This is a genomic window from Kitasatospora sp. RG8 (assembly GCF_017813315.1).
Classification (GTDB): Bacteria; Actinomycetota; Actinomycetes; order Streptomycetales; family Streptomycetaceae; genus Kitasatospora.
Map to the genome: position 1 here is coordinate 1 of NZ_JAGIYX010000049.1, position 48176 is coordinate 48176.

The 48176-nt window shown below is 73.8% G+C and carries 42 protein-coding genes and 1 pseudogene; 26 read left to right on the forward strand and 17 right to left on the reverse strand.

What is annotated here, in order from left to right:
- Nucleotides 1-124, forward strand: a 124-nt coding sequence (locus tag J5Y04_RS38990) for an acyl-CoA dehydrogenase family protein (protein ID WP_256463564.1), incomplete at its 5' end; no start/stop codon positions are given.
- Nucleotides 125-252: 128 nt separating this feature from the next.
- Here J5Y04_RS38990 and J5Y04_RS38995 read toward each other — a convergent pair.
- Nucleotides 253-1131 carry a LysR family transcriptional regulator gene (locus tag J5Y04_RS38995; RefSeq protein ID WP_209417286.1) on the reverse strand — a complete coding sequence of 293 codons (879 nt, stop codon included), beginning with the start codon at nt 1129-1131 and terminating at the stop codon, nt 253-255.
- Nucleotides 1132-1346: 215 nt separating this feature from the next.
- Between J5Y04_RS38995 and J5Y04_RS39000 the strand changes: the two genes are divergently transcribed.
- The 3 genes from J5Y04_RS39000 (at nt 1347) to J5Y04_RS39010 (ending at nt 4135) form a co-directional block, all read left to right on the forward strand.
- Complete coding sequence (locus tag J5Y04_RS39000) at nt 1347-2210, forward strand: oxidoreductase (protein ID WP_209417287.1); 864 nt, start codon at nt 1347-1349, stop codon at nt 2208-2210.
- A 171-nt stretch (nt 2211-2381) separates the two neighbouring features.
- Nucleotides 2382-3605 carry a beta-ketoacyl synthase gene (locus J5Y04_RS39005; RefSeq protein ID WP_148644546.1) on the forward strand — a complete coding sequence of 408 codons (1224 nt, stop codon included), beginning with the start codon at nt 2382-2384 and terminating at the stop codon, nt 3603-3605.
- Between the two features lie 44 nt (nt 3606-3649).
- Nucleotides 3650-4135 (forward strand): GNAT family N-acetyltransferase, encoded by a 486-nt coding sequence (locus J5Y04_RS39010; RefSeq protein WP_209417288.1) that lies wholly within the window; start codon nt 3650-3652, stop codon nt 4133-4135.
- A gap of 64 nt (nt 4136-4199) precedes the next feature.
- Here J5Y04_RS39010 and J5Y04_RS39015 read toward each other — a convergent pair whose 3' ends face one another.
- The 3 genes from J5Y04_RS39015 to J5Y04_RS39025 all read right to left on the reverse strand — a co-directional run bounded on the left by J5Y04_RS39015 (nt 4200) and on the right by J5Y04_RS39025 (nt 6151).
- Nucleotides 4200-4808, reverse strand: a complete 609-nt coding sequence (locus tag J5Y04_RS39015) for a hypothetical protein (RefSeq protein WP_209417289.1) — start codon at nt 4806-4808, stop codon at nt 4200-4202.
- A gap of 185 nt (nt 4809-4993) precedes the next feature.
- Nucleotides 4994-5596, reverse strand: coding sequence for an NAD(P)H-dependent oxidoreductase (locus J5Y04_RS39020; protein WP_209417290.1), 603 nt, complete (start codon nt 5594-5596; stop codon nt 4994-4996).
- A gap of 156 nt (nt 5597-5752) precedes the next feature.
- Nucleotides 5753-6151, reverse strand: a complete 399-nt coding sequence (locus tag J5Y04_RS39025; RefSeq protein ID WP_209417291.1) for a MerR family transcriptional regulator — start codon at nt 6149-6151, stop codon at nt 5753-5755.
- 81 nt (nt 6152-6232) lie between these two features.
- Between J5Y04_RS39025 and J5Y04_RS39030 the strand changes: the two genes are divergently transcribed.
- The 3 genes from J5Y04_RS39030 to J5Y04_RS39040 all read left to right on the forward strand — a co-directional run bounded on the left by J5Y04_RS39030 (nt 6233) and on the right by J5Y04_RS39040 (nt 9058).
- A complete protein-coding gene (locus J5Y04_RS39030; RefSeq protein WP_209417292.1) occupies nt 6233-7459 on the forward strand; it encodes an alkene reductase in 1227 nt (408 codons plus the stop codon).
- Between the two features lie 105 nt (nt 7460-7564).
- Nucleotides 7565-8059, forward strand: a complete 495-nt coding sequence (locus J5Y04_RS39035) for a peptidylprolyl isomerase (RefSeq protein WP_209417293.1) — start codon at nt 7565-7567, stop codon at nt 8057-8059.
- A 186-nt stretch (nt 8060-8245) separates the two neighbouring features.
- Nucleotides 8246-9058: an arylamine N-acetyltransferase gene (locus J5Y04_RS39040; RefSeq protein ID WP_209417294.1), complete on the forward strand. Its 813-nt coding sequence runs from the start codon at nt 8246-8248 to the stop codon at nt 9056-9058.
- Between the two features lie 169 nt (nt 9059-9227).
- Here J5Y04_RS39040 and J5Y04_RS39045 read toward each other — a convergent pair whose 3' ends face one another.
- Entirely contained in the window at nt 9228-10607 is a 1380-nt protein-coding gene (locus J5Y04_RS39045; RefSeq protein ID WP_209417295.1) for an LCP family protein, read from the reverse strand.
- Between the two features lie 239 nt (nt 10608-10846).
- On the opposite strand from J5Y04_RS39045, the gene J5Y04_RS44100 reads away from it, so the two are divergent.
- The 4 genes from J5Y04_RS44100 to J5Y04_RS39060 all read left to right on the forward strand — a co-directional run bounded on the left by J5Y04_RS44100 (nt 10847) and on the right by J5Y04_RS39060 (nt 15320).
- Nucleotides 10847-10924 (forward strand): putative leader peptide, encoded by a 78-nt coding sequence (locus J5Y04_RS44100; protein ID WP_359810240.1) that lies wholly within the window; start codon nt 10847-10849, stop codon nt 10922-10924.
- Nucleotides 10925-11074: 150 nt separating this feature from the next.
- On the forward strand, nt 11075-11629 hold the full coding sequence (gene ssuE, locus J5Y04_RS39050) for an NADPH-dependent FMN reductase (protein WP_209417296.1): 555 nt from the start codon (nt 11075-11077) through the stop codon (nt 11627-11629).
- A 322-nt stretch (nt 11630-11951) separates the two neighbouring features.
- Nucleotides 11952-12737 (forward strand): ABC transporter ATP-binding protein, encoded by a 786-nt coding sequence (locus J5Y04_RS39055; RefSeq protein ID WP_209417297.1) that lies wholly within the window; start codon nt 11952-11954, stop codon nt 12735-12737.
- 18 nt (nt 12738-12755) lie between these two features.
- Nucleotides 12756-15320, forward strand: a complete 2565-nt coding sequence (locus J5Y04_RS39060; RefSeq protein ID WP_209417298.1) for an ABC transporter permease — start codon at nt 12756-12758, stop codon at nt 15318-15320.
- A gap of 87 nt (nt 15321-15407) precedes the next feature.
- Here the strand turns inward: J5Y04_RS39060 and J5Y04_RS39065 are convergent, their stop codons facing one another.
- On the reverse strand, nt 15408-17024 hold the full coding sequence (locus J5Y04_RS39065; RefSeq protein ID WP_209417299.1) for an LCP family protein: 1617 nt from the start codon (nt 17022-17024) through the stop codon (nt 15408-15410).
- 164 nt (nt 17025-17188) lie between these two features.
- On the opposite strand from J5Y04_RS39065, the gene J5Y04_RS39070 reads away from it, so the two are divergent.
- Entirely contained in the window at nt 17189-18229 is a 1041-nt protein-coding gene (locus J5Y04_RS39070; protein WP_209417300.1) for a glycosyltransferase family 2 protein, read from the forward strand.
- A 79-nt stretch (nt 18230-18308) separates the two neighbouring features.
- Nucleotides 18309-18914 (forward strand): annotated as a pseudogene (locus tag J5Y04_RS39075) (acyltransferase); the annotation flags it as partial.
- Nucleotides 18915-18981: 67 nt separating this feature from the next.
- Here J5Y04_RS39075 and J5Y04_RS39080 read toward each other — a convergent pair.
- The 3 genes from J5Y04_RS39080 to J5Y04_RS39090 form a co-directional block, all read right to left on the reverse strand.
- Nucleotides 18982-20655, reverse strand: coding sequence for an LCP family protein (locus J5Y04_RS39080; protein ID WP_209417301.1), 1674 nt, complete (start codon nt 20653-20655; stop codon nt 18982-18984).
- A 215-nt stretch (nt 20656-20870) separates the two neighbouring features.
- The gene (locus tag J5Y04_RS39085) at nt 20871-22241 is read right to left on the reverse strand and encodes an LCP family protein (protein ID WP_209417302.1); all 1371 of its coding nucleotides are present in this window, start codon (nt 22239-22241) and stop codon (nt 20871-20873) included.
- A gap of 36 nt (nt 22242-22277) precedes the next feature.
- Nucleotides 22278-23069 carry a TIGR03089 family protein gene (locus tag J5Y04_RS39090; protein ID WP_209417303.1) on the reverse strand — a complete coding sequence of 264 codons (792 nt, stop codon included), beginning with the start codon at nt 23067-23069 and terminating at the stop codon, nt 22278-22280.
- Nucleotides 23070-23173: 104 nt separating this feature from the next.
- Between J5Y04_RS39090 and J5Y04_RS39095 the strand changes: the two genes are divergently transcribed.
- Nucleotides 23174-24319, forward strand: a complete 1146-nt coding sequence (locus J5Y04_RS39095) for a peptidoglycan recognition protein (protein ID WP_209417304.1) — start codon at nt 23174-23176, stop codon at nt 24317-24319.
- A gap of 19 nt (nt 24320-24338) precedes the next feature.
- On the opposite strand, the gene J5Y04_RS39100 is transcribed toward J5Y04_RS39095, so the two are convergent.
- Nucleotides 24339-24830 (reverse strand): SgcJ/EcaC family oxidoreductase, encoded by a 492-nt coding sequence (locus J5Y04_RS39100; RefSeq protein WP_209417305.1) that lies wholly within the window; start codon nt 24828-24830, stop codon nt 24339-24341.
- A gap of 6 nt (nt 24831-24836) precedes the next feature.
- Between J5Y04_RS39100 and J5Y04_RS39105 the strand changes: the two genes are divergently transcribed.
- A complete protein-coding gene (locus J5Y04_RS39105; protein ID WP_374106213.1) occupies nt 24837-25802 on the forward strand; it encodes a DNA-3-methyladenine glycosylase in 966 nt (321 codons plus the stop codon).
- 122 nt (nt 25803-25924) lie between these two features.
- Here J5Y04_RS39105 and J5Y04_RS39110 read toward each other — a convergent pair whose 3' ends face one another.
- The 3 genes from J5Y04_RS39110 to J5Y04_RS39120 all read right to left on the reverse strand — a co-directional run bounded on the left by J5Y04_RS39110 (nt 25925) and on the right by J5Y04_RS39120 (nt 28884).
- Nucleotides 25925-27217, reverse strand: a complete 1293-nt coding sequence (locus J5Y04_RS39110; RefSeq protein WP_209417307.1) for a coenzyme F420-0:L-glutamate ligase — start codon at nt 27215-27217, stop codon at nt 25925-25927.
- Entirely contained in the window at nt 27214-28173 is a 960-nt protein-coding gene (gene cofD, locus J5Y04_RS39115; RefSeq protein ID WP_209417308.1) for a 2-phospho-L-lactate transferase, read from the reverse strand. The genes J5Y04_RS39110 and cofD overlap by 4 nt, the downstream gene beginning before the upstream one ends.
- Nucleotides 28174-28242: 69 nt before the next feature.
- Entirely contained in the window at nt 28243-28884 is a 642-nt protein-coding gene (locus J5Y04_RS39120; RefSeq protein WP_209417309.1) for a cysteine dioxygenase family protein, read from the reverse strand.
- A gap of 614 nt (nt 28885-29498) precedes the next feature.
- Here J5Y04_RS39120 and J5Y04_RS39125 point away from each other — a divergent pair.
- The 3 genes from J5Y04_RS39125 to J5Y04_RS39135 all read left to right on the forward strand — a co-directional run bounded on the left by J5Y04_RS39125 (nt 29499) and on the right by J5Y04_RS39135 (nt 35595).
- Nucleotides 29499-29771, forward strand: a complete 273-nt coding sequence (locus J5Y04_RS39125; RefSeq protein ID WP_148644569.1) for a WhiB family transcriptional regulator — start codon at nt 29499-29501, stop codon at nt 29769-29771.
- Between the two features lie 238 nt (nt 29772-30009).
- Nucleotides 30010-33891: a glycosyltransferase family 2 protein gene (locus tag J5Y04_RS39130; protein WP_209417310.1), complete on the forward strand. Its 3882-nt coding sequence runs from the start codon at nt 30010-30012 to the stop codon at nt 33889-33891.
- Nucleotides 33892-33897: 6 nt separating this feature from the next.
- Nucleotides 33898-35595, forward strand: a complete 1698-nt coding sequence (locus tag J5Y04_RS39135; RefSeq protein WP_245206360.1) for a DUF5719 family protein — start codon at nt 33898-33900, stop codon at nt 35593-35595.
- 63 nt (nt 35596-35658) lie between these two features.
- On the opposite strand, the gene J5Y04_RS39140 is transcribed toward J5Y04_RS39135, so the two are convergent.
- The gene (locus J5Y04_RS39140; protein ID WP_148644571.1) at nt 35659-36111 is read right to left on the reverse strand and encodes a metallopeptidase family protein; all 453 of its coding nucleotides are present in this window, start codon (nt 36109-36111) and stop codon (nt 35659-35661) included.
- 240 nt (nt 36112-36351) lie between these two features.
- Between J5Y04_RS39140 and J5Y04_RS39145 the strand changes: the two genes are divergently transcribed.
- From J5Y04_RS39145 to ahcY, 6 genes are all read left to right on the forward strand, one after another.
- Complete coding sequence (locus tag J5Y04_RS39145; RefSeq protein WP_209417311.1) at nt 36352-36717, forward strand: DUF3499 domain-containing protein; 366 nt, start codon at nt 36352-36354, stop codon at nt 36715-36717.
- 113 nt (nt 36718-36830) lie between these two features.
- Complete coding sequence (locus J5Y04_RS39150; RefSeq protein ID WP_209417312.1) at nt 36831-38264, forward strand: phosphomannomutase/phosphoglucomutase; 1434 nt, start codon at nt 36831-36833, stop codon at nt 38262-38264.
- A gap of 177 nt (nt 38265-38441) precedes the next feature.
- Nucleotides 38442-38624 carry a Trm112 family protein gene (locus J5Y04_RS39155; RefSeq protein WP_148644574.1) on the forward strand — a complete coding sequence of 61 codons (183 nt, stop codon included), beginning with the start codon at nt 38442-38444 and terminating at the stop codon, nt 38622-38624.
- A gap of 71 nt (nt 38625-38695) precedes the next feature.
- Complete coding sequence (locus J5Y04_RS39160; protein ID WP_209417313.1) at nt 38696-39970, forward strand: SIS domain-containing protein; 1275 nt, start codon at nt 38696-38698, stop codon at nt 39968-39970.
- A gap of 87 nt (nt 39971-40057) precedes the next feature.
- A complete protein-coding gene (locus J5Y04_RS39165; protein WP_209417314.1) occupies nt 40058-41032 on the forward strand; it encodes a cation diffusion facilitator family transporter in 975 nt (324 codons plus the stop codon).
- 305 nt (nt 41033-41337) lie between these two features.
- Nucleotides 41338-42786: an adenosylhomocysteinase gene (gene ahcY / locus J5Y04_RS39170; protein ID WP_148644577.1), complete on the forward strand. Its 1449-nt coding sequence runs from the start codon at nt 41338-41340 to the stop codon at nt 42784-42786.
- A gap of 64 nt (nt 42787-42850) precedes the next feature.
- Here the strand turns inward: ahcY and J5Y04_RS39175 are convergent, their stop codons facing one another.
- Nucleotides 42851-44026, reverse strand: coding sequence for a hypothetical protein (locus tag J5Y04_RS39175; protein ID WP_209417315.1), 1176 nt, complete (start codon nt 44024-44026; stop codon nt 42851-42853).
- Complete coding sequence (locus J5Y04_RS39180; RefSeq protein ID WP_209417316.1) at nt 44023-44550, reverse strand: SigE family RNA polymerase sigma factor; 528 nt, start codon at nt 44548-44550, stop codon at nt 44023-44025. Before J5Y04_RS39180 ends, J5Y04_RS39175 begins: the two co-directional genes overlap by 4 nt.
- 115 nt (nt 44551-44665) lie before the next feature.
- Between J5Y04_RS39180 and J5Y04_RS39185 the strand changes: the two genes are divergently transcribed.
- The gene (locus J5Y04_RS39185) at nt 44666-45301 is read left to right on the forward strand and encodes a hypothetical protein (RefSeq protein WP_209417317.1); all 636 of its coding nucleotides are present in this window, start codon (nt 44666-44668) and stop codon (nt 45299-45301) included.
- 52 nt (nt 45302-45353) lie between these two features.
- On the opposite strand, the gene J5Y04_RS39190 is transcribed toward J5Y04_RS39185, so the two are convergent.
- Nucleotides 45354-46367, reverse strand: coding sequence for an RDD family protein (locus tag J5Y04_RS39190; protein WP_209417318.1), 1014 nt, complete (start codon nt 46365-46367; stop codon nt 45354-45356).
- A gap of 376 nt (nt 46368-46743) precedes the next feature.
- On the opposite strand from J5Y04_RS39190, the gene J5Y04_RS39195 reads away from it, so the two are divergent.
- Nucleotides 46744-47748: a stage II sporulation protein M gene (locus J5Y04_RS39195; protein WP_209417319.1), complete on the forward strand. Its 1005-nt coding sequence runs from the start codon at nt 46744-46746 to the stop codon at nt 47746-47748.
- The last annotated feature ends 428 nt before the right edge of the window (nt 47749-48176 follow it).

Below are 48176 nucleotides of genomic sequence, written 5' to 3' on the forward strand. Positions count from 1 at the left end.
GGGCGGGTACGGGTACACGCGGGACTACCCGTTGGAGCGGATGATGCGGGACGCGAAGATCACGCAGATCTACGAGGGCACCAACCAGATCCAGCGGATCGTGATGGCCCGCAACCTGCCGTAACCAGCCGCACTGCGCCCCTTCGCGCCACAACGCGCAACGGCCCCCGGTCACCCGAGGTGACCGGGGGCCGTTCCGTGCCGCCGTGCCGCCGTGCCGCCGTGCCGCCGTGCCGCCGTGCCGCCGGCCCGTCAGCCCGCCAACTCGCGGACCACGGCGGCGAAACCGTGCACCAGCGGGTTGTCCGCGCCCTCCGGCCAGGCGAGCGCGACCCGCAGCGGCTCGACGTCGGTGAGCGGGACCCAGACGAGGTCCGGGCGGGCGTAGTAGCGGGCCAGGCCGGCCGGGGCGAAGCAGATGGCGGCGCCCTCGGCGACCTGTTCCAGCATCTCCTCGACGTTGTCGTTGGTCGGCCCCCAGCGCGGGGTCGAGCCGTCCGGGCGCGGGTTGACCGCCCACCAGTCGACCCAGGCGCGGGGCGCGCGCTCGGTCCACATCAGCGGCTCGTCGTTGACCTCCAGGACGGAGATGCCCGCGCGCCCGGCCAGCCGGTGGCCGGCGGGCAGGCCGGCGACCCTCGGCTCGGTGTGGACGATCTCCGCGTGCAGCCCGGTGAGGTCGGCGGGCAGCCAGACGAAGGCGACGTCCACCCGGCCGTCGCGCAGCCCGTCGGCCTCCTGGCCCCAGTCGAAGCGCTTCGGCTCGACCCGTACGCCCGCGTGCCGGCGGGCGAACTCGGCCCGTGCGCGGGTGGTCAACTCGCCTGCTCCGCTGGCCTCGAAGCCGACCCGCAGCACTCCGTCCGCGGCCCGCCGGTGCCGCTCGGCGGCGGTCGTGATCCGCTCCGCCTGGGCGACGGTGCGGCGGGCCTCGGCGACCACGTCGAGCCCGGCCGCGGTGGCGCTGACCCCGCCGGAGTGGCGGTCGAAGAGGCGGATGCCCAGCTCGGTCTCCAGGTTCCGCAGGGCGTAGGAGAGGGCGGGCTGGCTGACGTACAGGCGGGCGGCGGCGCGGCCGAGGTTGCCCTCGTCGGCGATCGCGATCAGGTAGTGCAGCTGACGCAGCTCCATGCGGTGATCATAGGAGCCGATGATCACCTGAGTTGGCGATCACCTGAGTTGGCGGCCGCGGGAGTTGACGGTCGAGGGAGTCGGCGATCGTCCGGTGGTCATAAAGCCTCCTTATCGAGCGACCAGGGTTCTGTCTTGGACGCCCCCCGGGCCGGGCTGGCATAAAAGAGTGCGTCAACTACCAAGTTTTCCAACGGTTCACGGAGGCACCCGGGATGACCAGCAGCACCCCCGAGAAGAACGCGGCCGGCCGGGTCTGGCTGATCACCGGCGCCAACTCCGGCTTCGGCCAGGCGATCGCGGAGGCCGCGCTGGCCGCCGGCGACACCGTGGTGGCGGCCGCCCGCCGTCCCGAGACGCTCGACGCGCTGGTCGCGGCCCACCCCGACCGGGTCGTCCCGGTCCGGCTGGACGTCACCGACCAGGCCGGGATCGCCTCCGTGGTGGCGGACACCCTGCTCTGGTACGGGCGGATCGACGTCCTGGTGAACAACGCCGGGCGCGGGCTGATCGGGGCCGTCGAGGAGTACACCGACCGCGACCTGCGGGACCTGATGGACCTGCACTTCTTCGGGCCGGCCGCACTCACCCGCGCCGTCCTGCCGCACATGCGGTCCCGGGGTTCCGGTGCCGTCGTCCAGATGAGCAGCATGGGCGGCCGGTTCTCGTTCCCCGGGGTGGGCGCCTACTCGGCCACCAAGTTCGCGCTGGAGGGGCTCTCCGAGGCGCTGGCGCTGGAGGTCGCCCAGTTCGGCGTCAAGGTGCTGATCGTCGAGCCCGGTTCCTTCCGCACCTCCTTCGCCGGGCCGGGCGCACTCGCCCAGACGCCGGCCATCCCCGCCTACGAGTCGGTGGTCGGCCCGGTCCGGTCCGCGCTGCCGGAGAGCGACGGCAAGCAGCCCGGCGATCCGGCCAAGGCCGCCGCCGCGATCCTGGCCGCCCTGGACGCCGAGCGGACCCCGCTGCGGCTGGCCCTCGGCAACGACGCCGTCGACGCGGTCCTCGGCAACCTCCAGGCCGCCGAGAAGGAGCTCAGGGAGTGGGAGCCGGTCGGCCGGGGGACCGACTTCGAGGCCTGACGGCTGGAGGAATCCCACAATATCTTCGTGTTCGAATCGGTCGGCTTGCACACCTGATCGAGCATCACCGCCCTGGCATGGTGGCGGAAGAGGCGACAGCTCCCCGTACCCACGAGGTGCGGGGAGTTGTGCCGCTGTCACAAGCGCTTCAACAGCCTGGGGGTTCGTTCGATGAGTGTCGACAACAACGGCGTGCTGGTCACCGGGCTCGGTGCGACGACGCCGCTCGGCGGGGACGTCGCCTCGACCTGGGCCGGTCTGCTGGCCGGCGAGTCGGGCATCCGCGCGATCGAGGAGGAGTGGGCCGCCGCACTGCCGGTCCGGATCGCCGGGCGGCTCAGGGTCGAGCCCTCCGAGGTGCTGGACCGGGTCCAGGCCCGGCGGATGGACCGCTGCGAGCAGGTGGCGCTGGTCGCAGCCCGCGAGGCCTGGGCGGACGCGGGGGCTCCCGAGGTGGACCCGGAGCGCCTCGCCGTGGTGATCGGCACCGGCACCGGCGGGTCGCTCACCATGCTCGCCCAGGACGACGTGCTGGAGGCCTCCGGGGTGCGGAAGGTCTCCCCGCACACCGTGCCGATGCTGATGGCTAACGGCCCGGCCGCCTGGGTCTCCATCGAGCTGGGTGCGAAGGCCGGCGCGCACACCCCGGTGAGCGCCTGTGCGTCCGGCGCCGAGGCGATCGCGATGGGCCTGGACCTGATCCGGCTCGGCCGGGCCGACGTGGTGGTGGCGGGCGGCGCCGAGGCGTGCATCTGCCCGCTGCCGCTGGCCGGATTCTCCCAGGCCAAGGCTCACTCGACCCGCAACGACGAGCCCGGGCGGGCGTCCCGGCCGTTCGACGCGGACCGGGACGGCTTCGTGATCGGCGAGGGCTCGGTGGTCGTCGTCCTGGAGCGCGCCGGGTTCGCCGCGGCCCGGTCCGCCCGTGCGCACGCCACCCTGGCGGGCGCGGCGGTCACCTCGGACGCGTACCACATCACGGCGGCCGCGGCGGAGGGGCAGGTCCGGGCGATGCGCCGGGCGGTCGCGGAGGCCGGGCTCGCCGCGGGGGACATCGACCTCGTCCACGCCCACGCCACCTCGACGCCGCTGGGCGACCTGGTCGAGGCCGAGTCGGTCACCGAGGCGATCGGCCTGCACCCGGCCGTCACCGCGACCAAGTCGATGACCGGCCACCTCTTCGGGGCCGCCGGTGCGGTCGGCGCGCTGACCGCCGTCCTCGCGCTGCGCGACGGCGTGGTGCCGGCCACGCGGAACCTGGAGAGACTCGACCCGGCGGTCAAGCTGGACGTGGTGGCGGGCGCCCCGCGGCGCGGCGCGCTGACCGCCGCCCTCACCAACTCCTTCGGCTTCGGCGGCCACAACGCGTCCCTGGTCTTCACCCCGGCGCCGTGAAAAGCCGCGCGACCGGAAGGCCCGGTGGTGTCTAGAGTCGCCGCATGCCTACGTCGTCACCGGCCCTGCGCCTGGAGCTGATCACCCCCGCCACCATCGATGCCGCGCTCGCCCTGAAGGTGCGGCCGGACCAGGAGGGGCTGGTGGCGCCGGTGGCGAAGTCGCTGGCCGAGGCGTACGCGTACGGCGACACCGCCTGGCCCCGGCTGATCTTCGACGGCGACCGGCTGGTCGGGTTCCTGATGGCGTTCTTCGACGTCCGCTTCGCCCCCGGGCATCCCGACGACCGTCCCCGCTCGGGCCTGTGGCGTCTCAACATCGCCGCGCAGGAGCAGGGTCGCGGCTACGGGCGCTTCGCCGTCGAGCAGGTCTGCGCGGAGATCCGCCGCCGCGGCGGGAACCGCGTTTCGGTCACCTACGTCCCGGGCGACCACGGGCCGGCCGGGTTCTACGAGAGCCTCGGCTTCCGCCCCACCGGGGAGTTGAGCGGCGACCAGGTGGTGGCCGAACTCGCCCTGTCGGAGGGCTGACCGCCGGGCGCCGCGCGGGGCGGAAGGCCGGACCGGCCTCCCGCCCCTTCGGCGTGTCCGGGGCTCAGCCCAGCAGCAGGTACTTGGTGGACTGGACGCCCCGGATGGAGCTGCAGTCGGTGTTCTGGACGCTCTGGCTGTAGGTGAAGCCCTTCGGGATCTCGCAGGCCCAGATGCCGTTGGCCGGCTTGCGGAGGTGGAAGGTCGTGGCCTGGACGCCCTGGTTGATGCTGCAGGCGCTGGTGTAGGTGATCATGTCGTAGGTGAAGGCGGGGGTGCCCATGCAGGCGGTGAGGCCGTCGACCGGGACCCGCAGGTGGTACATGTTGGAGGTCACGCCGGAGATCTGGCTGCAGGCGCTGCCCCAGGTGATGGCGTCGTAGACGAAGCCGGGCGAGCTCTTGCAGGCGGTCAGCCCGTCCACGGGGGTCCGCAGGTGGAACTGCGGCGCGTTCCAACTGCCGCTGCTGCACGTCCGGTTCATGGACACCTGGTCGTAGACGTAGCCGGCGGGGACGTCGCAGGCCCAGACCCCGTCGAGGCCGGTGGTGGCGGTGGTGGCGGCGGAGGCGGTGGTCGCGGTGGCGGCGCCGGAGAACAGCAGTGCCAGCGAGGCGAGAGCGGCGAGCACCAGGCGGATCGGGCCGGAGCGGGCGGTGCGTGCGGCGGACATGGGTCTCCCAAGGGGTGGCCGGTGGTGTGAAGGTCGCACGGTGATTCGGGCAGGATTCTGTGCCCGCCGCTGGTTTTAGCATGCTCATGTGGATCTCCGCACCCCCGCCGGACGGCAGGGGCGGATACCCGCCACCGGATGCCCGTCCGTCGGCCAGATCAGCGTGTTCGGCCCGTCGGACGGCCTCAGTCGAGCAGTGCCGCCGCCTCCTGGCGTGCCCGGTGCAGCCACTGCGCGCGGGTGGCGTCCGTCGAGTCGGTCACCGTCCGGAAGACGACCCGCCGCACGTCCGTCACGCCCACGTACGGCAGGACGCAGGCCGCCCAGATCCGCTCCAGCGGATCGCCGAACTCGCCGTGCTCGCGCTCCTCCGGGGTGTCGGAGGTGTTGAGCACCAGCGCCCGCCCGGCCCGGAGCAGCCCGGCCGGCTCGCCGTCCGCCGTGCCGAGCTTGTACGCCACGCCGGGGACCATGACCCGCTGCACCCACCCGGTCAGGACGGCGGGCGGCATGCCCCACCAGTTCGGGTGGACCAGGACGAGCGCGTCGAGGGTGGCCACCTCGGCGCGGTGCAGGGCGAGTTGAGGGTCGGCGGACTCGCCGGCCGCGGCGACGGTCTCCGTCTCCCCGGCGGTCAGCACCGGGGCGAACCCCTCCGCGCACAGGTCGTGTGCCACCACCTCGCAGCCGCGCCCGCGCAGTTCGTCCGCCACGGCGTCGGCCAGCGCGTGGTTGAAGCTCCCCGGGCGCGGATGCGCCAGATAGACCCCGATCCGCGTAGCTCCCATGTCCCCTGCCCCCTCGGTCTGTTGATGGCGCGCCGATCCTATGAGCGGGCCCGGCGCCGCGGACGCTCGGGTAGGGTGCCGGGCCGTGGCCGAACCGGCGTTCCCGGCCGCCACTCGGACCTTCCGCGACGCCGTCGCGGCCGACTGCGCCGGGCGCTACAGCGCCTGCGGCCGCCCGCCGACGCTGCTCAGCTGCGCCCGGCCCGAGGCGGTCACGATCACCTCGTCGAGGAGCTCGCGGGAGCGGACCAGATCGGTGATCATCCGGTCGATGCGGTCGCGCTCGACGGTGAGCTCCTCGACCAGACGCGGGGTGGCGATCTCGGACGGCCCGCCGTCGGAGTCCCGCATGCAGGGGAGGATTTGGGCGATCTTCTTGCTGTGCAGGCCGGCCGCGAAGAGCTCCTGGATCAGGATGACGCGGTCGACGGCGGCGTCCGGGTAGTCGCGGTGGCCGCCGAGGGTGCGATCGGCGGCGAGCAGTCCCTGCTTCTCGTAGTAGCGGAGCGAGCGCTCGCTGACGGCGGTGCGCTGGGCCAGTTGACCGATTCGCATGGGCTTCCACCTCGGCGTTCGTCGTCGGGTTCGAGAGCGGACTTGAAGTTGACACCGATGTTAGCTTCTACGGTCTCCCTCATGACGAACACGGCGAACACGGCGAGCACGACGACGACCGACACGACGACGACCGGCGCGACGAAGGCCGACACGACGACGAGCGCCGCGGGGACGGACACCGCGGGGGCAGGCGCAGCAGGGGCGGACACGGCCACCACGCACGCGACCTCGCTCTTCCAGCCCGCCCGCCTCGGCACGCTGGAGCTGGCGAACCGCCTGGTGATGGCGCCGATGACCCGCACCCGCGCCGCGGCCGACGGCGTCCCCCAGCCGATCATGGCCACCTACTACGCGCAGCGCGCCTCGGCAGGCCTGATCATCGCCGAGGCCGCCACCCCGAACGCCGTCGGCCGGACCTATGCCAACATCCCGGCCATCCACACCGCCGAACACGTCGCCGGATGGCGGCGCGTGACCGACGCCGTGCACGCGGCGGGCGGCCGGATGTACCTGCAGCTGCAGCACGGCGGCCGGGTCGGGCACCCGGAGAACAGCGGACTGGACCCGGTCGCGCCCTCGCCCGTCGCACTGCCGGAGGCCGTCCACACGCCGAGCGGCCCCCAGGAGGCGGTGGTGCCGCGGGAGATGACCGTCGCCGAGATCCGCGAGACGGTCGCCGACTTCGCGGCCGCCGCCCGCAACGCGGTCGCGGCGGGATTCGCGGGCGTCGAGGTGCACGCGGCCAACGGCTACCTGCTGCACCAGTTCCTGGCCCGGAACACCAACCGGCGCACCGACGCGTACGGCGGCCCGGTGGAGAACCGCGTGCGCTTCGTCGTCGAGGTGGTGCGGGCGGTGGCGGAGGCGGTCGGCGCCGAGCGGGTGGGGGTGCGGGTCTCCCCGGGCGTGACCGTCAACGGCATCGAGGAGGGCGACACCGGGGAGATCTACCGCGCCCTGCTCGGCGAGCTGGCGGGGGAGGGGCTGGCCTACCTGCACGTGGTCTTCGCCGACCCGCAGTCGCCCCTCTTCCAGGAGATCCGCAAGACCTGGGACGGCGTGCTGATCGGCAACCCGGTGCTCGGCTGGGGCGGGCCGCTCCCCGAGGACGGCGGCCGCTCGGCCGGTGAGCGGCTGCTCGCGGCGGGCGTCGACCTCGTCTCCTACGGCCGCGGCTTCCTCGCCAACCCCGACCTGGTCGAGCGCCTGCGTACCGGGGCACCGCTCAATCCGGTGCGCGGCGGCCTGATGTACGCGAGCGGCGCCGAGGGGTACACGGACTACCCGGTGCTCGCCGCCGGGTGAGCCGCCGCGGCACACCGGTGCCATGCGGTCCGGGACGGTGGCACGCCGTGACGGCTTTGCCGGGGCCGTCGCGCGTCGAGGGGTGCGGCATGCCATGATCCCTGCATGGGTTCCAACGTTTACTTCGACATCACCATCAACGACGAGCCGGCGGGCCGGATCGTCTTCAAGCTCTTCGACGACGTCGTCCCGAAGACCGCCCAGAACTTCCGCGAGCTGGCCACCGGCCAGCACGGCTTCGGCTACAAGGGCTCGTCCTTCCACCGGGTGATCCCGGGCTTCATGCTGCAGGGCGGTGACTTCACCCGCGGTGACGGCACCGGCGGCAAGAGCATCTACGGCGAGAAGTTCGCGGACGAGAACTTCCAGCTCAAGCACACCAAGCCGGGCCAGCTGTCGATGGCCAACGCCGGCCGCAACACCAACGGCTCGCAGTTCTTCATCACCACCATCGTGACCGACTGGCTGGACAACAAGCACGTCGTCTTCGGCGAGGTCGTCGAGAACATGGACCTGGTGACGAAGATCGAGTCGCTCGGCTCGCAGAGCGGCCGCACCAAGGCGAAGATCACCATCGCCGACTCGGGCATCGTGGAGTAGTCCAGCCCCTCCCGAGGCGCTGTGGAGCAGGACGTCGGCCCGGCCGACTTCCTGCTCCTCGCCGTTTCCGGGCCCGGCCAGTCCGGCCACCGCCCCGGCGGGCCCACGGCCATTCCGGCTCCGGCCACCGCCCCGGCGGCCCTAGGTCCAAGGACCGATGGCCGCCCGGCGCCCCGGCGCGCTGGAATGGGTGGCGTGGATCATTCCCCGGCACTCGACGACCTCACCGGCGCGCAGGTGGAGGCCTACCTGGCCCGGATCGGCCTGCCCGCACCCGAGCGGCCCTCGGCGGCCGCGCTCGCGGAGCTCCAGCGCGCGCACCTGGACGCCGTGCCGTTCGAGAACCTGAGCGTGCACCTCGGCGAGCCCGTGGTGCTCGGGACCGGCGCACTGTTCGAGAAGCTCGTCACCCGGCGCCGCGGCGGCTTCTGCTACGAACTCAACGGCGCCTTCGCGGCCCTGCTGCGCGCACTCGGCTACCGGGTGAGCCTGCTCGGCGCGCGCGTCCTCGACGGGGACCGGCCCGGCCCGCCGTTCGACCACCTCGCCCTGCGGGTGGACCTGGACCGGCCGTGGCTGGTCGACGTCGGCTTCGGCAGGTTCAGCCGGCTCCCGCTGCGGCTGGACGAGCGGGGTCAACAGTCGGACCCGGCGGGCGAGTTCACCCTCGTCCCGTACGGCGCCGACGAACTCGACGTGCGGATGGGCGGCGAGCCGCAGTACCGGCTCGGCCTGCGCCCCCACGAGCTGGCCGACTTCGTGCCGACCTGCTGGTGGCAGGCCACCTCGCCGGACTCGCACTTCACCCGCTCGGCCACCTGCTCGCTGCCGGCCCCGGACGGCGGCCGGGTGACCCTCAGTGGCACCCGCCTGATCCGCACCGCCGCCGACGGCGCGCGCACCGAGGAACTCCTCGACGGGGCCGGGGCGCTGGCCGCCTACCGCTCGCTCTTCGGCATCACGCTGGACCGCCTTCCCACGGTCCTGCACCCGCAGTAGCCGGAGCGGGCGGCCGCACGGGAAGTCCGCCGGTCCGGCTCCCAAGCCGAGCGCCTCCCGGACCAGGTGGCCCGGGAGGCGGTGGCGACGGTGGTGGACCGGCGCGGTGACGAGTGGCGTCCACCCGCTGCGTCGACGGCGTCATGCCACGTCGCGGGTGGTCACCGGGTCACTTCGTGTCGGGCACGGCGGTGTCGTTCTTGAACGCGTCGAAGACCTGCTTGGCCTTGGCGGCGTCCCACTTGACCGCCGACTCGCCGGTGCTGGTCTTGAAGTCGGGGTTGGCGATCGGGACGGTGATGCTCTTGCCGCCGCCGCCGTTGACGTCCTTCATCGCGAGGAAGAGCGAGCCGAGGTCGGTCAGGCCGGCGTCCTCGTCGACGATCAGGGTGCCGAGGCCGGAGTCCACCAGCGGGTAGAAGGTGAACGGGTTCAGCAGGGTGGCGGGCGAGGCGGCCTGCTTGGCCAGCGCGCCGAGGAACTTCTGCTGGTTGCGCATCCGGCCGAGGTCCTGGTCGGCCATCTGGTGGCGCTGGCGGACGAAGGCGAGGGCCTGGGTGCCGGTGAGGCTCTGGCAGCCCGCCTTGAGGTCGAGGCCGGAGTCCTTGTCCTTGACGTCCTGCTCGATGCACATGTCCACGCCGCCGACCGAGTCGACGATGCCGACGAACCCGGCGAAGCCGATCTCGGCGTAGTGGTCGATGCGGATGCCGGTGTTCAGCTCGACGGTCTGGGCGAGCAGCTTGCCGCCACCCGCCGCGAAGGCCGAGTTGATCTTCGAGCTGGTGGCCTTGACGGTCTTCCCGTTGTCGCCCGGGTGCTCGGGGATCGGCACCCAGGAGTCGCGCGGGATGCTCATCAGGGTGTTCCCGTTGTCCCCGATGTGCAGGATCATCATGGAGTCGCTGCGCTTGCCGCCCGCGTGGCCGGTGTGCAGGTCCTCCTCCTGGGAGTCGGAGAGGCCGTTGCGGCTGTCGGAGCCGACGATCAGCCAGTTGGTGCCCTTTCCGGCGGCCGGGCGGCCCGGGTAGTCGGCGAGCACGTTCTCGTGGTTGAGCTTGGAGCCGGCCCAGAACCAGGTCGAGACGGCGGTCACCATCATCGCGATCAGGACGCCGAACACCGACCACTTGACGATCCGGCGTCGCGGCCAGCGCGAGGAGCGGGCGGCGGAGGGCGGCTGGGTGCCGCCCGGGGCTATCGGCCCGCCGGGCCCGCCCGACCCACCCGGCCCGCCGGGGCCACCGGGCGCCCCCGGTCCCTGCGCCGGCACCCCGGGCCGCGCGCCCGGCTGCGGCTGCCCGTAGCCCTGGGCCGGCCCGTAACCGGGGGCCTGCCCGGGAGCCGGCGCCTGCCCGCCGGACGGCTGCCCGTACTCCTGCGGCTGCCGCGGCGCCGGGGCCCCCGGCCCGCGCGGGTTCAGCGAAGCCGGAAGCGGCGGCTCGGCCGCCGCACCGCCGCCGCTGCGCCCGTACGCACCGCCGCCGCCGTTGCCGCCGCCGTACGGGTTCCCGCCGCCGCCCGGGCGGCCCTCCTGCCACGTGTTCATGTGGGAGAGGATGCCCGACGCCGGGTGCGGTGACTCCCCCCGGGGCCCTCACCAGGCCCCTTGTAGCAGTTTTGATGCACGTGCCGGATCGTTCCGCCGCAACTTCGCGCGGGGGCGTACCCGGGGGCCGCACCCGGTGTGCGGCCGCCCCCGCCGCGTCTCACCATCCGTCTCACCCGGTGTTCACCAGCCGGAACGATCCTTGACCGGCCGGAACGCTGCGTGTTTGCATGACTGCCATGGATCAGCGATGGACCCTCACGCGTCGGCGGCACGTCGACCTTCAGCGTGTGTCCTGTTCGCTCTGTCGTGGCTGACGCGCGCCCGTCGAACCCTCTCCATTCCCCTCCCGCGCCGCACCTTCCCGCGCCGCTCCCCGCTCCTCCGCACCATGACCGCCGCCGCCCGCGCGGCGCGCGCCCTGCTGCGGAAGCGCCGTCCCCGCTTCCCGCCCAGAGGTGAACCCCATGGCCACCGTCCTGTCCGTCTCCGGCTCCCCGTCCGCGACCTCCCGCACCACCCGCCTGCTGCGTCACGTCGACGCGCGGCTCGAATCCCACGGCCACCACGTCGTCCCCTTCGAGGCGCGCAGCCTGCCCGCGCACGCCCTGCTCTCGGCGGACTTCTCCCACCCCGAGATCGCCGCCGCCGCGGAGCTGTTCGCCCGGGCGGACGGAATCGTCATCGGCACCCCCGTCTACAAGGCCGCCTACTCGGGCCTGCTGAAGACCCTGCTGGACGTGCTCCCGCAGTACGCGCTGACCGGCAAGGCCGTCCTGCCGCTGGCCACCGGCGGCTCCACCGCGCACGTGCTGGCGGTGGACTACGCGCTGCGCCCGGTGCTCAGCTCGATGGGCGCCGGCCACATCACCCAGGGCTGGTTCGTGCTCGACCGCCACATCACCGTCCGGGAGGACGGCGGCACGGTGATCGAGCGCGAGACGGACGTCCTGCTGACGCCGGTGGTCGACGCCTTCGCGGCCGCGCTGGAGCGGCTCGCCGCGCCGGCGCTGACCTGCTGACGGGCCGTCGGGAACGGTCCTGCGCGGGCCGACCCCGAGACGGGTGGCGGCGACCCCTAGGGGGAGGGGCGCCGCGCCCCGTACAACTACGGTTGAGGCGCTTCATACCGGCGGATGACGAGCGATCGCGCCGCCGCTCCTAACGTGGATCACATCCCCGCTCGTGCGGACCGGGGCCCCGGTTCTCCGGAACCTGGGCCTGGGTGCATCTGGAGGGTGGGGCTAACTCCCGGTCGAGGACTACGTCCTGCACCCTGTCGCAGCACGGGTCGCAGCGACAAGGCTGGGGGCAACGGGTGGGCCCACTTCTTAGGAGACTCCAGTGACGACGGCAGCAGCCGTGTACGACCCCCAGCTTCCCGGCGGCGCGGCCGCCGTCGCGGCCTCAGCGCGTCAGGTGACCAAGGCCTACGGCTCCGGCGAGACCAGGGTCACCGCGCTGGACGCGGTGGACGTGGACATCCAGCGCGGCCGCTTCACCGCGATCATGGGCCCCTCGGGCTCCGGCAAGTCGACCCTGATGCACTGCCTGGCCGGCCTGGACACCGTCACCGAGGGCCGGATCTGGATCGGCGACACCGAGATCACCGGCCTGAAGGACAAGCAGCTCACCAGGCTGCGCCGGGACAAGATCGGCTTCATCTTCCAGGCGTTCAACCTGCTCCCGACGCTGAACGCGCTGGAGAACATCACGCTCCCGATGGACATCGCCGGCCGCAAGCCGGACGCCGCCTGGCTGGACCAGGTGGTCGAGACCGTCGGCCTGGCCGGGCGGCTCAAGCACCGACCCACCCAGCTCTCCGGCGGCCAGCAGCAGCGCGTCGCGGTGGCCCGGGCGCTGGCCGCCCGCCCCGAGATCATCTTCGGGGACGAGCCCACCGGGAACCTCGACTCGCGGGCCGGCGCCGAGGTGCTGACCTTCCTGCGCCGCTCGGTGGACGAGCTGGGCCAGACCATCGTGATGGTCACCCACGACCCGGTCGCCGCCGGCTACGCGGACCGCGTGCTCTTCCTCGCCGACGGCGTGATCGTCGACGAGATGCACGCCCCCACCGCCGACTCCGTCCTCGAACGCATGCGCCGTTTCGACGGCAAGCGCACCAGCTGAGCGGGCGGGCACAGGACCATGCTGCTCAAGACGTCACTGAGGACCTTCTTCGCCCACAAGGGCCGGATGGTGCTCTCCCTGATCGCGGTCGTGCTGTCGGTCGCGTTCGTGTCCGGCACCCTGGTGTTCTCCAACACCGCCACCAGCACCTTCGACAAGCTCTTCGCGGCCACGGCCTCCGACCTCTCCGTCCAGCCGCCCAAGCCCGACAACGGCGACGACGACCAGCGCGACAGGACCCCGACGCTGCCGGCGGACACCGCGCAGAAGGTGGCCGCGACCGCCGGTGTGAAGACGGCCGTCGGCCAGGTGATGGTCGCCAACGCGACCCTGGTCAACCCGGCCACCAACAAGGTGGTCGGCCCGACCAGCGGCGCCCCCACCCTGACCGGCAACTGGACGGACACCCCGCGCAACGCGGTGGAGATCACCTCCGGCCACGTCCCGCAGGGCCCGGGCGAGGTGGTGCTCGACGCCGACACGGTGAAGAAGTCCAAGCTCGGCCTCGGCGCCGGGCTGCGGGTGATCACCGCGGACGGCAAGCACGACTTCACCATCGTGGGCATCGCCTCCTTCAAGACCACCAACCCGGGCGCGGCGCTGGCCTTCCTGGACACCGCCACCGCCCAGCAGGTGCTGCTGGGCGAGACCGCCTTCACCTCGGTCGAGGCGTTCGGCGACGGCAGCCGCGGCAACGACCAGCTCAAGGCCGACCTGCTCGGCAAGCTGGGCAGCGGCTACCAGGCCAAGACGGCCGCCGAGCAGAAGGACGAGAACGACAAGAGCGTCGGTGCCGGGCTCGACTTCATGAAGTACGCGATGCTCGGCTTCGGCGGCATCTCGCTGCTGGTCGGCGGCTTCCTGATCATCAACACCTTCTCGATGCTGGTCGCCCAGCGCACCCGCGAGATCGGGCTGCTGCGCGCCATCGGCGGCAGCCGCAGCCAGGTGAACCGTTCGGTGCTGGCCGAAGCGCTGATCCTCGGTGTGCTCGGTTCGACGCTCGGCATCGGGGCGGGCGTCGGCCTGGCGGTCGGCCTCATCAAGCTGATGAACGCCGTCGGGATGAACCTCAACGCCGGAGACCTCCGGATCGGGCTGAACGTGCCGGTCGCCGCCTACGCGGTCGGCATCCTGGTCACCGTGGCGGCGGCCTGGATCCCGGCCCGCCGGGCCAGCCGGATCGCCCCGATCGCGGCCCTGCGCGACCACGGCACCCCGGCCGAGGGGCGCTCCAACATCGTCCGCACGATCGTCGGCCTGGTGCTGACCGCGGGCGGCGCCGGCCTCCTGGTGCTGGCCGCAGGCGCCGACAAGGCCGGTACCGGCGGCAAGCTCCTCGGTCTCGGCGTGCTGCTCAGCCTGGTCGGCTTCGTGGTGCTCGGCCCGCTGCTGGCCACCACCGTGGTCCGCGTGCTCGGTGCGCTGCTCCCGGCCCTGTTCGGCCCGTCCGGCAGGCTCGCCCAGCGCAACGCGGCCCGCAACCCGCGTCGCACGGGTGCCACCGCCGCCGCGCTGATGATCGGTCTCGCGCTGGTGATCGGCGCCTCGGTGTTCACCAACTCGGCGACCAAGTCGACCAACGCGCAGATCGACAAGAACGTCGGCGCCGACTACACGGTCGACGGCGGCCGCACGGGCCTCAGCCCGGAGATCATCGCCGCCGTCAAGACGGCCCCCGGCCTGGCGCACGTCACCGAGGAGAAGTACCTGCGCGGTGCGGCCATCGTGACGGCGGACGGTTCCAGCACCAAGGGGATCGCGGCGGTCTCCGGCACCTTCACCGACGACTTCTCGCTGCCGGCCGCGTCCGGCGGCCCCGACTTCCTCAAGCAGGGCGGGCTGGCGGTCGGCCAGGACTTCGCCAAGGACCACAACGTCAAGGTCGGCGACACCGTCAAGGTCGACTACGGCAAGGGCCACATCCAGTCGGTGCCGGTCGGCATGATCATCGGAAAGGGCAACTCGCTCTTCAGCGGCGCCTCCTTCATCGGGATCGACACCGTCGCCAAGGCCGTCCCGGCGGCCGAGCAGCCGGCGACCGGGCAGCTGTACGCCAAGGCGGCCCCGGGGGCGGACGTCGCGAAGACGCTCACCGCACTGCAGGACGCGGTCAAGGAGTACCCGCAGGTCCAGGTCGTGGACAAGGCCGGCTACAAGGAGATCGTCCAGAGCCAGATCAACACCCTGCTCTACCTGATCTACGGCCTGCTCGGCGTGGCGATCGTGGTCGCGGTGCTCGGCGTGGTCAACACCCTGGCGCTCTCGGTGGTCGAGCGGACCCGCGAGATCGGCCTGCTGCGGGCGATCGGGATCTCCCGGCGCCAGCTGCGCCGGATGATCCGGCTGGAGTCCGTGGTGATCGCGTTGTTCGGCGCGGTCCTCGGCACCGGCCTCGGCCTGGCCTGGGGCGTCACCGCCCAGCAGGTCCTGAAGGAGAACGGGCTGGAGTCGCTGGCCGTCCCGACCGGCACGATCATCGGCACGCTGATCGCCTCGGTGGTCATCGGCCTGCTGGCCGCCCTCGTCCCGGCCTTCCGGGCCGGGCGGATGAACGTCCTCGCGGCGATCGCGACGGACTGAGCCCCCGGATCGGGGGACCGGGGGACGGCAGGGGCCGGGTGCGCGACAGCACCCGGCCCCTGCCGCGTGCCCGGCCCGGGTGCACGGCTACGGGCAGACGACGTCCGCCGCCTTCCCGGCCGCCGAGGAGGCCGCCGCCGACGGCGCGGCGGATGCCGGTGCAGGTGCCGGCGGGGGCGGGGGCGCAGCCCTGGCGGACGGGCCGGTGCCCGTCGAGGGGCCCGGAGCACCTGCCGAGGCGCCCGGAGCGCCCGCCGGCGGGCCCGCCGCAGCCGGGTAGTCCGTGCCCGCGAACACCTGCACCACGGGCCCGAGCCCTTGAACGGCCGCCAGCTCCGCGCCCGGCAGGGCGGCCGCCAGCGTCCGCGCCGACTCGGCCCAGCGCGGGTCGTACCGGACCGCCGTCCGGCCGGACGCCGTGCCCGCCGGGGCGTTGGACGGTGCGCCGGTGGTGGCGAACCCGGCCCGCCGCAGGTCCCCGTCGACCCGGGCGCCGAGCCCGGCGGTCCCGGTCGCGTTGAACACCTGGACGCGCACCTGTTCCGGGGCCACCGTGGGCGCCGCGGCCCCACCCGCAGCCGCACCCCCACCCACAGCCGCCGGGGACGCCGGGGACGCGCCCGCCGCCGGGGACGCCGGGGACGCGCCCGCCTCCGGGGTCGCCGGAACACCCGCCGTCACGCCCTCCAGCGGCCGGCCGGCCCGTAGCGCGTCGAACAGGGCCCGGGCCCCGGCCTGGTCCCAGAGCACCGTCGAGCCCCACCCGCTCACCTGGTGGTCCAGCTGCGCCAGCGGGACGGTCGCGAAGTCGGCCCGGCCCCCCGACAGGTCCTTCATCCGGGTGGCCAGGGTGATCAGCTCGTCCGCGGTGAGGTCCTTGTCGGCCTTGACCGAGCCGAGCAGGCTGTCCGTGACCCGGGCCAGCCGGACCGGGTTGAGCAGGGTGCCGCCGTCGGCGAGCTGGTGCAGCAGCTGGGCGACCAGCTTCTGCTGCCGGTGCATCCGCCCCAGGTCGGAGCTGGCGTCCACGTGCCGGGCACGGACGTACCTGAGCGCCCCGGCGCCGTCCAGGGTGCTGGTGCCGGCCGGCAGGTCGAGGCCGGAGTACTCGTCCTTGAGCGGCTTGGCGGTGCACACCCGCACCCCGCCGACGGCGTCCACGGCGGAGACGAAGCCGGCGAAGTCGACCTGGACGTAGTGGTCGATCCGCAGCCCGGTGTTCTGCTCCACGGTGGCGACGGTGAGCTGCGGCCCGCCCATTCCGTACGCGGCGTTGATCTTGCCCTTGCCGGCCGGGACCTCCTTGTTGGTGGCGCGGTCGCGGTGGGCGGGGATGTCCACGTAGGAGTCGCGCGGGATGCTGACCACGTCGGCCCGGGCGCCGTCCCCGGCGAGCTGGACGATCATCATGGTGTCGGTGCAGTGGCAGGACTCGCCCCCGGCGTGCAGCACCTCCTTGAGCGTCTTCTCCGGGATGCCGTCCCGCTCGTCGGTGCCGACCACCAGGAAGGTGGTGGAGCCGTCGTCGGCGGGCCGGGCCTGGTCGCCGCTGAAGGCCTCCACCCGGTCGATCGAGCCGAGGCCGTGCAGCACGGCCCAGCCTCCGCAGGAGGTGGCGAGGACGCCGAAGGCGATGCCCGCGGCCAGCCGGCGGGGCCAGGCACGGCGTCGGCCGGGCTGGGCGTGGAGGGGGGAGACGGGCATCTCTCGGATGGTAGGGGCGGCCCGCTCCGGGCCGGGTGAGGGCGCGCCGTGGGCTGGGGGTACGGTGGGCCTGGACGATGAAACGTTCCTCCGGTGAAGGGTGTGCGGAGGTACCCGAACCGGGACAAGACGGCGACCCTTCGGCACCGGTACGGTTGGCCCCGATGAACACCAAGGCTGCTGAGGAGCTGCCGGCGGTCTCCGTGATCATGCCGGTGCTCAACGAGGAACGACACCTGCGTACGGCCGTCCGGCACATCCTGGAACAGGACTACGCCGGGCCGATGGAGGTGGTGATCGCCCTCGGCCCGTCCTCCGACCGCACCGCGCAGATCGCCGCCGAGCTGACCGCGGAGGACCCGCGGGTCCGTACGGTGGAGAACCCCACCGGTCGCACCCCCGCGGGGCTGAACGCGGCGATCCGGGGCTCCAGCCACCCGATAGTGGTCCGCGTCGACGGACACGGCCTGCTGACCCCCGGCTACATCACCACGGCGGTCCGGCTGCTGGGCGACATGGAGGCCGCCAACGTCGGCGGCATCATGCACGCCGAGGGCGAGACCGAGTGGGAGAACGCGGTCGCCGCCGCGATGACCTCCAAGATCGGCGTCGGCAACGCGGCCTTCCACACCGGCGGCCTGGCCGGCCCGGCGGACACCGTCTACCTCGGGGTGTTCCGGCGCGAGGTGCTGGAGAAGCTCGGCGGCTACAACGAGGAGTTCGTCCGCGCCCAGGACTGGGAGCTGAACTACCGCATCCGCCAGGACGGCGGGCTGGTCTGGTTCACCCCGCAGCTGCGGGTCACCTACCGGCCGCGCCCCACCGTGCGGGCGCTGGCCAAGCAGTACAAGGACTACGGGCGCTGGCGCCGGGTGGTCACCCGGTACCACCGGGGCTCGGTCAACCTCCGTTACCTCGCCCCGCCGGCCGCCTTCCTCGGCGTCACGCTCGGACTGCTGCTCGGCGTGGCCGTCCACCCGGCCTTCCTCGCGGTGCCCGGTGCCTACCTGCTGGGCATCCTCGGCGGCGCGCTGTCCGAGGGCCGCGGCCTCTCGCCGAAGGCCAAGGCGCTGCTGCCGGTGGCCTTCGCGACCATGCACCTCAGCTGGGGCTTCGGCTTCCTCACCTCGCCGCGCTCGCTGGCCCGCCGGGTGATCGGCAGCCGGGCCCAGTCCAGCGCCGACGTGGTGGCCAAGGCGGGCTGACCGGAGCCCGCGGGCCCGATCGGGCCAATCCCGCGGACCCGCCCTCCGGCCCCCTCCGCCGGCGCTATCGTCGGGCGCCATGGGGACAGTCGAGGGCGGGGCCGCCGCCGGCGCCCGGGTCGAACAGAGCGCGGACGTGGACGACCGGGCGGTGCTCGGTGCCGGGACGACGGTCTGGCACCTTGCCCAGGTGCGCGAGGACGCCGTGATCGGCGCCGAGTGCATCATCGGGCGCGGCGCCTACGTCGGCCCTGGCGTGCGGATCGGCGACCGGGTCAAGCTGCAGAACCACGCCCTGGTGTACGAGCCGGCGGTGGTCGAGGACGGCGTGTTCGTCGGCCCGGCGGCGGTGCTCACCAACGACCTCTACCCGCGCTCGGTCGACGTCGACGGGAAGCTCAAGCGCGGCGACGACTGGCACGCCCGCGGGGTGACCCTCCGCGAGGGCTGCTCGGTCGGCGGCCGCGCCGTCCTGGTCGCCGGGGTGACGGTCGGCCGCTGGGCGCTGGTCGCCGCGGGCGCCGTGGTGCACCGGGACGTCCCGGACTTCGCCCTGGTGGCGGGCGTCCCGGCCCGCCGGGTCAAGTGGGTCGGCCGGGCCGGTGAGCCGTTGGAGCCGGACGGCCCGGACCGCTGGCGCTGCCCGCGCACCGGCGAGGAGTACCGCGAGGCCGACGGCGCCCTCAACCTTCTCCAGGAGCCGGTCCAGCGGCCGGTCCAGCGGCTGATCGGGCGGGTCGCCTCTTCGGCGGCTACTTCGCGCAGACGTCGGTGTCGTCCGCCTGGACCCGCTGGAGGTCCTTGGGGGCCTCGGTCGGCGCGGCGCCCGGGGTGGCCGGCGCCGCCGGCGCGTCCGTGCCCAGCACCAGGACGAGCCCGTCCCTGGCACCGGCCTTCGGGTCTTCCTTGGCCGCGTCGGCCGGCAGGCCGAGGGCTGCGGCCAGCGCGGCCGCCTCGGCGGACTTCCCGGCCGGGTAGCTGATCGAAGTGGCGGGCGTGGCAGGCGCGTTGGCGGCGGTCGCGGCCTTGGCGAAGCCCTTCGCCCGGAGCTTGTCGACGGCCTGCTGCGCCTGCCCGGGCGTCCCGCTGCCGTTGCGCACCGTCACCCGGACGTCCTTGGCGTCCACCGCGGGGGTGGTGGCCGTGGGCGAGGGCGCGGCGGCGGCCGGGGCGGTGGTCCCGGGCGCGGCGGGGGCCGAGGGGGCGGCCGGGGCGGCCGTCTCGGTCAGCGAGCGGTCGTTGGCGACCAGCGAGAACACCTGCCCGGCGTCCGGCTGCTTCAGCACCAGCCGGTCGTTGTCCTTCGGGTCGTCCAGCACCGGCACGGTGGTGAAGGTGATGTTCTTGGTGTCGACCTTGCTGACGTCCAGCGCCAGGTCCTTCAGCTTGTCGACGCTGCCGATGCCGGAGTCCAGGGTGAGCGCCTTGGTGGCGGCGTCGGCGAGCTTCCACAGCTTGGTCGGGCTGGTCAGGGTGTCGCTGCTCTTGACCGAGCGGATCATCGAGCTGATGAACTGCTGCTGGAGCGGGATGCGGGTGAGGTCGCCGCCCAGGCCGACGGCGTGCCGGGTGCGGACGAAGGCCAGCGCCTCGTCGCCCTGCACCACGTGCCGGCCCTTGGTCATCTTCAGGTGCGAGTCCGGGTCGTTGATGTCCTTGGCCGCACACACCTCGACCCCGCCGACGGCGGTGGAGAGCGTCTTCACGGCGTCGAAGTTGACCATGACGAAATGGTCGACCCGGATGCCCGTCATTTTCTCGACGGTCTTCCAGGTGCAGCCCGGGTCACGGCCCTCCTGGCCGAGGCTCTCGTTGAACATCGCCCGCGACGAGCCGGGGATCTTCTTCCCGGTATTGGTCTCGCAGTCCGGGATCGGCACCATCAGGTCGCGCGGAAGGCTGACCACGGTCGCATTGCTGCGGTCCTTGGCGACGTGGAAGAGCAGCGTGGTGTCGGCGTGCCCGGTGCTGCCCTCGTCGCCGTACTCGCGGCCCAGGCCCTCACGGCTGTCGGTGCCGATCACCAGGATGTTCAGCGCGTCCCCGGCCGGCTTGGGCCGCTCCTCCTCGCTGCCCAGCTGCACCTTGACGGCGGTGATGTTGTTGTTGAAGTGCTCGTACGCGTAGTACGCGCCGCCGCAGCCGGCCACCAGGACCAGCGCGCCGACCCCGGCCGTCCACTTCAGTACCCGGCGCCGCCGGTTGCGCCGGGCCGGGCCCTTGCGGCGGTGGCCGCCCCGGCCACCGGAGTTGCCGGGCCCGGGGGCGGCGTCCGGTGCGGCGTCCGCCGCGGGACCGGGCTCGCGGGAGGCCGTCCGGCGGCGCTGCGCGGGGATGCCCGCGGCCGGGTCGAGCCGGTACTGCCCCGTGTCCGGGTCGAGCACCCACTGGTCGGCGGGGTCGACCTCCTGGCTGTCCTGCTGCACGGGGGTTCCCTCCCTCCGACCGGTCTGCACGGGCCGGTGCGCATGCCGCGCGCCGACCCGGACACACTAGACGAGCCGCGTGGGGGAATTGTTCCTGATGTGATCTCCGCCATGTCCGGGAACCGCAATTCCCCAGGTAATCGGGGGTCTGTGAATTTCCGGGGAATGCCTGGCAAGATCATGATCCGTACACAAAAGGGTGACCCGACGAACGGTCAATGCACCGCGCAGGCATCCGCGTCGGCGGTGCGCCCCTCGAAGGAGGGCGGCGCGGTGGCGGAGGGCGACGCGGTGGCAGAAGGCGACGCCCCGGCGCTCCGGCCCGCCGAAGGGGTCTGGCCCGCCGAGGGCGCCTGGCCTGCCGAGGGGGTCCGGCCCGGCGTGGGGGTCTGCCCGGTGGCGGTGACCTGGTCCGAACCGGCGGTGGGGGACGCGGTCGTCCCCGTCCCCGCCCCCGCCCCCGCCGCCGCCGCCGGGGTCGGGACGGCCGACCCCGGCGGGCGGACGGTGACCGGACGGTCGTCGCGCAGGGCCGTGAACAGCTGCGTGGTCTGTGGCTGCACGAACTCGTCCCGGTCCGAGTCGAAGCGGTACGGGCGGCGCGGCGCGGTCAGGAACACCACGTTCGCGGAGGGGATGCCGCGCAGGTCCTGGGTGAGGTCGTAGAGCGCGCCCAGCGAGGAGAGCCCGCCGTCGGCCTTGACCGAGGAGGTCGCGGCGTCCAGCACCGGCCAGAGCCGGGCCGGGTTGAGCAGGACGCCCTGCGACTGCACCTTGCGGATCAGCGCGGCCAGGAACTGCTGCTGACGGCCCATCCGCTGGGTGTCGCTGCCGTCGCCGAGGGTCTCCCGGGCCCGGACGTAGCCGAGCGCCTGCTCGCCGTGGAGGGTCTGCCGCCCGGCCGGCAGGTCCAGCTTGGCGTCCTTGTCGTGGATCGCCTGCGGCACGCACACCTCGACCCCGTCGACGGCGTCGACCATGGCCTTGAACCCGGTGAAGTCGAGGATCACGTAGTGGTCGATCCGGATGCCGCTGAGCTGTTCGACGGTCCGGATCGAGCAGGCCGGGCCGCCGCTCTCGAACGCGGCGTTGAACTGGAGCAGTGCGGGCCGGGTCCGGGTGCCGTCCGGCTTCTCGCAGGCCGGGACGGTGACCATGACGTCGCGGGGGATGGAGACCGCCGTCGCGTGCCGCCGGTCCGCCGCCACGTGCAGCAGGATCGTGGTGTCCGAGCGCTGGCCGCCGGCCTCGCCGTACGAGGCGTTGGCGCCGGTGCGGTCGTCGCTGCCGATCAGCAGGATGTTCTCGGCGCCCTTGGCCCCGGCGGTGCGGCTGGGCCGGTCCGCCTCGAGCCGGGCCAGCAGCCGGTCGGTGGCGGAGTCGGTCTGGATGTTCCCGTCGAGCTTGCGGTAGGCGATCCAGAGCAGGGTGCCGCAGGCGACCAGCAGGAAGGCGAGGACGCCGGAGGTGATCATCAGCCACCGCCGGCGCCGTCGTCCGGGTGCGGTCGGGGTGTCCGGGGCCGCGGAGGCGTCCCGGGGAGGGGGGGTGTCGGTCGGGGGGTGCTCGGTGTCGTCCTCGGCCATGGCAGGCATCCCTACCCGCCGGACCGGAGGCGGGAGTTACCCGAGGCGCAGTGTCACCCGTTCGGATTCGGTCCGCTTCTCCCACTGCGCGTCGTCGAGGCCCTCCGAGTTGCGGCAGAGCACCACCGAGGCGCCGACGGCGAGCGGTGCCAGCAGGCCGGCCTCCAGGCCCGCCCAGTCGTCGTACGAGAGGGTGGAGAGCACCCGGTCGCCGGCCTTGAGGCCGAGCCGGGCCGCGCCCTCCCTGGCCAGCTGCACGGTCTGGTCACCGGTCAGCTTCAGCGGCAGGCCGTCCACGACGGTCTCCAGCGCGGGTGCGTCCGGCGTGACGGGGGAGTACGGCGCGAACCGGTCGCCCTGGCCGGGCACCTCGGCGGCGTAGTCCAGGAAGCCGTCCGGGCGCTGCGGGAAGCGGCCGCCGAGCGGGCGCAGCGCGAGGGCCACCCGCTCGCCCTCGCACGCCTGGGCGGCCTCCAGGCCGTCCGGGCCGCTGACCACCAGGTCGGCGTCGCCGGGCTCGCCGGCGGGGACCGCCGTCACCCCGACCGACCAGCAGGCCAGCAGCCAGACGGCGCTCTGCCAGTGGGCGGGCAGCAGCAGCGCGGCGCGGTCGCCCGGGCCGGCGTTCAGCTCGTCCTGGAGGAGGTTGGCGGTCTTGGCCACCCAGTTGTCGAAGGTCCGGGCGGAGAGCTCCACCCGTTCGCCGGTGGCGTCGTCGTAGAACGTGACCAGCGGGGCCGCGGGGTCGACTGAAGGAGTGCCACCTCGCAGGTATGCGTGCAGCAGCTCGACGGGGGTTCGGGCATCGGCAGCGAAAGGCGCAGTCATGGTGCGCCCCAGCCTACGGCCTCCGGGTGGACGACCGGGAGGGGTGCCGGACGGGGGGTGAACTGGCGTGGCGTCAGAAGCGGTTTGTCTGCAATATCCCTTTTATGCGTACCTCACTTCTTGCCGGTGCCGCCGCGGGCTGCGCCGCCGTCCTGTTCCTCCAGCCACTGGCCGTCGGCGCCGCCGCCGATCCGGCACCGACCCGGCGCACCTCGGCCGGTGACGGATCGGTGACGACCCTGCCGCTGGGCCACACCGAGCACGGCTTCACGCCGCGCGCCACCAGACCCTTCTCACTCGTCGGCGTCAGCTGGGACGACCCACGGGGCTCGCTGGAGGGCGGTTCGGTCCGGGTCCGCACCCGCAACATCGCCACCGGTGCCTGGAGCGATTGGCGCAGCCTGGACGTCGACGGCGAGGACGCGCCCGACGAGCGGGACGGCCGGGGCGGTGCGCGGGGCGCCTCGGCCCCGCTCTGGACCGGTCCCAGCAACGGCGTGGCGATCGAGGTCACCCCCGGTCCGCGCGGACTGCCCTCCGGGCTCCGGGCCGAGCTGGTCGACCCCGGTCGCGGCGCCACCGCCGCACCCAACGTCCCCCGCACCCTTGCGGCCGACGCGTCACCCGACCGCAGGGCCGACCACGAGGCACCGCGACCGGGCATCGTCACCCGGGCGGGCTGGGGCGCCGACGAGTCCCTGCGCGACCCGGGCTTCGTCTACACCGGGGCGGTCCGGGCGGTCTTCGTCCACCACACCGCCACGGCCACCGACTACGCCTGCAGCGACGCGCCGCAGATGATCCGGGCGATCTACCAGTACCACGTCCAGAGCAACGGCTGGCGGGACATCGGCTACAACTTCCTGGTCGACCGCTGCGGCACCATCTACGAGGGCCGGGCCGGCGGGGTCGACCAGCCCGTGTTCGGCGCGCACACCCTCGGCTTCAACACCGACTCCTCGGGCGTCGCCGCGCTCGGCACCTTCACGTCGGACAGCCCGGAGCAGGCCCTGGTCGACGGCGTCAGCAAGATCGCCGCCTGGAAGCTCGGCCTCACCGGCCAGGACGCCGGCGGCACGACCAACCTGACGTCCGGCTCCTCGCAGAGCCGCTATCCGAAGGGCACGGTCGTCTCGTTCGACACCGTCTCCGGTCACCGGGACGCCTTCAGCACCGACTGCCCCGGCGCCGGCCTCTACAACCGCCTCGGCGACATCCGCTCCTGGGCCGCCCACCTCCAGGGGCGCTGACCCCGTCCTCGCACCACCGCTACGCAGGCCCCGGTCCGCGTCCGATCAGCGCCCGAAGCTCCGCGGTGAGCTCCTGCGCGAGGTCCGGCCGCAGGTCGTACCGGGCCGGGGTGTTCTGCAGCAGCGCGATCCGCCAGCCCGCCCCCGAGTTGACCGCGATCACCGTCTGCAGGGCGTTCAGCGCCGGGTCGAGGTCCTCCGCGTCGTCCGGTACCAGCCCCGCGACGGCGTCCAGCTGCACCACCCCCGGCCCCAGCGCCCGGACCCGCCGGACCTTGGCGACGTACTCGGGCGTGACGTGGTCCGCGAAGATCCGGCCCAGCTCGGCGGCGATCACCGACCGCCCGCACTGCCGCGTGCCGTCGAACCCGATCACCTCCCCGCCCTCGGCGAACGGCCCGGCGAAGGCCGCGCCGTCCCGCAGGTTCCATCCGTCCAGCGCCCGGTGGTAGAGCGCCCGGACGGCACCCTCGTCCCCGGGGGACAGCTCCGGCAGCCGCGTATCGTTCATACCCCCATGGTCGGCGAAGCCGGGGCGGGCGGCAGGCGGAGGAGGTGCACGGCGGTGACGGGCGAGGCGGTACGCCGCTGGCGGCCGGGCTTCGCGCTGGACGCGGCCCGCACCCTGCTGCCGCTGCGCCGCGGACCGGCCGACCCGGCGTACCGGACGACCGGCGACGGTGCGGTCTGGCGGGCCTCCCGCACCCCGGCCGGCGTCGGCACCCTGCGCGTGCTGGCCCGCCCGGCCGAGGGGACGGTCGAGGCGAGCGCATGGGGCCCGGGCGCGCAGTGGCTGCTGGACCGGCTGCCGGTCCTGCTCGGCGCGGAGGACGACCCGTCGGGCCTGCTGCTCCCGCCCGGCCCGCTGCGCGACGCCCAGCGCCGGACGGCCGGGGTCCGGCTCACCCGGACGGGGCTGGTGCTGGAGTCCCTGGTGCCCGCGATCCTGGAGCAGAAGGTCACCACCGACGAGGCGTACCGCTCCTGGCGGACGCTGCTGCGCGATTTCGGCACCCCGGCGCCCGGCCCGGCCGAGGGCATGCGGGTGTCGCCGTCGGCCCGCGAGTGGGCGCTGCTCCCCAGCTGGGAGTGGCACCGGGCGGGCGTGGACCCGAAGCGCTCGGCGACGGTCGTGCGCGCCGTCCGGCTGGCCCCGCGGCTGGAGGAGGCCGCCGCGATGGGCCACACCGAGGCCTTCGCCCGGCTCACTGCGGTGCCGGGCGTCGGGATCTGGACGGCCGCCGAGACCCTCCAGCGCAGCAACGGCGACCCGGACGCGGTCTCGGTGGGCGACTACCACCTGCCCAACCTGGTCGGCTGGGCCCTGGCCGGCCGGCCCCGCAGCGACGACGCCCAGATGCTCGCCCTCCTGGAGCCGTACCGCCCCCACCGCCACCGCCTCTGCCGCCTCCTGCTGGCCGCCGGCACCCACGCCCCCCGCTACGGCCCGCGCCTCACCCCCAACGACCACCGCGGGCGGTGAAGGAGGGCGACGCCGCCCCGCTCACCGTCCGGGTCCGCGTTCGGGGCGCAGGGCGACGTGACGGCCGTCCCCGCGGTCACCGTCGGCAACCGCCGGGACGTGTGTACCGCCGGTGGTGAGCCCTACCGGACCTCGATGAAGGCGTCCGCGCCGCGCTCGGGGCGCTCGCGCGGGGGTTCGGCCGGGCGGCCGACCGCGACGGCGCCCATCGGGTCCCAGCCGGCGGGCAGGCCGAGGGTCTCGCGGACGGTGTCGCGGCAGAACATGGTCGAGGAGACCCAGGCGGAGCCGTAGCCCTCGCCGGTGAGGGCGACCAGCAGGTTCTGCACGGCGGCGCCGATGGCGACGGTGAACATCTCGCGCTCGGCGGTGGCGCGGCGCTCGTCGGGGTAGTCGTGCGAGCCGTCCATCACCAGGCAGGGGACGACCAGGTACGGCGCGTCGCGCAGGACGTCGCCGCGGGCGGTCCGGCGGGCGATCCTGGTGTCGTCCCAGCCGTCTAGTTCGCGCAGGTCGCGCTGCCAGGCGGCGAGCATCGCGTCCAGCAGCCGGGTGCGGGTCCCGGCCGACTCCAGCAGCACGAACCGCCAGGGCGTGGTGTGGTGCGGGGCGGGCGCGGTGACGGCGGCGGCGACGGCCCGGCGGACGGCGCCCGGGTCGACGGGCTCGGTGGTGAAGGAGCGGATGGTGCGCCGCAGGGTGACGGCCTGCCGCAGCGCCTCGGAGGTGCCGAGCCGGAACATGTCGTCGGCGGCGGCGCGGATCAGCGGCCGGGAGCCTTCGCCGTCCTCGGCGGTGACCAGGTGGCCGAGGCCGCGGACCACCGCGACCGGGGTACCGGTGGCCTTGCCCTTGACCAGGTCGCCGGCGGCGGCGAGCTCGTCGGCGACGGCGGTGACGGACAGTGTCAGCTCGTTGCCGTGGCTGTCGGTGCGGCCCCGGTGGTCCTCCAGGACGGGCAGCCCGGCGACGCCGATGGCGACGTCGGTGAGCCCGTTGCGCCAGGGCCGGCCGAAGGTGTCGGTGACGACGACGGCGAGCCGGCGGCCGGTGAGCTCCTGGAGGCGGGCGCGCAGGGCGCGGGCGGAGGCGTCGGGGTCCTCGGGCAGCAGCAGCACGGTGCCGGGGGCGGTGTTGGAGGCGTCGACGCCGGCGGCGGCCATCACCAGCCCGTTGCGGTTCTCGACGATCCGGGCCGGGCCGCGCCGGGCGACCACCCGGACGGTCTCGGCGTCGATCGCGGCCTCGCGGTCGGCGGCGTGCACGAGCCGCCCCTCCGCCTTGCTGACGATCTTCGAGGTGACGAGCAGGATGTCGCCGTCCTCGTAGCTGCCGGCCTTGGCGATCAGGCCGGCCAGGTCGGCGTCGGCGTCGATCTCGGGCAGGCCCCCGACCGGGAGGATGTGCAGGGTCATCCGCTGACCTGCTCGGCGAGCGCCAGCGCGGCCCGGGCCATCTCGGCGGTCGCGGCGACGTCGGTCATCAGCAGCGGTACGGCGCGGCAGGCGATCCCGCCGGCCTCGACGGCGGCGACCGCGGCCTCGTCGGCGGTGTCCACCAGCCAGCCGTCCAGGAGCTCGGAGCCGTAGTCCAGTGCGACGGCCTCCGCGGTGGCCTCGACGCCGACGGCGGCGAGCACCTTGTCGGCCATGCCGCGCACCGGCGCGCCGCCGATGATCGGGGAGAGCCCGACCACGGGCGCGGAGGCGGCGGCGACGGCGGCCCGGATGCCGGGCACGGCGAGGATGGTGCCGATCGAGACGACCGGGTTGGACGGCGGGAAGAGGATCACGTCGGCGGCGGCGAGCGCCTCCAGCACGCCGGGGGCGGGCTTGGCGGTGTCCGCACCGACCGGGATGATCGCCTCGGCGTCCACGGCGGCGTGCAGTCGGACCCAGTACTCCTGGAAGTGGACCGCCCGGGTGCCGTCCCCGTCCGTGATCCTGACGTGGGTCTCGACCCGGTCGTCGCTCATCGGCAGCAGCCGGACGCCCGGCTGCCAGCGCACGCAGAGCGCCTCGGTGACCTGGCTGAGGGTGTACCCGGCGGTGAGCATCTGGCTGCGGACGAGGTGGGTGGCGAAGTCGCGGTCGCCGAGCCCGAACCACTCCGGGCCGACGCCGTACTCCTTCATCTCGGCCTTGATCGACCAGGTCTCGTCGGCCCGGCCCCAGCCCTGTTCCTCGTGGATGCCGCCGCCGAGGGTGTACATGACGGTGTCGAGGTCGGGGCAGACCTTCAGACCGTAGAGGTGGATGTCGTCACCGGTGTTGCCGATGACGGTGATCTCGTCCTCCGGACCGATGGCCTCCCGGAGTCCGCGCAGGAAACGCGCTCCGCCGATCCCGCCTGCCAGTGCCACGATGCGCATGCGCCCATCCTGCCACGGCCCGACAGGTCGTCAGCCCGACCGTCGACCGACCGTCGCCGCCGCCCGCCGTCAGCGGGCCCCGGCCTGCTCCTGCGGGTGCTGCTCGGGGACGACGGCGCCGCCGTACTGGTTCATCTCGGTCAGGCCCGGCGTGTAGAGGTGGATGGAGACGGCGGGCTCCAGCGCGCCGTTGACGACCTCGTGCAGGTAGCCGGAGGAGAACACCCGCTGCCCGCCGGGCCGGAGCGTGCGGGCACCCTCGCCGGCGTGCGTGAGGGAGCGCTCGATCAGCTCGCCCTGGACGACGGTCATCACCCCGGAGGACGTGCCGTGGTCGTGGAAGCCGCTGCTCTGGCCGGGCAGCCAGCTGAGCAGCCAGACCTCGTAGCCGGGGCCGGTCTCCAGCCGGGCGTACCAGCGGGTGAGCGCGTCGTAGCGGACCAGCGGCTCCCAGCGGGGCCGGTCGGCGGCGATCTCGCGGACCAGCCGGGCGTAGCCGGCGACGGTGGTGGGGTGGCTGGGCAGGTCGGTGCGGGCCAGGTGCGGGAAGGCGAGCGGGTCGCCGGCGATGGAGACGTCGCTCAGGCCGTCGGCCCACGGGTGAACGGGGCGCGCGGAGTGGTCGGCGCGGGCGGGCGCCGGGGTGGCCGGCGCGAGGCCCTGGCGGGCGGGCTTGTTGCGGTCGCGGTTCCGCTTGCGGATGCGGGTCATTCGCACGAGTCGTCCTCGGATAACGGCTGGTTCGTCGGGGATCAGCCGGATCCGGGATGTCCTGGGGCGGGAATCGCGGGCGGCCTCTGTGGTTCCTGGGCGGCGCGCGGTGGGACTGCGGGCGCCTAGATACAGCAGGAACAGAGGCGACAACAAGAGTTCACGGCATGGCGAAGCGTGGAACCGCTCCGGGTGCTGGCGAACTCTGACATGGATGAAAGGAGACCGCACGCGGGGGGCCGGTGTCAACTCCGGAGGTGGGGCATTCGGGCGGGTTAGGTCATGAAGTACCCGATGGGGTGATAAATCACCCTCTATGTTTCGATGAGAAGATCGCCGGGAAGGCAGGCCGATGACCGGCCTGTGACGGTGACCGCGCGTCACTCGGCGGATGGTTGCGCAGGGTTCGATGGCATCCGGGCAGATAGTCCGATGTGTCCGAATATGTACACTATTCGTAACGGCTTGGTGCCGGGGAGTGAATCCTGGCCCCAATACCAGAGCTCGGCTTGACTGGGCCAGAGTGACGCATCTGTAATTTCACTCGTGTCGTCCGCCGCACGAGGCAACGGCAACCACGGGGACGCCAAATAGGGGCAGAGGAGGCGCGCCACATGAGCGAGCTCTTTGAGCTGTTGATCGGTGACGGCATCGAGGAGGAGGAAGAGGAACTCGGCTGGCAGGAGCGCGCGCTGTGCGCCCAGACCGACCCCGAGTCCTTCTTCCCGGAGAAGGGCGGCTCCACCCGCGAGGCCAAGAAGGTCTGCCTCGCCTGTGAGGTCCGCTCCGAGTGCCTGGAGTACGCCCTCGCCAACGACGAGCGGTTCGGCATCTGGGGCGGCCTCTCCGAGCGCGAGCGCCGCCGGCTCAAGAAGAGCGCGGTCTGACGGGTCGGCCCCTGACCCTGCTGACCCTCCGACAACCACAGAGCTGTACGGGCGCCTCACCGCGGTGGTGGGGCGCTTTCGTGTTCCGGGACCCGTGCGGGGCCTCCCCGGCACTCCCCGTGCACGGCCTCTCCACGGACACCGCGGACAAAGGCGCCATCCGGAGCCGTTAGTGTGGTGCGCCATCCGGTTGCCGTTCACCGGCTGTGTCCACCGAGAACTGGGGCCCTCGCACTCGATGACCGTCTACAGCCACCAGAGCGGCTTCACCGCTGCCAGGCCGCCCGCCTACCCGCGCCACCTGGTCACCGCGGTGATCGTCTCGCACGACGGCGCCCGCTGGCTTCCGCAGGCCCTGGCCGGCCTGCTCGGCCAGGACCGCCAGGTCCAGCGGGTGCTCGCCGTCGACACCGGCTCCACCGACAACTCCCCGCAGCTGCTCGCCGACACCCTCGCCGAGTGGCTCCCGGAGAGCGGCCCGATCGTCCTCGGCCGCCGGGCCGGCTTCGGCACCGCCGTCGGCGAGGCCGTCTTCAACAGCCCGCCGCTGCGGCCGGAGGACCTCCCCTACCGGCTCGACCCCTCCGGGTACGACCCGGTCACCGGCGGCTGGGACGACTTCGGCGACCCGCTCGGCCACGAGGACGACCTCGGCCGCGGCGGCCCCCGCGAGACCCAGCCCGTCGAGTGGCTCTGGCTCCTGCACGACGACTGCGAGCCGCAGACCGACGCGCTGCGCCGGCTGCTCCAGGTCGCCGACTCCACGCCAAGCGCCGCCGTCATCGGCCCCAAGCTGCGCAGCTGGTACGACCGCCGCCAGCTGCTCGAAGTGGGCGTCACGATCGCCCGCTCCGGCCGCCGCTGGACCGGCCTGGACCGCCGCGAGCAGGACCAGGGCCAGCACGACCAGGTCCGCCCGGTGCTCGCCGTCTCCACCGCCGGCATGCTGGTGCGCCGCGACGTCTTCGAGGAGCTCGGCGGCTTCGACAAGGCGCTGCCGCTGATGCGCGACGACACCGACTTCTGCTGGCGGGTCAACGCCGCGGGCCACCGGGTCGTGGTCGCCCCCGACGCCGTGCTGCGCCACGCCGAGGCGGCCAGCCGCGAGCGCCGCGTCATCGACTGCGGCCCCACCCACCCGCACCGGGTGGACAAGGCCGGCGCCGTCTACACCCTGCTCGCCAACTCCAAGGGCGCGCTCTTCCCCTACGTCCTGCTCCGGCTGGTGCTCGGCACCCTGCTGCGGGTCGTCACCAACCTGCTGGGCAAGGACCCGAAGCAGGCCTTCGACGAACTGGCCGGCCTCGGCCACGAACTGGTCCGGCTGCCGCGGCTGATGGGCGCCCGCAAACGCCGGGCCCGGTCGCGGGCCGCCGACGCGCTCGACGACCGGACGCTCTTCCCCGCGCCCGGCGCCACCGCGCGCCTCGCCGTCGAGGGCGTCATCGGCTCCCTCGGCATAGGGGGCGGCGACGACTCCGGGGCCGGCCGGCACGGCTCGGTCGAGGCCGGGCCGGGCGACGAGGACAACGAGGACCTGGTCGTCGAGCAGTTCGCGCTGATCAAGAAGCTGGCCCGGCGCCCGGCACCCGTGCTCTTCGCCGCCCTGCTGGTCTTCGCCCTGGTCGCCTGCCGCGGCCTGCTCGGCTCCGGCGACCTCTTCGGCGGCGCGCTGCTGCCCGCCACCGGCGGGGCCGACGGCCTGTGGTCGATGTACGCGGACGCCTGGCACCCCGTCGGCACCGGCTCCACCGCCGCGGCGCCGCCGTACCTCGGCGTGCTCGCGGTGCTCTCCTGGATGCTGTTCGACCACGCCGACCTCGCGGTCACCCTGCTGGTCGTCCTCTCGGTGCCGCTCGCCGCCGTCAGCTCGTACCTGGTCTCCCGGCCGCTGCTCGACTCCAAGCTGGTCCGCGCCTGGGCCAGCGCCACCTACGCGCTGCTGCCCGCCGCCACCGGCGCGCTCGCCCAGGGCCGGATCGGCACCGCCGTGCTGGCCGTCCTGCTGCCGCCGCTGGCCCGTGCCGCCGCGATCGCCGCAGGCCTCGGCATCCGCGCCGAGAGCGCCGCCAAGGGCGCCCGGCCCGGCTGGCGGCCCGTCTGGATGGCCGTCCTGCTCCTCACCCTGGCCACCGCCTTCGTCCCGCTGGTCTGGGCGCTGGCCGTGCCGCTCTGCCTGGCCATGCTGGCCGCCGCCGTGGTGCGCGGCGGGGCGTTCGGCTCCGGCGTGCAGGCGCTGCGCCTGCTCGGGCTGCGCGTCCTGGTGATCCTCGTGGTGCCGGTCCTGGTGCTCGCGCCCTGGTCGCTCCAGGTGCTCTCGCACCCGCAGCGGCTGCTGCTGGAGGCCGGCCTGCCCGGTCTGCACGGCGGCGAAGCCAGTGCGCTCGGCCTGGTGCTGGTCAACCCCGGCGGCGCCGGGGTGCCGCCGGTCTGGTTCTCGGCGGGCGTGGTGCTCGCCGCGCTGGCCGCCCTGCTGCGCGCCGACCGCCGCCGTGCGGTGCTCGCCGCCTGGGGCGCCGCCGGGGCCTCCATGGTCTTCGCGGTCGCGGTCGCCGGCACGTCGGTGACCCCCGCCTCCGGCGGCCCGGCCGTGCCCGCCTGGGCCGGCCCGGCCACCCTGCTCGCCGGCATCGCCCTGCTGGCCGCCGCCGCGATCGGCGCCGACGGCGCCAACGCCCGCGTGGCCGGCATCGCCTTCGGCTGGCGCCAGCCGGTCGCCGCCCTGGTGGTGGCCGCCGCGGTGCTCGCCCCGCTGGGCACCGGCCTCTGGTGGGCCGTCACCGGCGCCGACGGCCCGCTGCACCGGGCGCAGGCCGCCCAGGTGCCGGCGTTCATCGCCGAGGAGGCCGGCACCACCGACCGCGCCCGCACCCTCGTCGTCACCGGCGACCCGAAGGGCGGCTCCGTCCGCTACACCCTGGTGCGCGGCGCCGGCCTGACGCTCGGCCAGGCCGAGTCCACGGTCGACCCGCAGACGGGCACCACCGCGGGCCTGGACAAGGTGGTCGGCAGCCTGCTGGCCGGCTCCGGAGCCGACCAGGCCGGCGCGCTGTCCGGCTACGGCATCGCCTACGTGCTGGTGGACCAGCCGGCGGTGACCGCCTTCAAGGAGGTCCTGGACACCACCCCCGGCCTGGTCAAGGCCAACCAGGACGGCACCGCCTCGCTCTGGCAGGTCAACGGCACCCCGGCGACCCGCGCCCTGATCACCGCCCCCGGCGCCACCCCCGTGGTGGTCCCGTCCGGCGAGCGCGACCTCGACACCACCGTCCCGGCCGGCCCCGACGGCCGGGTGCTCCGCCTCGCCGAGGCCGCCGCCCCGGAGTGGAAGGCCACCCTGGACGGCACCGCGCTGGAGTCCACCACCGTCGACGGCTGGGCGCAGGGCTTCAGGCTCCCCGCCGGCGGCGGCAAGCTGGTCGTCACCCGTGAGGGCGGCCTGCTGCACACCGGCTGGGTCTGGGCCCAGCTGCTGCTCGGCCTGACCATCCTGGTGCTGGCCCTGCCCGGCCGCCGCAGCAACAAGGACGACGACCTGCCCGAGGAGGTGGTCGCCGCCGCCGCGCTGGCCGCCGCCGCCCAGGCGCAGGCGCCCGCCCCCGGCAGCCGCCGCGCCCGCCGGATGGCCGAACGCGAGGGCGGCGAAGGGGACCCGGACGGGGACGGCGTGTACGAGGGCCGGCCGGGCGCGATCCCGGCCCGGCCCGCCGGCGACCCGCCGGCCGGGGCGGTCCGCGCGGCCGCCGAGGCCCAGGAGAGCGAGCCGTACGCCGACCCGTACCAGGGCTACCAGCAGGCCGACCCGTACAGCTACGACCCGTACGCCGCCCAGCAGCCGGTGGCCGCGCCCTACGGCGGCCAGGGGTACGGCCCCGACGGCTACCAGCAGCAGGCCTACCCGCAGCAGGGCGGCCAGACGGGCTACGAGCAGGCGGGCTACGAGCAGTACGGGCAGGACCAGCAGTACGGCTACGACCAGTACCAGCAGGACGGTGCGCAGCCCTGGGTGCCGGGGCAGTCGCAGGGCGAGACGTACTACGACCCGGCCAGCCCGGGGGACCCGCACGATCCCGACCACCCCAACGGCCCGGGCCGGTACCACCACGGATCGGGGAGCTGACCCGCGATGAAGAAGCCCGCGTTCAAGAAGAGGTCCACGGACCAGGACGGCGCACCGCAGGCGGACGACGCCGCGTTCTCCGCCGGACCCGCCGGTGCCCCCCGGTCGTCCGGGGGGACGAGGACCACCCAGTCGCTGCTGGCCGCCGCGGCCGTGCTCGCCGTGGTGTTCGGCATCGCCGAGCTGCGCCCGCCGGCCGCACCGGCCGGGGCCGACCAGGGCGGCGCCGCCACCTCGGCGCAGGTCGAGCGGACGGGTGCGGTCTGCCCGCAGCCGCTGCAGGGCCTGACCGGCTCGACCAGCCTCACCGCCTACACCCCGCCCGGCGGCGCGGCCGCGGCGGACGGCGCCGCCGCAGGGGCCGGCTGGATCACCGACGCGGCCGCCCCCGCCACCCCGCCGACCGCCGCGCCCTCGGCGACGCCGTCCGCGGCCCCGGCCACCCCGGCGCCGTCCGCCTCCGGCGCGCCCGCCCCCGCCAAGGGCGGCGTGCCCAGCGACGCGAGGCTGACCCTGGCCAAGCCCGGCACCCCGGTGACCGGCCCCGCGGCCAACGGCGACACCGCGCCCGGCGGCGGGGCGGTCGCCACCGGCGCGCTCGCGCCCGGCTTCACCGTCACCCAGACCACCACCGTCACCGAGCAGCGCGGGCTCGGCCTGTCCGGCATCACCTGCACCCCGGCCGGCACCGGCTTCTGGTTCGCCGGCGCCAGCACGGCCGGCGACCGCACGGACTACGTCAGCCTGGTCAACACCGAGAACACCGCCGCCGTCGTCGACATCAAGCTGTACGGCGACAAGGGCCTGATCGAGAACGACGCGGCCAACGGCATCACCGTCGCCCCCGGCAGCTCGCAGTCCGTCCTGCTGCCGACGATCAGCAAGGGCCAGGTCGCCGACCTCGCCGTGCACGTGGTGGCCCGCACCGGCCGGGTCGGCGCCGCCCTGCACGCGGCCGACGGCAGCAAGGGCGCCGACTGGATCCCCGCCTCGGCCGACCCGGCGCCCACCCAGGTGCTCCCCGGCCTGCCGGCCGACACCGCCGGTGCCCACCTGGTGGTCTGGGCACCGCCGGAGGACGACGCCGACCTGAAGATCCAGCTCTCCGGCAAGAACGGCTGGTTCACCCCGGCCGGCAACGAGTCCATCCACGTCAAGGCCGGCATGGTGGCCGCCGTCGACCTCGGCAAGGTCACCCGCGACGAGGTGGCCGGCCTGCGGTTGTCGCCCAGCGACGACAAGCACGCCACCCCGGTCGTGGCCGGCCTGCGGGTCGACCGCGCCGGCCAGAACGGCAAGTCCGACGCGGCCTGGCTGACCGGCACCGTCCCGGTCGGCGCCCGCGCCACCGTGGCCGACAACCGGGGCGGCGGCGCGAGCACGCTCTTCCTCACCTCCACCGGCGAAGCCGCCACGGTCAAGGTCACCGCCTCGGCCGGCACCGGCGGCGGCACCCCGGTCAGCAAGGACGTCCAGCTGCCGGCCGGCGGTACGGTCGCCATCCCGGCGCCCGAGCCCGGCGGGCTGAACGGCAGCTTCGCGCTCACCGTGGAGACCGTCTCCGGCGGGCCGGTCGCGGCCGCCCGGATGCTGGCGATCACCACCAAGGACGTGCCGATGTTCACCGTCCAGGCGCTGCGCGACGACCGCAGCAGCGTCAAGGTCCCGCAGGCCGCCCAGGACCCGGGCGTCGTACTGCGCTGACCCGACGCGACGACGAGGGGGCGGCACCCGCAGTCCGGGTGCCGCCCCCTCGTCGTCGGTGGCTCAGTCCTCGTCGTACCGGGGGTCGATGGCGTCCGGCGACAGCCCCAGCAACTCCGCCACCTGCTCGATCAGGATCTCGTGCACCAGCGCCGCGCGGTCCTCCCGGGACTTCGCCCGGATCTCCACCGGCCGCCGGTACACCACGATCTGACTCTTCCGCCCCTGCTGCCCCGGCGACACCCGGCCCAGCGGGACCCCGCCGTCCGCGTCCGGCCCGTCCGCCTCGTGCAGCGGCACCTCCTGGACGGCGAACTCCACCTCGATCAACTGCGGCCAACGCCGTTCGAGGCGCTCCACGGACTCCCGCACGTAGTCGTCGAACAACTCGGAGCGGGTGAGCGAGATCGGCACCTGCGGAGGCGCCAGCGGGCCGCGCAGACCCCGGCCGTGCCGGTCGCGGTGCCGGGGGCGGCGCGAAGGTCCCGTCGATGACTGCGGTGCAGAGCTGTCCATATCACTGCCGAGGGTAGTCCTTGGACGGTCGGAAGTGGACCACCCCGACGCCGAAACGCCCGGGGCGGCAGGCGCACACCAGGGCGGGCGGAGCTGGCGAGGCACGGGAGGGGCGCGCCGTGCGAAGCGTCCGCCGACCGTGGCGGACGCCGTCTCCGAGGCGCGCGGACCGCGACACGGCACACCCTCCGGGCAGGCGGTCTTCGCTCCCCGGCGGGGAGTGCTGTACCGTCCACCCTCGTGAGCTCTGTACGTCGTTGTTCGCGGACCGCGTGCGGCCGACCGGCCGTCGCGACGCTGACGTACGTCTACGCGGACTCCACCGCCGTCCTCGGCCCGCTCGCGACCTACGCCGAGCCGCACTGCTACGACCTGTGCGCCGAGCACGCCGAGCGCCTCACCGCCCCGCGCGGCTGGGAGGTGGTCCGGCTCGCCGCCGAGGCCGGCCCGCTGCGCCGCAGCAGCGACGACCTCGAAGCGCTCGCCAACGCCGTCCGCGAGGCCGCCCGTCCGCAGACCCCCCGTCAGGGGCGCGGTTCCGAGGGCGAGTCCACCGAGGCCGGCCGCCGCGGGCACCTGCGCGTGCTGCGCTCGCCCGACAACTGAGCCCCGGCCGGGCCGTCCCCCACCCACACCGCGGACCGGTCGTCCGCCGCCTCCCGGTACGCTGCCCCCCTGTCCGGGCACTCACCGGTGCCGCACTCGGACGTATCGTGACCATGGGCGACCAGCCCGCCGATCAGACAGAGAACCAGGGTGGAGCCGCAGTGCGCGACCTCAAGCAGCTCGTGAAGGCGTACGACGTACGAGGCGTGGTCCCGGACCAGTGGGACGAGAGCCTCGCGCGCGCCTTCGGCGCCGCGTTCGTGCAGGTCACCGGAGCGTCCGCGATCGTGGTCGGCCACGACATGCGGCCCTCCTCCCCGTCGCTCAGCCGGGCCTTCGCCGAGGGCGCCGCCGCGTACGGCGCCGACGTGGTCGAGATCGGCCTCTGCTCGACCGACCAGCTGTACTACGCCAGCGGCCGGCTCGACCTGCCCGGCGCGATGTTCACCGCCAGCCACAACCCGGCCCAGTACAACGGCATCAAGCTCTGCCGGGCCGGCGCCGCCCCGGTCGGCCAGGACACCGGCCTCGCCGAGATCCGCGAGCTGGTCGAGTCCTGGACCGGCGAGGACGACACCGTCACCGTCCCGGCGCTCGACGTGAAGCCCGGCGGGCTGTCCACCCAGGACACCCTGCGCGGCTACGCCGACCACCTCCTCGGCCTGGTCGACCTCACCGCGATCCGCCCGCTCAAGGTGGCCGTCGACGCCGGCAACGGCATGGGCGGCCACACCGTGCCGACCGTCTTCGACGGCCTGCCGATCGAGCTCGTCCCGATGTACTTCGAGCTGGACGGCACCTTCCCCAACCACGAGGCCAACCCGCTCGACCCGAAGAACCTGGTCGACCTCCAGGCCAAGGTGCGCGAGGTCGGCGCCGACCTCGGCCTGGCGTTCGACGGCGACGCCGACCGCTGCTTCGTCGTCGACGAGCGCGGCGAGCCGGTCTCCCCGTCCGCGATCACCGCCCTGGTCGCCGCGCGCGAGATCGCCCGCGCCCGGGCCGCCGGCGAGGACGAGCCGACCATCATCCACAACCTGATCACCTCCTGGACCGTCCCCGAGGTGGTCCGCGAGCTCGGCGGCAAGCCGGTCCGCACCCGCGTCGGGCACTCCTTCATCAAGCAGGAGATGGCCGAGACCGACGCCGTCTTCGGCGGCGAGCACTCCGCGCACTACTACTTCCGCGACTTCTGGCGCGCCGACACCGGCATGCTCGCCGCGCTGCACGTGCTGGCCGCCCTCGGCGGGCAGCCGGGCACCCTCTCGGCGCTGACCGCCGAGTACGACCGCTACGCCGCCTCCGGCGAGATCAACAGCACCGTCGCCGACCAGGCCGACCGCTCGGCCGCCGTCCGCGCCGCCTACGCCGGCCTGGAAGGCACCACGGTGGACGAGCTGGACGGCCTCACCGTGGCCGGCCCGGACTGGTGGTTCAACCTGCGCGCCTCCAACACCGAGCCGCTGCTGCGCCTCAACGTCGAGGCCAAGGACCCGGCGAGGATGGCCGAGCTGCGCGACGGCGTCCTCGCCATCGTCCGCGCCTGACGGACGCGACCCGGACGCGCGCGGCCCGGACCCGGACCCGGTCCGGACGCACGCGTCCCCGCGCACGCGCCTGACGCACGCCCGTGGTGCCCCGGCCGGTAGGGTTTCCTCTCGGCCGGGGCACTGCCGTGCCACCCCTCCGACCCCTGCCATCCTGAGACTGGGAGCCCGAACGCCATGAAGCTCGAATCCTTCCTGCTGGAGATCCTGGTCTGCCCGCAGTGCCGGGCCGCGCTCACCGAGGGCGGCACCGAGGACCACCCCGAGCTGCTCTGCACCGGCGAGAACTGCGGTCTCGCCTACCCCGTCCGCGACGGCATTCCGGTGCTGCTGGTGGACGAGGCCCGCCGCCCGGCCTGATCCTTGGGGCGGAGACCCGTACCCCGACCCCGCAGCCCTCAGCGCCCAGCCAGCAGCCGGAGGCCCGCCGCATGCTCGACGACACCCTGCTCGACGACCCGGCCGCCCTCCAGCGCGCCGACCACGACCGAGCCCTGCTCGCCCTGGCCGGTGCCGGCGCCCGGGTGCGGACCGCACTGCGGCTCGCCGACGCGGCCGGCGTCGACCGGCTGCGCCCCGACGGCCGCCCGCGCGCGGTGCTGGTCGCCGGCCACGGCAGCGCCCTGACCGCGGCCGGGATCCTGGCCGCCCTGGCCGGCACCGCCACCCTGGTCACCCCGCTGGAGCCGACCGACGCCGCGTACGTCCCGCGCACCGACCGGGCCGCCGCCCCGCCCGTCTTCACCGCCGGGCTGGCCTGGCAGCTCCCCGGCTGGGCCGGGCCGCTCGACCTGCTGGTGGTCAGCTCCGCCGCCGGCGGCGAGCAGGGCCTGATCTCCCTCGCCGAGCAGGCCTACGCCCGCGGCTGCGCCATCGTGGTCACCGCCCCGGCCGGCAGCCCGCTCGCCGAGGCCGCCCTCCAGGTGCGCGCGCTGCCGCTGCCGTACGTCCCGCCGAACCTGCCGGACGACGGCGCGCCGTCGTCCGGGGCGGCCGCCGAGCCCGACCTGCCGGCCGAGGACCCGGCCGCGCTCTGGGCCCACCTCACCCCGCTGCTCGCGCTCACCCAGAAGCTCGGCGTCACGCAGCTGCCGTACGACGCGCTCGCCGCCACCGCCGACCTGCTGGACGCGTCCGCCGTCCGCTGCCGGCCGGACGCCGCCGCGTACACCAACCCGGCCAAGGGTCTGGCCGCCCGGCTGGCCGGCACCGTCCCGCTGCTCTGGGCCGAGGGCCCGGTGGCGGGGGCGGCCGTCACCCGGTTCGCCGCGCAGCTGGCCGAGCGGGCCGGCCGTCCGGCGCTGGCCGGGCAGCTCCCGCAGGTGCTCACCGCGCACCGCGGCATGTTCACCGGGCAGCTCGGCGCGGGGGCCGACCCCGACGACTTCTTCCGCGACCGGGTCGAGGAGCCGGACCCGTTGCACCTCCAGGTGCTGCTGCTGCGGCACGTCCCGGCCCCCGCCGGTGCGGCCGGCGGCGGTGCCGGGGGAGCGGAGGAGGACGCCGGCCCGGCCGAGGTCCCGGCCGACGACGAGGGCCCGCGCAGCTTCGGTGCCGCCCGCGCGCACCGGCTGGCCGAAGCCCACGACGTCCGGATCACCGAGTACGCCAGTGCCCGGCCCGATCCGCTGCACGCGCTGGCCGACCTGGTCGCGCTGACCGACTTCGCCGCCGTCTACCTGGGGCTCGCAGCCGCACAGTCCTGAACGCGGACGGGGCGGCCCGGTACCGTATGCGCTCGACGACGACTGAGCGCGGGCTGTACGGCCCCCGGCGGAGGGACCATCCCGAGCATGAGCACCGAAGGCGGTACCAAGGCCCTGGTCGCGGCCCTGTCCGCGAACCTGGGGATCGCAGTCAGCAAGTTCGTGGCCTTCGCGTTCTCCGGCTCCTCCTCGATGCTGGCCGAGGGTGTCCACTCGCTGGCCGACTCCGGCAACCAGGTGCTGCTGCTGGTCGGCGGCAAGCGCTCGCAGCGCCGGGCCACCCCCGAGCACCCCTTCGGGTACGGGCGCGAGCGGTACATCTACGCCTTCCTGGTCTCGATCGTGCTGTTCAGCGTCGGTGGCATGTTCGCCGTCTACGAGGGCTACGAGAAGATCGCCCACCCGCACGAGCTGGACAACTGGTACTGGCCGGTCGGCGTGCTGGTCCTCGCCATCGCGCTGGAGGCCTGGTCGTTCTTCACGGCGTTCCGCGAGGCGGTCAAGGACAAGGGCACGCACGGCTGGCCCGCCTACATCCGCCGGGCCAAGGCGCCGGAGCTGCCGGTCGTCCTGCTGGAGGACACCGGCGCGCTGATCGGCCTGGTGCTGGCGCTGTTCGGCGTCGGCCTGACCGCGATCACCGGGAACGGCGTCTGGGACGGCATCGGCACCCTGTCGATCGGTCTGCTGCTGATCGCCATCGCGCTCGTGCTGGCGCTGGAGACCAGGTCGCTGCTGATCGGGGAGTCCGCCCACGACGAGGTGGTGGCGCAGATCCGCGACGCCCTGGTGGACCACGACACCGTCACCCGCGTCATCCACATGCGCACCATGCACCTCGGCCCCGAGGAGCTGCTGGTCGCCGCCAAGATCGCGGTCAACGCCGAGGACACCGCGGCGCAGGTGGCCGACGCGATCGACGCCGCCGAGGTGCGCGTCCGCCGCGCCGTCCCGATCGCCCGCGTCATCTACCTGGAGCCGGACATCTACAGCGCCGAGAAGGAGGCCGCGGGCGACGACCCGTACGCCACCCCCGGCGGTCCGGTGCCGGGCGCGCACTGAGCCCGTCCGGACCGGGACCGGCGGCCGAATCCGGTCGTACCGGGCCTGGTCCCGGGGCCGCCGGTGTAGATTCGTCACCAGAGCCAGAACGTCGCTGCTGATGGCGGTCGATCGGCGGCCCGCGCCCCAGGGCGCGCGCCGGTCGAGGGAGAGAGGTCCTCCGACGGAATGTGCTGAGCAGCAGGAGGCCGGTCCCACCGCGGACCGACCCGTCCGGCGTTGCCGTGCACCCGTGCGGCCCGCCGCGCTGTGACGCACCCTGAGGACCTTGGCCGTTCCCCACCCCATCAGCGAGGAGCAGACGCATGTCGACCGACATCACCGGTGACTTCAAGGTCGCCGACCTTTCCCTGGCGCCGTTCGGGCGCAAGGAGATCCAGCTGGCCGAGCACGAGATGCCCGGCCTGATGTCCATCCGTGCGGAGTACGCCGCTTCGCAGCCGCTGGCCGGCGCCCGGATCACCGGCTCGCTGCACATGACCGTGCAGACCGCCGTGCTGATCGAGACCCTCACCGCCCTCGGCGCCGAGGTCCGCTGGTGCTCGTGCAACATCTTCTCCACCCAGGACCACGCGGCCGCCGCGATCGCGGTCGGCCCGGAGGGCACCCCGGAGAACCCGCAGGGCGTGCCGGTCTTCGCCTGGAAGGGCGAGACGCTGGACGAGTACTGGTGGTGCACCGAGCAGGCGCTGACCTGGCCGAACGGCCAGACCCCGAACATGATCCTGGACGACGGCGGCGACGCCACCCTCCTGATCCACAAGGGCGTCGAGTTCGAGAAGGCCGGTGCCGCTCCGGACCCGTCCACCGCGGACAACGACGAGTTCCGGATCATCCTGGAGCTGCTGAACCGCACCCTCAAGGACACCCCGAACAAGTGGACCGAGGTCGCCGCCACCATCAAGGGCGTGACCGAGGAGACCACCACCGGTGTCCACCGCCTGTACGAGATGCACCGTGACGGCCAGCTGCTGTTCCCGGCGATCAACGTCAACGACGCCGTCACCAAGTCGAAGTTCGACAACAAGTACGGCTGCCGTCACTCGCTGATCGACGGCATCAACCGTGCCACCGACGTCCTGATCGGCGGCAAGGTCGCCGTCGTCGCCGGCTACGGCGACGTGGGCAAGGGCTGCGCGGAGTCGCTGCGCGGCCAGGGCGCCCGCGTGATCATCACCGAGATCGACCCGATCTGCGCGCTCCAGGCGGCGATGGACGGCTACCAGGTCACCACCCTGGAGGACGTCGTCTCGATCGCGGACATCTTCATCACCACGACGGGCAACAAGGACATCATCCTTGCCTCGCACATGGAGAAGATGAAGCACCAGGCGATCGTGGGCAACATCGGCCACTTCGACAACGAGATCGACATCGCGGGCCTGGCCAAGCTGCCCGGCATCGTGAAGACCGAGGTCAAGCCGCAGGTCCACGAGTGGCGCTTCGCCGACGGCCACACCATCATCATGCTGTCCGAGGGTCGTCTGCTGAACCTGGGCAACGCGACCGGCCACCCGTCGTTCGTGATGTCGAACTCGTTCGCGAACCAGACGATCGCGCAGATCGAGCTGTTCACGAAGACCGAGCAGTACCCGATCGGCGTCTACGTGCTGCCGAAGCACCTCGACGAGAAGGTCGCGCGGCTGCACCTGGACGCCCTGGGCGTGAAGCTGACCACGCTGACCAAGGACCAGGCCGACTACATCGGCGTCCCGGTCGAGGGCCCGTACAAGCCGGAGCAGTACCGCTACTGAGCACCCGTCCGGTGGCCGGCGTCCCCTTCGCAGGGGCGCCGGCCACCGGCGTGTCCGGGGGCGGTCAGCCGAGCACCTCGGTGGTCCAGGCGGCCGGGTCGGTGCCGAGCGGGGTGAAGTGGCCCAGCCAGCCGGCGAAGCCGCCGACCGAGGCGAACGGGGCCTCGCCCCGGAACGAGGTCGCGCACAGCTTCAGAGCGGACGCGACGACGCAGGTGGGCTGTTGCTGCCGGGTGGCGCCGGGCAGGGGCGGGTTGTCCCACCCGGCGGCGGGGGGCACGTCGGGCTGGACGGAGATCGCGATCTGGTCGCTTCCCGAGTTGTAGTTGACGGAGGCCGACCAGGGGTAGCCGGAGGACGCCTCGGCACCGTAGGAGAAGGACGCACCGGACGGCGTGAAGCCGGCGGGGACGTCGTGGATCTTGAACGGCAGCGGAACGGCCTGCGGAGCCACGTTGACCCCCTCGGCGACCCGGTGCAGCTTGTTGAGCACGTCGTCGGCGTCGCTCATGTAGGAGCCGTGCAGCTCCGCCCAGCGGCCGTCGGCGGTCTGCCAGCGGAGATCGCGGTCCAGCCCGAGTCCGGCCGGGTTGTCCGGTCCCGTGCCGACCCAGTACGCCGGCTTCCCGTGCACCGGTGCGGCGTCCACCCGGTACAGCTGCTGGCCGGTCGCCGCCTTCCCGACAGTGGGTACCTCACCGGGTGCGAAGAGGGTCAGGAAGATCAGCTGGCGATTGAACGCGAGCGCGTCCGGCCCGGTCTGCTTGGGACCGAATGCCTTGGCCTGGAACGCGGTCGGCTGCCCGCTGAAGCCGACCGTGTAGGTCGCACCGTCGAAACCCCCGGGCAGCCAGCCGAAGGACGCCCCGACCGGCAGCGGGGAGCGGCCGGTGTCGGGACCGAGCGGGGGGAGGCTGTTGGGGGCCCCGGTCGGGCTCGCAGCGGGTGCCGCCGCTCCCCGGCCCGGGTGCCCGCCGGGCAGCGTCGCGCTCAGCAGGGTGGCGCCGAGCGCGACCGCCGCCACGGCACCCAGCACCCCGAGCCGCCTGCGCCGCAGCCGGGAGCGGCCCGCGCGCAGTGCCCAGGCGGTGTCCATCCGGGCGGCCGGAGCCGGCGCGTCGGCCAGTGCCGCGAGTTCCGCGGTCAGCCGGGCCTCGGTCGGGTCGGTCTGGCCCGGGTCGGTGAGGCCCGGGTCGGTGTGGTCCGGGTCGGTGTGGTCCGGGGCGGAGCGGTCGTTCACGAGGCGGTCCTTTCCGCCGGCACGGCCGGCCGCAGTTCGAGGAGGCGGCGCAGCGCGGCGAGCCCCCGGGAGGTCTGGCTCTTGACGTTGCCGGCCGAGCAGTCCATGGCCTCCGCCGTCTGCTCGACCGTGAGGTCGCAGTAGTAGCGGAGCACCACCGTGGCCCGTTGCCGGGGCGGAAGTGCGGCGAGGGCCGTCCGGAGGTCGACCGAGGCGTCCAGGTCGTGCGCCGAGACGGCGGCCTCCGGCAGTGCCCCGTCGCCACGGCGGCGGGCGGTCCACCGCCCCCAGGGGGAGCGCTGCTCGGCGAGGAAGGTGTTCACCAGGACGGTCCTGGCGTAGCCGTCCGTGTTCTCCGCCCCGGACACCCGGTTCCAGTGCACGTACAGCTTGGTGACGGTCTCCTGCACCAGGTCGTCGGCGCGGTGCCAGTCGGTGCAGAGCAGGTAGGCCACCTTGCGGAGCCACGCCGCCCTGGAGGCGACGAACTCCGTGAACTCGGCGTCGCGTTGCTGCTTCGCCATCGATGGGCGCTCCTTTCCCGCGGCACGTTCGCCGTGCCGCCTGCCTCCCTGATGCGGGCGCCGCCCGCGAGGTTGCATGCGGGTTGGCCGGACGGTGCGGCATAGGCTTCGGGGCATGCCCAACGGCCGGTACTCGCTCCACGACACCCATGACCACGTGCTGCTCGGCGAGGAGCGCTTCAGCTGCGCGCCCGGCCCGGCCGGCTGGCGGTACGTCTCCAAGACGTACGGCCCCGGGGGCCAGGTGCTCGGCACGGTCGACCTGACGCTCGACTCGCGGGCGAGGCCGCTGCGGATGGAGCTGCGCGCGGGCGGCTGGCAGGTCCGCGGCGGGGCCGTCGACGGGGTGGCCTGGGTGCGCACCGACGCGGCCGACCCGGGCGGGGAGCAGACGGTCGAGGGACACGACCGGGCCCACGGTTTCGCCGGTCGCTCGCCGGCCTTCCTGGTCGCCACCGCGCGGCTGCTGCGGTTGCGGGAGGGCGCGAGCGCGAAGGTCCGGCTGGTCGCGTTCACCGAGCCGGTGCTGGCGCCGCGCACCTTCGACCAGGGCTGGCTGCTGGAGGGCGTGGACACCCACGAGACGGACTCCGGCCCACTGCTGGTCGAGCGGTACCAGGTGGCGGACCTGGAGACGGGCGAGCAGCAGGTGGTGCACCTGGCCGGGGACGTGGTGCTGGCCGCGGCCGGGGTGGAGCTGGAGGAGCTGGAGTCGCCGCCGAACGCCTGGCCGGTGGAGTTCGGGGGGTAGTGCGCGGGGGCGTGGCGCCGCGGCGGCGCGGGGCACGCCGGGCGGAGCGGCGTCAGGCGGGCGGGGCGAAGCCGGTGGCGGGGGCCTGCACGGGCTGGGCCGCGGGGGGCTGCACGGCGGGGGCGGCCTGGGCGGCCGGCGGCGCTGCGGCCGGGGCGGGGGCGCCCGGGGCAGGGGTCGGGGCGGTCGGCGGGGTTGGCAGGTGGGGCTGCGGCTGAGGCTGGAGCGGGGCGTGGGGATGGAACTGGGCCTGGGCCTGGGCTTGAGCGTGGGCCTGCGCCTGCTGCTGGAACGCGTAGCCCTGCGCCCTGGTCCACTCGCGCCGCTGGCGCTCGGTCAGAACCGCTCCGAGGTAGGCGGCCGGGTGCAGCCCGTACGGGACCGGGTGGCCGGTGCGGGCCGCGAGGTCGTCGGCCAGACGGGCGGACATCTGGTGCGCCACCGCCGGGTCCAGCTGGCCGACCCGGCCGAGCAGCTGGCGGATGGCCAGCCAGAGCGGCTCCGGCACGGCGGAGAGGTCCAGCGCGACCAGCTCGCCGCCGATCGCCTGCAACAGCTGCGGGGGCACCGGCGGGAGCGGGTTCACCACGGCGCCGCCGCTGCCGCCCGGGACCCGCTCGCGGACCACCAGGGTCCCCGCGAAGACGTCGCCGAGCCGCTTGCCGTCCGCCGAGACCACCGAGCAGATCGTCGCCGGAACGCCGCTTAGCACGATCAGCTCGAAGAAGCCGACCAGCCCGCGCACCAGGGCGTGCCGGAACCGCACCGGACCGCCGTCCGTGCGCACCACCCGCAGACCGAGGGCGGCCTTTCCGAGGGAACGGCCGCGGGTGAAGGTCTCGACCATGACGGGCACGGCCACCAGGAAGAAGACCACGAGCCCGAGCATCAGGGCGGCAAGGGCGGCGGAGTCGAGGTCGACCAGGGCGAAACTCAGCACCAGGGAGGACACGAGGAGCGCGGCGCCCTGCACGGCCAGGTCCAGCGCGATCGCCAGCGCCCGGCTCGGAAGCTTCGCCGTGCGCAGGCCGAGGACGACCGCCTCACCCGTCACCAGGTCGCTCAAGACACCCGTCCGTTCCCGTCGGTGGTTCATGGTCCGTGGTTCATAGTCCGTGGTTCATGGTCCGAGATCCGGGGAGGGAGCGTTCGTCGGATCGGCCCCCACGATCCCGTGATCTGCAGTCGTCAACATACGGGGCGGCGCGGCCACTCGGGAAGGGAGGCCCCTGGCCGCCGGAGCAGTCCTCGGACGGGCCCTCGGAGCAGTCCTCGGACGTGCCCTCAGGGACGCTGTCGGGAAGGCCGCCGGGAAGTCCACGGGAAAGCCCTCGGCGAAGGGCGGTCCCGGCCGCCCGGCTGCCTCCCCCTCCCTGGCATGCTGGGCGCACCTGTCCGCACCCGCCTGCCCGCGCGCCCCGCGCCGACCATGGAGCTGCCGAATGGACCTGGACGTCTTCGTCGCCACCCACCAGGGGGAGTGGGCACGGCTGGACGCCCTCGCCCGGACCCGCCGGCTCAGTGGTGAGGAGGCGGACGAACTGGTCACCCTCTACCAGCGCGTGACCGGCCACCTGGCCAAGGTCCAGGCCGCCGCGCCCGACCCCACCCTGGAAGGCCGGCTCACCAGCCTGGTCTCCCGCGCGCGGGACGCGGTCACCGGCAGCCGCAGCAGCGGGTGGCGGGACGTCGCGCGCTACTACACCGTGAGCTTCCCGGCCGCGCTCTACCGTTCGCGCCGCTGGTGGCTGCCGATCGCGGTCCTCTCCCTTCTCGGCACCGCTCTCGTCGCCTGGTGGGTGGCGACCCACCCGGAGGTCCGGAACAGCCTGGCCACGCCGGAGACGATCCGCGAGATGACCAGGCCGGGCGGCGAGTACGAGGCGTACTACTCGGACCGCCCCGCCAGCTCGTTCGCGGCCCAGGTCTGGACGAACAACGCCTGGATCGCGGTGCAGTGCCTGCTCTACGGCATCGCCCTGGGCATCCCCGTGCTCTACGTGCTGTGGACCAACGTCCTCAACCTGGGGCTCGGCGTGGGGCTGATGGCCTCCGCGGGCCGGCTGGACATCTTCCTCGGCCTGCTCATCCCGCACGGTCTGCTGGAGCTGACCGCGGTCTTCGTGGCCGGCGGCCTCGGCCTGCGGCTCGGCTGGACGATCATCGACCCCGGGCCGCGCACGCGCGGCACCGCTCTGGCGGAACAGGGCCGCGCCATCATCGGCATGGGGATCGGCCTTGCGACCGTGCTGGCCGTCTCGGGTGTTCTGGAGGCCTTCGTCACCCCGTCCGGCCTGCCCACCTGGGCCCGCATCTCGATCGGCGTGCTGGCCGAGGTGGCGTTCCTGCTCTACGCCCTCGTTCTGGGCCGCAAGGCCGCCGAGGGCGGCGAGACCGGGGACCTGGATGCCGCCGACCGGGCGGACCTTCAGCCGGTCGCGGCCTGAGCCGATGTGATCCACAGGTCTCTGACCTGGTACTCTTCTCGCATCCCAGCAAAACCATTGACGTGGTTGGGGTGGGCTAGTAGATTTGAACGGTTGGGACAGGTTGGACAACGACCTGACTCAGGCGCTAGTGTCTACGACACCGCCAAATCGAGGCGAGCGTGTTTCACGAATACGCGCCCTCCGACGAGGTAAATCCCGGAACTGAGCACACCGAAGGCTTTGATAAGCTTCGGAGCGAAGTTGCAGGAAATCCCCCCAGCGGGAATTCAGAGAAACAAACGCCGGTAAGAACGGCCGCGAGGATCTGATAAGCTGGGAACACGAAAGAACGAAGCGCCCGGAGGGCCCGCTGGAAGGCGGTCCGAAGGAAGTGTCCGTTCCTTGAGAACTCAACAGCGTGCCAAAAGTCAACGCCAGATATGTTG

Bases quoted from the DNA above. Each gene is read 5' to 3' on its own strand.
- J5Y04_RS39130 (WP_209417310.1), top strand. From the start codon at position 30,010: ATGACCGTCTACAGCCACCAGAGCGGCTTCACCGCTGCCAGGCCGCCC.
- J5Y04_RS39040 (WP_209417294.1), top strand. From the start codon at position 8,246: ATGGGTGGCGTGGATCATTCCCCGGCACTCGACGACCTCACCGGCGCG.
- J5Y04_RS39010 (WP_209417288.1), top strand. From the start codon at position 3,650: ATGCCTACGTCGTCACCGGCCCTGCGCCTGGAGCTGATCACCCCCGCC.
- J5Y04_RS39030 (WP_209417292.1), top strand. From the start codon at position 6,233: ATGACGAACACGGCGAACACGGCGAGCACGACGACGACCGACACGACG.
- J5Y04_RS39045 (WP_209417295.1), bottom strand. From the start codon at position 10,607: ATGAACACGTGGCAGGAGGGCCGCCCGGGCGGCGGCGGGAACCCGTAC.
- J5Y04_RS39140 (WP_148644571.1), bottom strand. From the start codon at position 36,111: ATGGACAGCTCTGCACCGCAGTCATCGACGGGACCTTCGCGCCGCCCC.
- J5Y04_RS39110 (WP_209417307.1), bottom strand. From the start codon at position 27,217: ATGACCCTGCACATCCTCCCGGTCGGGGGCCTGCCCGAGATCGACGCC.
- J5Y04_RS39015 (WP_209417289.1), bottom strand. From the start codon at position 4,808: ATGTCCGCCGCACGCACCGCCCGCTCCGGCCCGATCCGCCTGGTGCTC.
- ssuE (WP_209417296.1), top strand. From the start codon at position 11,075: ATGGCCACCGTCCTGTCCGTCTCCGGCTCCCCGTCCGCGACCTCCCGC.
- J5Y04_RS39150 (WP_209417312.1), top strand. From the start codon at position 36,831: ATGGGCGACCAGCCCGCCGATCAGACAGAGAACCAGGGTGGAGCCGCA.
- J5Y04_RS39085 (WP_209417302.1), bottom strand. From the start codon at position 22,241: ATGGCCGAGGACGACACCGAGCACCCCCCGACCGACACCCCCCCTCCC.
- J5Y04_RS39160 (WP_209417313.1), top strand. From the start codon at position 38,696: ATGCTCGACGACACCCTGCTCGACGACCCGGCCGCCCTCCAGCGCGCC.
- J5Y04_RS39125 (WP_148644569.1), top strand. From the start codon at position 29,499: ATGAGCGAGCTCTTTGAGCTGTTGATCGGTGACGGCATCGAGGAGGAG.
- J5Y04_RS39180 (WP_209417316.1), bottom strand. From the start codon at position 44,550: ATGGCGAAGCAGCAACGCGACGCCGAGTTCACGGAGTTCGTCGCCTCC.
- J5Y04_RS44100 (WP_359810240.1), top strand. From the start codon at position 10,847: ATGGATCAGCGATGGACCCTCACGCGTCGGCGGCACGTCGACCTTCAG.
- J5Y04_RS39060 (WP_209417298.1), top strand. From the start codon at position 12,756: ATGCTGCTCAAGACGTCACTGAGGACCTTCTTCGCCCACAAGGGCCGG.
- J5Y04_RS39165 (WP_209417314.1), top strand. From the start codon at position 40,058: ATGAGCACCGAAGGCGGTACCAAGGCCCTGGTCGCGGCCCTGTCCGCG.
- J5Y04_RS39005 (WP_148644546.1), top strand. From the start codon at position 2,382: ATGAGTGTCGACAACAACGGCGTGCTGGTCACCGGGCTCGGTGCGACG.
- J5Y04_RS38995 (WP_209417286.1), bottom strand. From the start codon at position 1,131: ATGGAGCTGCGTCAGCTGCACTACCTGATCGCGATCGCCGACGAGGGC.
- J5Y04_RS39000 (WP_209417287.1), top strand. From the start codon at position 1,347: ATGACCAGCAGCACCCCCGAGAAGAACGCGGCCGGCCGGGTCTGGCTG.
- J5Y04_RS39135 (WP_245206360.1), top strand. From the start codon at position 33,898: ATGAAGAAGCCCGCGTTCAAGAAGAGGTCCACGGACCAGGACGGCGCA.
- J5Y04_RS39090 (WP_209417303.1), bottom strand. From the start codon at position 23,069: ATGACTGCGCCTTTCGCTGCCGATGCCCGAACCCCCGTCGAGCTGCTG.
- J5Y04_RS39035 (WP_209417293.1), top strand. From the start codon at position 7,565: ATGGGTTCCAACGTTTACTTCGACATCACCATCAACGACGAGCCGGCG.
- J5Y04_RS39095 (WP_209417304.1), top strand. From the start codon at position 23,174: ATGCGTACCTCACTTCTTGCCGGTGCCGCCGCGGGCTGCGCCGCCGTC.
- J5Y04_RS39020 (WP_209417290.1), bottom strand. From the start codon at position 5,596: ATGGGAGCTACGCGGATCGGGGTCTATCTGGCGCATCCGCGCCCGGGG.
- J5Y04_RS39185 (WP_209417317.1), top strand. From the start codon at position 44,666: ATGCCCAACGGCCGGTACTCGCTCCACGACACCCATGACCACGTGCTG.
- cofD (WP_209417308.1), bottom strand. From the start codon at position 28,173: ATGCGCATCGTGGCACTGGCAGGCGGGATCGGCGGAGCGCGTTTCCTG.
- J5Y04_RS39195 (WP_209417319.1), top strand. From the start codon at position 46,744: ATGGACCTGGACGTCTTCGTCGCCACCCACCAGGGGGAGTGGGCACGG.
- ahcY (WP_148644577.1), top strand. From the start codon at position 41,338: ATGTCGACCGACATCACCGGTGACTTCAAGGTCGCCGACCTTTCCCTG.
- J5Y04_RS39070 (WP_209417300.1), top strand. From the start codon at position 17,189: ATGAACACCAAGGCTGCTGAGGAGCTGCCGGCGGTCTCCGTGATCATG.
- J5Y04_RS39065 (WP_209417299.1), bottom strand. From the start codon at position 17,024: ATGCCCGTCTCCCCCCTCCACGCCCAGCCCGGCCGACGCCGTGCCTGG.
- J5Y04_RS39025 (WP_209417291.1), bottom strand. From the start codon at position 6,151: ATGCGAATCGGTCAACTGGCCCAGCGCACCGCCGTCAGCGAGCGCTCG.
- J5Y04_RS39105 (WP_374106213.1), top strand. From the start codon at position 24,837: ATGGTCGGCGAAGCCGGGGCGGGCGGCAGGCGGAGGAGGTGCACGGCG.
- J5Y04_RS39100 (WP_209417305.1), bottom strand. From the start codon at position 24,830: ATGAACGATACGCGGCTGCCGGAGCTGTCCCCCGGGGACGAGGGTGCC.
- J5Y04_RS39155 (WP_148644574.1), top strand. From the start codon at position 38,442: ATGAAGCTCGAATCCTTCCTGCTGGAGATCCTGGTCTGCCCGCAGTGC.
- J5Y04_RS39120 (WP_209417309.1), bottom strand. From the start codon at position 28,884: ATGACCCGCATCCGCAAGCGGAACCGCGACCGCAACAAGCCCGCCCGC.